This is a genomic window from Rossellomorea aquimaris TF-12, from assembly GCF_001648555.1.
GTDB classification, from domain to species: domain Bacteria; phylum Bacillota; class Bacilli; order Bacillales; family Bacillaceae_B; genus Rossellomorea; species Rossellomorea aquimaris.
Map to the genome: position 1 here is coordinate 1 of NZ_LQXM01000022.1, position 57671 is coordinate 57671.

General features: G+C 36.4%; 57 protein-coding genes (1 of these 57 running past the window's edge). 48 read left to right on the top strand and 9 right to left on the bottom strand.

Annotation, left to right across the window (positions count from 1 at the left end):
* Positions 1-233 precede the first annotated feature (233 nt).
* The 11 genes from lepA (at position 234) to deoC (ending at position 14249) form a co-directional block, all read left to right on the top strand.
* Entirely contained in the window at positions 234-2069 is a 1836-nt protein-coding gene (lepA, locus tag IQI_RS04205) for a translation elongation factor 4 (protein ID WP_064091437.1), read from the top strand.
* A 66-nt stretch (positions 2070-2135) separates the two neighbouring features.
* The gene (hemW, locus tag IQI_RS04210) at positions 2136-3299 is read left to right on the top strand and encodes a radical SAM family heme chaperone HemW (RefSeq protein ID WP_064091601.1); all 1164 of its coding nucleotides are present in this window, start codon (positions 2136-2138) and stop codon (positions 3297-3299) included.
* Positions 3300-3385: 86 nt separating this feature from the next.
* Entirely contained in the window at positions 3386-4420 is a 1035-nt protein-coding gene (gene hrcA, locus IQI_RS04215; RefSeq protein ID WP_064091602.1) for a heat-inducible transcriptional repressor HrcA, read from the top strand.
* A gap of 122 nt (positions 4421-4542) precedes the next feature.
* Positions 4543-5121, top strand: coding sequence for a nucleotide exchange factor GrpE (gene grpE, locus IQI_RS04220; RefSeq protein WP_064091438.1), 579 nt, complete (start codon positions 4543-4545; stop codon positions 5119-5121).
* A 37-nt stretch (positions 5122-5158) separates the two neighbouring features.
* Positions 5159-6988 (top strand): molecular chaperone DnaK, encoded by a 1830-nt coding sequence (gene dnaK / locus IQI_RS04225; RefSeq protein WP_064091439.1) that lies wholly within the window; start codon positions 5159-5161, stop codon positions 6986-6988.
* A 270-nt stretch (positions 6989-7258) separates the two neighbouring features.
* On the top strand, positions 7259-8383 hold the full coding sequence (dnaJ, locus tag IQI_RS04230; protein ID WP_064091440.1) for a molecular chaperone DnaJ: 1125 nt from the start codon (positions 7259-7261) through the stop codon (positions 8381-8383).
* A gap of 24 nt (positions 8384-8407) precedes the next feature.
* On the top strand, positions 8408-9349 hold the full coding sequence (prmA, locus tag IQI_RS04235) for a 50S ribosomal protein L11 methyltransferase (RefSeq protein ID WP_064091441.1): 942 nt from the start codon (positions 8408-8410) through the stop codon (positions 9347-9349).
* 31 nt (positions 9350-9380) lie between these two features.
* Complete coding sequence (locus IQI_RS04240; protein WP_064091442.1) at positions 9381-10133, top strand: 16S rRNA (uracil(1498)-N(3))-methyltransferase; 753 nt, start codon at positions 9381-9383, stop codon at positions 10131-10133.
* A gap of 5 nt (positions 10134-10138) precedes the next feature.
* Entirely contained in the window at positions 10139-11482 is a 1344-nt protein-coding gene (mtaB, locus tag IQI_RS04245; protein ID WP_064091443.1) for a tRNA (N(6)-L-threonylcarbamoyladenosine(37)-C(2))-methylthiotransferase MtaB, read from the top strand.
* A gap of 238 nt (positions 11483-11720) precedes the next feature.
* On the top strand, positions 11721-13385 hold the full coding sequence (locus IQI_RS04250; protein WP_064091444.1) for a glycoside hydrolase family 13 protein: 1665 nt from the start codon (positions 11721-11723) through the stop codon (positions 13383-13385).
* Between the two features lie 192 nt (positions 13386-13577).
* A complete protein-coding gene (gene deoC, locus IQI_RS04255; protein ID WP_064091445.1) occupies positions 13578-14249 on the top strand; it encodes a deoxyribose-phosphate aldolase in 672 nt (223 codons plus the stop codon).
* A 31-nt stretch (positions 14250-14280) separates the two neighbouring features.
* Here deoC and IQI_RS04260 read toward each other — a convergent pair whose 3' ends face one another.
* Complete coding sequence (locus IQI_RS04260; RefSeq protein ID WP_064091446.1) at positions 14281-15216, bottom strand: Na/Pi symporter; 936 nt, start codon at positions 15214-15216, stop codon at positions 14281-14283.
* 351 nt (positions 15217-15567) lie between these two features.
* Between IQI_RS04260 and rpsU the strand changes: the two genes are divergently transcribed.
* The 15 genes from rpsU (at position 15568) to recO (ending at position 28154) form a co-directional block, all read left to right on the top strand.
* Positions 15568-15741 carry a 30S ribosomal protein S21 gene (gene rpsU / locus IQI_RS04265; protein WP_032087602.1) on the top strand — a complete coding sequence of 58 codons (174 nt, stop codon included), beginning with the start codon at positions 15568-15570 and terminating at the stop codon, positions 15739-15741.
* Between the two features lie 14 nt (positions 15742-15755).
* The gene (locus tag IQI_RS04270) at positions 15756-16202 is read left to right on the top strand and encodes a GatB/YqeY domain-containing protein (RefSeq protein ID WP_064091447.1); all 447 of its coding nucleotides are present in this window, start codon (positions 15756-15758) and stop codon (positions 16200-16202) included.
* 537 nt (positions 16203-16739) lie between these two features.
* Positions 16740-18023, top strand: a complete 1284-nt coding sequence (locus IQI_RS04275) for an NfeD family protein (protein ID WP_231893382.1) — start codon at positions 16740-16742, stop codon at positions 18021-18023.
* A gap of 25 nt (positions 18024-18048) precedes the next feature.
* Entirely contained in the window at positions 18049-19050 is a 1002-nt protein-coding gene (floA, locus tag IQI_RS04280) for a flotillin-like protein FloA (RefSeq protein ID WP_064091604.1), read from the top strand.
* 29 nt (positions 19051-19079) lie between these two features.
* Positions 19080-19505, top strand: coding sequence for a hypothetical protein (locus IQI_RS04285; protein ID WP_064091448.1), 426 nt, complete (start codon positions 19080-19082; stop codon positions 19503-19505).
* A gap of 57 nt (positions 19506-19562) precedes the next feature.
* Complete coding sequence (gene yqfC, locus IQI_RS04290) at positions 19563-19847, top strand: sporulation protein YqfC (protein ID WP_064091449.1); 285 nt, start codon at positions 19563-19565, stop codon at positions 19845-19847.
* A gap of 11 nt (positions 19848-19858) precedes the next feature.
* Entirely contained in the window at positions 19859-21046 is a 1188-nt protein-coding gene (yqfD, locus tag IQI_RS04295; protein WP_064091450.1) for a sporulation protein YqfD, read from the top strand.
* A 3-nt stretch (positions 21047-21049) separates the two neighbouring features.
* Positions 21050-22009, top strand: coding sequence for a PhoH family protein (locus tag IQI_RS04300; protein ID WP_064091451.1), 960 nt, complete (start codon positions 21050-21052; stop codon positions 22007-22009).
* 183 nt (positions 22010-22192) lie between these two features.
* Positions 22193-24355: an HD family phosphohydrolase gene (locus IQI_RS04305; protein WP_064091452.1), complete on the top strand. Its 2163-nt coding sequence runs from the start codon at positions 22193-22195 to the stop codon at positions 24353-24355.
* Positions 24352-24825 (top strand): rRNA maturation RNase YbeY, encoded by a 474-nt coding sequence (gene ybeY, locus IQI_RS04310; protein ID WP_064091453.1) that lies wholly within the window; start codon positions 24352-24354, stop codon positions 24823-24825. The genes IQI_RS04305 and ybeY overlap by 4 nt, the downstream gene beginning before the upstream one ends.
* On the top strand, positions 24800-25201 hold the full coding sequence (locus IQI_RS04315) for a diacylglycerol kinase (protein ID WP_064091454.1): 402 nt from the start codon (positions 24800-24802) through the stop codon (positions 25199-25201). Before ybeY ends, IQI_RS04315 begins: the two co-directional genes overlap by 26 nt.
* Before the next feature lie 568 nt (positions 25202-25769).
* Positions 25770-26168, top strand: a complete 399-nt coding sequence (locus tag IQI_RS04320; RefSeq protein WP_064091455.1) for a cytidine deaminase — start codon at positions 25770-25772, stop codon at positions 26166-26168.
* Positions 26161-27081, top strand: coding sequence for a GTPase Era (era, locus tag IQI_RS04325; RefSeq protein WP_064091456.1), 921 nt, complete (start codon positions 26161-26163; stop codon positions 27079-27081). The genes IQI_RS04320 and era overlap by 8 nt, the downstream gene beginning before the upstream one ends.
* A gap of 130 nt (positions 27082-27211) precedes the next feature.
* Complete coding sequence (locus IQI_RS20130; protein ID WP_064498964.1) at positions 27212-27355, top strand: YqzL family protein; 144 nt, start codon at positions 27212-27214, stop codon at positions 27353-27355.
* Positions 27356-27401: 46 nt separating this feature from the next.
* Positions 27402-28154, top strand: a complete 753-nt coding sequence (gene recO, locus IQI_RS04330) for a DNA repair protein RecO (protein ID WP_064091457.1) — start codon at positions 27402-27404, stop codon at positions 28152-28154.
* Between the two features lie 158 nt (positions 28155-28312).
* On the opposite strand, the gene IQI_RS04335 is transcribed toward recO, so the two are convergent.
* On the bottom strand, positions 28313-29680 hold the full coding sequence (locus tag IQI_RS04335) for a glycine--tRNA ligase (protein ID WP_064091605.1): 1368 nt from the start codon (positions 29678-29680) through the stop codon (positions 28313-28315).
* Between the two features lie 471 nt (positions 29681-30151).
* Between IQI_RS04335 and IQI_RS04340 the strand changes: the two genes are divergently transcribed.
* The 10 genes from IQI_RS04340 to IQI_RS04390 all read left to right on the top strand — a co-directional run bounded on the left by IQI_RS04340 (position 30152) and on the right by IQI_RS04390 (position 40225).
* On the top strand, positions 30152-30778 hold the full coding sequence (locus IQI_RS04340; protein WP_064091458.1) for a helix-turn-helix transcriptional regulator: 627 nt from the start codon (positions 30152-30154) through the stop codon (positions 30776-30778).
* A 13-nt stretch (positions 30779-30791) separates the two neighbouring features.
* Positions 30792-31604 (top strand): pyruvate, water dikinase regulatory protein, encoded by an 813-nt coding sequence (locus tag IQI_RS04345; protein WP_064091459.1) that lies wholly within the window; start codon positions 30792-30794, stop codon positions 31602-31604.
* Between the two features lie 312 nt (positions 31605-31916).
* Positions 31917-32369, top strand: a complete 453-nt coding sequence (locus IQI_RS04350) for a YaiI/YqxD family protein (RefSeq protein WP_064091460.1) — start codon at positions 31917-31919, stop codon at positions 32367-32369.
* A 47-nt stretch (positions 32370-32416) separates the two neighbouring features.
* Positions 32417-34228: a DNA primase gene (gene dnaG / locus IQI_RS04355; protein WP_064091461.1), complete on the top strand. Its 1812-nt coding sequence runs from the start codon at positions 32417-32419 to the stop codon at positions 34226-34228.
* Positions 34229-34261: 33 nt separating this feature from the next.
* Positions 34262-35392: an RNA polymerase sigma factor RpoD gene (gene rpoD / locus IQI_RS04360; protein WP_064091462.1), complete on the top strand. Its 1131-nt coding sequence runs from the start codon at positions 34262-34264 to the stop codon at positions 35390-35392.
* Between the two features lie 123 nt (positions 35393-35515).
* The gene (locus IQI_RS04365; RefSeq protein WP_064091463.1) at positions 35516-36058 is read left to right on the top strand and encodes a hypothetical protein; all 543 of its coding nucleotides are present in this window, start codon (positions 35516-35518) and stop codon (positions 36056-36058) included.
* A gap of 171 nt (positions 36059-36229) precedes the next feature.
* Complete coding sequence (locus tag IQI_RS04370) at positions 36230-37372, top strand: acyl-CoA dehydrogenase family protein (RefSeq protein WP_064091464.1); 1143 nt, start codon at positions 36230-36232, stop codon at positions 37370-37372.
* Between the two features lie 512 nt (positions 37373-37884).
* On the top strand, positions 37885-38262 hold the full coding sequence (gene cccA / locus IQI_RS04380) for a cytochrome c550 (RefSeq protein ID WP_064091466.1): 378 nt from the start codon (positions 37885-37887) through the stop codon (positions 38260-38262).
* A 134-nt stretch (positions 38263-38396) separates the two neighbouring features.
* Positions 38397-39110 carry a tRNA (adenine(22)-N(1))-methyltransferase gene (locus tag IQI_RS04385; protein ID WP_064091467.1) on the top strand — a complete coding sequence of 238 codons (714 nt, stop codon included), beginning with the start codon at positions 38397-38399 and terminating at the stop codon, positions 39108-39110.
* Entirely contained in the window at positions 39107-40225 is a 1119-nt protein-coding gene (locus tag IQI_RS04390; protein ID WP_064091468.1) for a Nif3-like dinuclear metal center hexameric protein, read from the top strand. Before IQI_RS04385 ends, IQI_RS04390 begins: the two co-directional genes overlap by 4 nt.
* Before the next feature lie 63 nt (positions 40226-40288).
* On the opposite strand, the gene IQI_RS04395 is transcribed toward IQI_RS04390, so the two are convergent.
* A complete protein-coding gene (locus IQI_RS04395; RefSeq protein ID WP_064091469.1) occupies positions 40289-41245 on the bottom strand; it encodes a 4-hydroxy-3-methylbut-2-enyl diphosphate reductase in 957 nt (318 codons plus the stop codon).
* Positions 41246-41410: 165 nt separating this feature from the next.
* A complete protein-coding gene (gene vrrA / locus IQI_RS04400) occupies positions 41411-42097 on the bottom strand; it encodes a VrrA/YqfQ family protein (RefSeq protein ID WP_064091470.1) in 687 nt (228 codons plus the stop codon).
* Between the two features lie 221 nt (positions 42098-42318).
* Between vrrA and IQI_RS04405 the strand changes: the two genes are divergently transcribed.
* Together IQI_RS04405 and IQI_RS04410 are read left to right on the top strand one after the other, a co-directional pair.
* A complete protein-coding gene (locus IQI_RS04405) occupies positions 42319-43626 on the top strand; it encodes a DEAD/DEAH box helicase (RefSeq protein ID WP_064091471.1) in 1308 nt (435 codons plus the stop codon).
* A 69-nt stretch (positions 43627-43695) separates the two neighbouring features.
* Positions 43696-44589 carry a deoxyribonuclease IV gene (locus IQI_RS04410; protein WP_064091472.1) on the top strand — a complete coding sequence of 298 codons (894 nt, stop codon included), beginning with the start codon at positions 43696-43698 and terminating at the stop codon, positions 44587-44589.
* A 52-nt stretch (positions 44590-44641) separates the two neighbouring features.
* On the opposite strand, the gene IQI_RS04415 is transcribed toward IQI_RS04410, so the two are convergent.
* Positions 44642-44896: a DUF2624 domain-containing protein gene (locus IQI_RS04415; RefSeq protein ID WP_064091473.1), complete on the bottom strand. Its 255-nt coding sequence runs from the start codon at positions 44894-44896 to the stop codon at positions 44642-44644.
* Positions 44897-44985: 89 nt separating this feature from the next.
* Between IQI_RS04415 and IQI_RS04420 the strand changes: the two genes are divergently transcribed.
* From IQI_RS04420 to IQI_RS04440, 5 genes are all read left to right on the top strand, one after another.
* Positions 44986-45867, top strand: coding sequence for a YitT family protein (locus IQI_RS04420; RefSeq protein ID WP_064091474.1), 882 nt, complete (start codon positions 44986-44988; stop codon positions 45865-45867).
* Between the two features lie 334 nt (positions 45868-46201).
* Positions 46202-46981, top strand: a complete 780-nt coding sequence (locus IQI_RS04425) for a metal ABC transporter ATP-binding protein (protein ID WP_064091475.1) — start codon at positions 46202-46204, stop codon at positions 46979-46981.
* Positions 46982-46995: 14 nt separating this feature from the next.
* Entirely contained in the window at positions 46996-47853 is an 858-nt protein-coding gene (locus IQI_RS04430; RefSeq protein WP_064091476.1) for a metal ABC transporter permease, read from the top strand.
* A 3-nt stretch (positions 47854-47856) separates the two neighbouring features.
* Positions 47857-48273, top strand: coding sequence for a Fur family transcriptional regulator (locus tag IQI_RS04435; RefSeq protein WP_064091477.1), 417 nt, complete (start codon positions 47857-47859; stop codon positions 48271-48273).
* A 296-nt stretch (positions 48274-48569) separates the two neighbouring features.
* A complete protein-coding gene (locus IQI_RS04440) occupies positions 48570-48929 on the top strand; it encodes a DUF1499 domain-containing protein (protein ID WP_064091478.1) in 360 nt (119 codons plus the stop codon).
* A gap of 57 nt (positions 48930-48986) precedes the next feature.
* On the opposite strand, the gene IQI_RS04445 is transcribed toward IQI_RS04440, so the two are convergent.
* Positions 48987-49547, bottom strand: a complete 561-nt coding sequence (locus tag IQI_RS04445) for a hypothetical protein (protein ID WP_064091479.1) — start codon at positions 49545-49547, stop codon at positions 48987-48989.
* 211 nt (positions 49548-49758) lie between these two features.
* On the opposite strand from IQI_RS04445, the gene IQI_RS04450 reads away from it, so the two are divergent.
* Positions 49759-50142 (top strand): hypothetical protein, encoded by a 384-nt coding sequence (locus IQI_RS04450; RefSeq protein ID WP_064091480.1) that lies wholly within the window; start codon positions 49759-49761, stop codon positions 50140-50142.
* An 84-nt stretch (positions 50143-50226) separates the two neighbouring features.
* Here the strand turns inward: IQI_RS04450 and ispG are convergent, their stop codons facing one another.
* From ispG to IQI_RS04465, 3 genes are all read right to left on the bottom strand, one after another.
* Positions 50227-51330, bottom strand: a complete 1104-nt coding sequence (gene ispG, locus IQI_RS04455; RefSeq protein WP_197489709.1) for a flavodoxin-dependent (E)-4-hydroxy-3-methylbut-2-enyl-diphosphate synthase — start codon at positions 51328-51330, stop codon at positions 50227-50229.
* Between the two features lie 125 nt (positions 51331-51455).
* Positions 51456-51815, bottom strand: a complete 360-nt coding sequence (locus tag IQI_RS04460; RefSeq protein ID WP_064091482.1) for a hypothetical protein — start codon at positions 51813-51815, stop codon at positions 51456-51458.
* Positions 51816-52484: 669 nt separating this feature from the next.
* Positions 52485-53261: a DUF1189 domain-containing protein gene (locus IQI_RS04465; protein WP_064091483.1), complete on the bottom strand. Its 777-nt coding sequence runs from the start codon at positions 53259-53261 to the stop codon at positions 52485-52487.
* A gap of 238 nt (positions 53262-53499) precedes the next feature.
* On the opposite strand from IQI_RS04465, the gene IQI_RS04470 reads away from it, so the two are divergent.
* From IQI_RS04470 to IQI_RS04485, 4 genes are all read left to right on the top strand, one after another.
* The gene (locus IQI_RS04470) at positions 53500-55128 is read left to right on the top strand and encodes a Na/Pi cotransporter family protein (protein WP_064091484.1); all 1629 of its coding nucleotides are present in this window, start codon (positions 53500-53502) and stop codon (positions 55126-55128) included.
* A 79-nt stretch (positions 55129-55207) separates the two neighbouring features.
* On the top strand, positions 55208-55687 hold the full coding sequence (locus tag IQI_RS04475) for a DUF456 domain-containing protein (protein WP_064091485.1): 480 nt from the start codon (positions 55208-55210) through the stop codon (positions 55685-55687).
* Positions 55688-55867: 180 nt separating this feature from the next.
* Positions 55868-56476 (top strand): superoxide dismutase, encoded by a 609-nt coding sequence (locus IQI_RS04480; RefSeq protein ID WP_064091486.1) that lies wholly within the window; start codon positions 55868-55870, stop codon positions 56474-56476.
* 106 nt (positions 56477-56582) lie between these two features.
* Positions 56583-57671, top strand: partial view of an MFS transporter gene (locus tag IQI_RS04485; RefSeq protein ID WP_064091487.1) — the 5' portion only. The gene runs 129 nt beyond the window's last position; the window shows 1089 of its 1218 coding nt (coding positions 1-1089); it begins with the start codon at positions 56583-56585; its stop codon lies beyond the right edge, outside the window.

Below are 57671 nucleotides of genomic sequence, written 5' to 3' on the forward strand. Positions count from 1 at the left end.
GAGTGAAATTTCAAATATATTTGCGAAAAATACACTTTATCTAGCGAAATATTCATTTTATTTACGAGCTACCGATTTCTCGACGCAAATCGACAACAGGCGGATGCCTGTTTTATTTCCAGCTGTTTTGCTTACAAAGCTGCCCTTTTCTAGTTTACATTGAATATTATATTGTCTACTGCTATAATTCAAAATAGTGTACATGTGTGGAAATAACAGGAGTTGAACATTGAATGAATCGTGAAGACAAATTAAAAAGACAACAGAAAATTAGAAATTTTTCTATTATTGCTCATATAGATCATGGGAAATCAACCCTAGCTGACCGTATCTTAGAAAAGACAAAAGCACTTACGGCACGAGAAATGAAAGAGCAATTGCTAGATTCTATGGATTTAGAAAGAGAACGTGGAATTACAATTAAACTGAATTCAGTGCAATTAAAGTATCAAGCGAAAGATGGAGAAGAGTATATTTTTCATTTAATTGATACACCGGGACACGTCGATTTTACATACGAAGTATCTCGTAGTTTGGCTGCATGTGAAGGTGCAGTGCTTGTAGTAGATGCTGCTCAAGGTATTGAAGCTCAAACATTGGCGAATGTTTACTTAGCACTTGATAATGATTTGGAAATCCTTCCTGTCATTAACAAAATTGACCTTCCAGCCGCTGACCCAGAACGAGTTCGTCAGGAAGTAGAGGATGTTATTGGTCTTGATGCATCAGATGCAGTATTAGCTTCTGCTAAAGCAGGAATTGGAATTGAAGACATTTTAGAACAGATTGTTGAAAAGGTTCCAGCACCTGTTGGAGACCCTGATGCTCCATTAAAAGCTCTAATCTTTGACTCATTATATGATGCATATAGAGGTGTAGTAGCTTATATTCGCGTGATGGAAGGTTCTGTGAAAGTCGGAGATAAGGTCCGAATGATGGCAACCGGCAAAGAATTTGAAGTAACCGAAATTGGTGTCTTTACCCCAAAACCTACTGGAATGAAAGAACTGACAGTAGGAGATGTAGGCTATTTAACAGCAGCTATCAAAAATGTAGGAGACACTCGTGTTGGTGATACCATCACCCTAGCGAAAAATCCAGCTGAAAAAGCACTGCCTGGTTATCGTCGATTAAATCCGATGGTGTATTGTGGTCTTTACCCAATTGATTCTAATCGCTATAACGATTTACGAGAAGCGTTAGAAAAATTAGAGTTAAATGATTCTGCCTTACAATATGAGCCAGAGACATCTCAAGCTTTAGGATTTGGTTTCCGTTGTGGTTTCTTAGGACTTCTTCACATGGAAATTATCCAGGAGCGTATTGAACGTGAATTTAAGATTGATCTTATTACGACGGCTCCAAGTGTTATCTATCATGTTCAACTTACAGATGGAGAAGAAGTGAAGGTTGACAACCCGTCAATGATGCCTGATCCTCAAAAAGTTGATTATGTAGAAGAGCCTTACGTTAAAGCAACAATAATGGTTCCGAACGATTATGTAGGAGCTGTTATGGAGCTTTGCCAAGGGAAACGTGGTAATTTCATCGATATGCAATATATGGACGACACTCGAGTGAATATTGTATATGAACTTCCTTTAGCAGAAATTGTGTATGATTTCTTTGATCAGTTAAAGTCGGGAACAAAAGGATATGCATCCTTTGATTATGAACTGATTGGATACAAGGAATCTAAACTTGTGAAGATGGATATCTTGTTAAATGCAGAAAATGTAGATGCATTAAGTTTCATCGTTCACCGTGATTTTGCCTACGAACGCGGGAAGATTATTGTTGAGAAGTTAAAGGATCTGATTCCAAGACAACATTTTGAAGTGCCTATTCAAGCGGCTATTGGCCAAAAAATTGTTGCCCGTTCAACAATTAAAGCGATGCGTAAAAATGTACTTGCAAAGTGTTATGGTGGAGACATTTCCCGTAAGCGTAAACTTCTTGAAAAACAAAAAGAAGGTAAAAAGCGTATGAAATCTGTTGGTTCCGTAGAGGTTCCACAAGAAGCGTTCATGGCTGTTTTAAAAATGGACGACACTGATTCAAAAAAATAATTTTGATCTGGATAAAGGGGGGGAAGAGGCTTGTATCAACAAGCGCTACTTTACCCCCTTTTCTCTATGATTGACACTAAAGGATGGATACAATTGGTAAAATCAGCGTATATTCATATACCATTCTGTGAACATATCTGTCACTATTGTGATTTCAATAAGTTCTTTTTAGAAGGTCAGCCAGTTGATGAGTATATAACTCGCCTGGGTGAAGAAATGAAAATGAGAGTAAGAAATCAAGCCTCTGAACAATTAGAAACTATTTTTGTTGGAGGAGGAACACCTACTGCTTTAAACGCTAATCAGCTTGATAAACTCTGTACGGAAATCAACACTCACCTTCCTTTTGAAACGGGAGAGTTTACATTTGAAGCTAACCCAGGAGACCTTTCTGAAGACAAGCTTCGTGTATTGAAAGATCACGGGGTGAATCGATTAAGTTTTGGGGTACAGTCTTTCAATAATGACCTTCTTAAGGGAATTGGAAGAACTCATAAAAGTGAAGATGTTTATTCATCAATAGAAGCGGCTCAAAAGGTAGGATTCACAAACATTAGTATCGATTTAATATATAGCTTACCGAAACAAACAGAGGAAGATTTTCAAGATACCTTAAGAAAAGCCCTTGACCTTAATCTTCCCCATTATTCAGCTTATTCTCTTATTGTAGAACCTAAAACGGTCTTCTATAACTTGATGAGAAAAGGGAATCTTCCACTTCCTTCTCAGGAGCAAGAAGCAAACATGTATGAAATCTTGATTGATACAATGGAGGAGTATGGGCTGAATCAATATGAAATTAGTAATTTTGCCAAAAAAGGATATGAAAGTAAGCATAACCTCGTTTATTGGGATAATGATGAATATTATGGTTTAGGAGCAGGGGCTCACGGATATATAAACGGAGTACGCTATTCAAACTATGGACCCTTGAAAAAATATATGGAACCTATTCAACAGGGAAAGGCACCTACGATTCAGGAACATCATGTGACCAAAGGGGAAATGATGGAAGAGGAAATGTTCTTAGGTTTGCGAAAGGTAGATGGAGTTAATAAAGCTGTGTTTGAAAGAAAATTTGGATGCTCAATTGAATCTGTATTCCAATCGTCTATAGAAAAAATGAAGGATAGAAACTTAATCACTGTATCGGAAAATAGCATTTGCTTAACCAAACAAGGTCGCTTTTTAGGTAATGAAGTATTTCAATCTTTTTTGGGTGTAATCTAATATATTGACATCCCTTTTCTGATTTGATAATTTATTAATTAGATTTAGCACTCATCTTGAGAGAGTGCTAACAGGGGTGATGAATGTTGTTAACAGATCGACAACTTCTAATTCTTCAAGTGATTATTGATGATTTTATTCTTTCCGCTCAACCAGTTGGATCCAGGAGCTTGTCTAAAAAGGACGAGATTTCTTTCAGTTCAGCTACCATTCGTAATGAAATGGCGGATTTAGAGGATTTAGGTTTTATCGAAAAAACACATACATCTTCAGGACGTGTTCCTTCTGAAAAAGGTTATCGTTATTATGTGGATCACTTACTTTCTCCTCAACAATTAAACAAGAACGAGGTTCATGCATTACGTTCTATTTTTAATGACAGGATTTACGAATTAGAGAAAGTGGTTCAAAAATCAGCGAAAATTCTTTCTGAATTGACAAATTACACAACAATTCTATTAGGGCCTGATTTGAAGGAAAATAGATTGAAGAAGATTCAACTCATTCCTCTAAATAAAGACACAGCCATTGCCATTATCGTTACGGATAACGGACATGTTGAGAATAAATTATTTCAAATTCCTCCGACGATGGATGCTCTTGAGCTTGAGAAATTAGTGCATATTTTAAACGATCGTTTGTCAGGAGTTCCAATTAGTGAACTAAATGATAAGATCTTCAAGGAAGTCGCTCTGGTACTTAAAGAGCACATCCAGAATTATGATTTTATCCTACACTCGATCACAGATTCTCTTAATCCATCGGGTACAGATAAGCTGTTCTTTGGGGGCAAGACTAATATGCTGAATCAGCCTGAGTTTCATGATGTTCATAAAGTACGCATGTTACTGGAAATGATTGATCAAGAAGAGAGTCTTTATCATTTGATTCGTCCATCCTCATCAGGAGTGAATATTAAAATTGGGAAAGAAAATAATCATCTTGCAATGGAGAATTGCAGTCTCATAACCGCTACTTATTCTATTGGTAAAGAGCAATTAGGTTCTATTGCGATTATCGGACCTACTCGGATGGAGTATTCCCGTGTCGTAAGCTTACTTAATTTCTTCTCAAACGATATGTCGAAGGTTCTTACGAAACTGTATCAAAGTGAAGATTAGTGGACATATTGTATAAAGGTAAAATAGACCTGGAAATCTCATCTATGAGCTGATTTCTGGTGTCAGAGTTCGACTGTCATGTAATGTTTAGTATGGATGATTTTTATAAGGAGGTGAATGTTATGTCTGAAGAAACAAAGCAAGCACAACAAGAGACAGAAGAAGCAAAGAAAGATAACAACGAGCAAGAGGTTGTTGAAGAAGTATTTGCTGAAGAACCTCAAGTAGAGGAAGCGACAGAAGAACATGAATCAGATGAGCTTTCACAACTTCAAGAAAAGCTGAATGAATCTGAAAATCGTTATCTTCGATTAAGAGCCGATTTCGATAACTATCGCCGTCGTGTGAATGTTGAGAACGAAGCGAAGGAAAAATATCGTGCTCAAGGTCTTATTACTGAACTTTTGCCAGCACTTGATAATTTCGAGCGTGCTTTAAATATAGAAGCTGAGAACGATCAAACGAAAACGTTGCTTCAAGGAATGGAAATGGTTCACCGCAGTATCACTGAAGCCCTAAAAAAAGAGGGCGTCGAAGCAATTGAAGCCGTAGGTCAACAATTTGACCCTCATTTGCATCAGGCAGTGATGCAAACGGAAGATGAAAATTTTGAAAGCAACGTCGTAGTTGAAGAATTTCAAAAAGGATTCAAACTCAAGGACAGAGTTATTCGTCCATCAATGGTAAAGGTAAATCAATAAATAACATTACATAAGATTAATAGGGAGGTTTCTTACTATGAGTAAAATTATCGGTATTGACTTAGGTACAACAAATTCATGTGTATCAGTACTTGAAGGTGGAGAGCCAAAGGTCATTGCAAACGCAGAAGGAAACCGCACAACGCCTTCAGTTGTTGCGTTTAAAAATGGAGAAAAACAGGTTGGGGAAGTAGCGAAGCGTCAAGCTATTACAAACCCAAATACAATCATCTCAGTGAAGCGTCACATGGGGACAGATCACAAAGTAGAAGCTGAAGGAAAAGAATATACTCCACAAGAAATTTCAGCTATGATTCTTCAACACTTAAAATCATATGCAGAAGACTATCTTGGGGAAAAAGTTGAAAAAGCGGTTATCACAGTACCTGCTTACTTCAATGATGCTGAGCGTCAAGCAACAAAAGATGCTGGTAAAATCGCTGGTCTTGAAGTTGAACGTATTATCAACGAGCCAACTGCTGCTGCACTGGCATATGGTTTAGATAAAATGGACGAAGATCAAACGATTCTTGTTTATGACCTAGGTGGCGGTACGTTCGACGTATCCATCCTTGAACTTGGTGACGGTGTATTCGAAGTACGTTCTACTGCCGGTGACAATCGTCTTGGCGGAGATGACTTTGACCAAGTAATCATCGATTACCTAGTAGCTGAATTCAAAAAAGATAACGGTATTGACCTTTCTAAAGATAAAATGGCTCTACAACGTCTTAAAGACGCAGCAGAGAAAGCGAAGAAAGATCTTTCAGGTGTTACGTCAACTCAAATTTCTCTTCCTTTCATCACAGCTGGAGAAGCAGGTCCTCTTCACTTAGAAGTGAACCTTACTAGAGCGAAATTCGAAGAAATTTCTTCAGACCTTGTAGAGCGTACAATGGGACCAACTCGTCAAGCGATGAAAGATGCTGGTCTATCTGCAAGTGAAATTGATAAAATCATTCTTGTCGGTGGATCAACTCGTATCCCGGCTGTACAGGAAGCAATCAGAAAAGAAACTGGAAAAGAGCCTTCTAAAGGTGTAAACCCTGACGAGGTTGTAGCAATGGGTGCAGCGATTCAAGGTGGAGTTCTGACTGGTGACGTAAAAGATGTAGTATTACTTGACGTAACACCACTTTCACTTGGAATTGAAACTATGGGTGGAGTAGCTACGAAGCTGATTGAACGTAACACAACGATTCCAACATCTAAATCCCAAACTTTCTCAACTGCTGCTGACAATCAAACAGCTGTTGATATCCATGTATTACAAGGTGAACGCCCAATGGCAGCGGATAACAAAACCCTTGGACGCTTCCAATTATCAGATATTCCACCAGCACCACGTGGAGTACCTCAAATTGAAGTTAAATTCGACATCGACAAAAACGGAATTGTAAATGTTAGTGCGAAAGACCTTGGAACAGGAAAAGAGCAAAACATTACAATCAAATCTTCTACTGGCCTTTCTGACGATGAAGTAGAACGTATGGTTAAAGAGGCAGAAGAAAATGCTGAAGCAGACAAACAACGTAAAGAGGAAGTTGAACTTCGTAACGAAGCAGACCAACTTGTTTTCCAAACGGAAAAAACGTTAAAAGACCTTGAAGGCAAAGTAGAAGAAGATGAAGTGAAGAAAGCGGAAGATGCTAAAGCTGAACTGAAAGAAGCAATCGAGAAAGATGATTTAGATCTAATCCGTGAAAAGAAAGATGCACTTCAAGAAATCGTTCAAAGCTTAACAATGAAGCTTTATGAGCAAGCTCAAGCTGAAGCTCAGGCGGCTCAAGGTGAAGAAGGTCAAGCTGGAAATGAAGACGATGTTGTAGATGCAGAATATGAAGAAGTAAATGATGACAAGAAATAATAGGTAAGGAACAGGCTCTGATAATGTTGCAATTGATTTTAGTGTGAGGGAATCTATAAAGATTCTCCTCACTGATTTATACTTCACGTTACAGAGCAAAGTAAAAAGTCAAAGTCAGGGCGGTTCTTGGCTTTGACTTTTTCTATGAATGGACCTATTGAAATGGATAGGAATATCAGAGGGAAAATCCAAATCTCGGTTTTTATTGATATTCCATCATATACAATGTTAAAATAACCTTTATGCAAAGGATTCGGGAGTGGTGTTTTAATGAGTAAACGGGACTATTATGAGGTTCTTGGTGTCGGGAAAGACGCCTCAAAAGACGAAATGAAAAAAGCATACCGCAAGCTCTCTAAAAAATATCATCCGGATATTAATAAAGAAGCGGATGCTAATGAAAAATTCAAAGAAATATCAGAAGCGTATGAAGTGTTAAGTGATGATCAGAAACGCGCTCAATATGATCGCTTTGGACATACAGATCCTAACCAGGGATTTGGTGGCGGAGGAGACTTCGGCGGCGGTTTCGGTGGCTTCGAAGATATCTTTAATACGTTCTTTGGTGGCGGAGGCGGTCGAAGAAGAGACCCTAACGCACCTAGACAAGGAGCGGACCTCCAGTACACAATGTCCTTGACTTTTGAGGAAGCGGTTTTTGGTAAAGATACAGAAATCGAAATTCCTAAAGAAGAAGAATGTGATACATGTCATGGATCTGGAGCAAAACCAGGAACAAAGGTTGATACATGTTCACATTGTAAAGGAGCAGGTCAATTAAACGTTGAGCAAAACACTCCTTTTGGACGCATTGTAAACAGACGAGTGTGTCATTATTGTAATGGTACAGGAAAACAGATTAAAGAGAAATGTACGACATGTGGTGGAGCAGGTAAAGTGCAAAAACGCCGCAAAATTAATATAAAGATTCCAGCTGGAATTGATGATGGTCAGCAACTTCGTGTGACAGGTCAAGGAGAACCGGGTATTAATGGTGGTCCTTCAGGTGACTTGTATGTTGTGTTCCATGTTCGCTCTCATGAGTTTTTCGAGCGTAATGGGGATGATATTTACTGTGAAATGCCAGTTACATTTGCACAAGCTGCTTTAGGTGATGAAATCGAAGTACCTACTCTACATGGTAAAGTCAAGCTGAAAGTTCCAGCTGGCACACAAACAGGTACGAAATTTAGACTTAAAGGTAAAGGTGTTCCAAATGTACGTGGATATGGTACAGGAGATCAGCATGTACAAATGAAGGTAGTAACTCCTTCAAAACTAACTGAAAAGCAAAAGCAGCTACTACGAGAATTTGCTGATATTAGTGGGCAAATTCCAGATGAACAACATGAAAGCTTTTTTGATAAAGTAAAAAAAGCCTTTAAAGGCGAATAACTCAGAATGGAGTTGGTAGGATAAATGAAATGGTCAGAAATCAGTATTCTAACTACGAATGAAGCGATTGAACCGATTTCAAACATTCTTCATGAATCAGGAGCTAGCGGAGTGGTTATTGAAGACCCTTTTGATTTAATTAAAGAAAGAGAAGATATGTTTGGAGAAATCTACCAACTCAATCCTGATGATTATCCAATTGAAGGTGTATTAGTAAAAGCTTACTTACCTGTTAATAGTTTTTTAGGTGAAACAGTGGAAGAGATCAAGCAAGGAATAACAAACCTTGTTACCTATGATATTGATATAGGAGAAAATAAAGTAGAGATCTCAGAAGTGAATGAAGAGGAATGGGCAACAGCTTGGAAGAAATACTACCATCCTGTAAAAATTTCTGATAAATTCACCATTGTTCCTACTTGGGAAGACTATACCCCGGTTCATAGTGATGAATTGATCATTGAGCTTGATCCTGGTATGGCGTTTGGTACAGGTACTCATCCTACAACGGTTATGTGTATCCAGGCCTTAGAGCGTATCGTACGGGAGCAGAACACGGTAATTGATGTAGGAACGGGTTCAGGGGTTCTCTCGATTGCCTCTGCTTTGTTAAAGGCGAGTAAAGTGGATGCATATGATTTGGATGAAGTTGCCGTCCGATCAGCTAGGTTAAATGTAAAGCTGAATAAAGTGCAGCAAGTAGTAACTGTTGAAGAAAATAATCTGCTTAATGGCATTAGTGAACCGGCAGATGTTATTGTGGCAAATATTTTAGCTGAAATTATTTTACGTTTTACTGAAGATGCCTATAACCTTGTGAAACCAGGGGGCTATTTTATTACATCTGGAATCATTCAGCCTAAAAAACAAGAGGTACGAGATTCCCTGGAGAATGCTGGCTTTATCATTGAAGAGGTTATGGTAATGGAAGACTGGGTTGCCATTATCGCTAAAAAACCTTTATAGGACCCTAATAGAAGACGTGGAGTGAGACTGAATGCAAAGATATTTTATAGATGAAGCTTACAATGAGGAACTTCCTATCTATCTTACTGGTGAAGACTATCATCACATTGTTCGTGTAATGAGAATGAAGGAAGATGATCACATTTTCGTCGTATTTAATGATCAAGCATCAGCCATTTCACGTATTGAAACGATTTCCAGTGACTCCGTTGAAGTATCAATAGTACAATGGGAAACAACAACAGTAGAATTACCAATTAAAGTAACCATTGCGAGCGGCCTGCCGAAAGGGGATAAATTAGAGTTGATTTTTCAAAAGGGAACGGAGCTCGGGGCAGCTCAATTTATCCCTTTTAATGCGGATCGCTCAATTGTAAAATGGGATGCGAAAAAAGCTAAAAAAAAGGTTGAACGTTGGGAAAAGATTGTGAAAGAGGCTGCTGAACAGTCTCATAGACTTTTGATTCCCCAAGTGCTTTCACCTGTTTCTCTGAAAGAATTACTAAAGCTAGGTCAAGAGTTTGATTATAAACTCGTTGCATATGAAGAAGAAGCTAGAGCAGGAGAAAAAGGCAATCTTTCTACAACACTAACGAGCATTAAAGAAGGACAAAGTGTTCTTGTTGTGTTTGGACCAGAAGGTGGATTATCTGATAAGGAAATACAGCTTTGTAAGGAAGAAGGCTTTTTGACATGTGGATTAGGCCCTAGAATACTGCGTACAGAGACGGCTCCTTTGTACGTCCTTTCTGCCATTAGCTATCAATTAGAATTAATGAGGTGATTGTAATGCCATCAGTAGCGTTTCACACTTTAGGGTGTAAAGTGAACCACTACGAAACCGAAGCCATTTGGCAATTGTTTAAAGAAGAAGGATATGAACGTGTTGAATACGATTCGATTGCAGATGTTTATGTCATCAATACTTGTACAGTAACTAATACTGGAGATAAAAAAAGTAGACAAGTAATCCGTCGGGCAATTAGAAAGAATCCGGACGGAGTCATTTGTGTTACAGGTTGTTATGCTCAAACATCTCCTGCTGAAATCATGGCGATTCCTGGAGTAGACGTAGTAGTTGGTACACAAGACCGAAGAAAAATGCTTACCTATATAGAAGAATATAAAAAAGAACGACAGCCTATTAATGGCGTAACAAATATTATGAAAAATCGTGTATACGAAGAATTAGATGTTCCGGCCTTTACGGATCGAACACGTGCATCTTTAAAGATTCAAGAAGGGTGTAATAATTTCTGTACATTTTGTATCATCCCTTGGGCGCGTGGTCTGATGAGATCTCGTGATCCTGAAGAAGTCATTCACCAGGCCCAACAGCTTGTTGATGCTGGATATAAAGAAATTGTCCTTACGGGTATCCATACAGGTGGATACGGAGAAGACATGAAGGATTATAACCTTGCCATGCTTCTTAAAGATCTTGAACAGAAGGTGAAGGGTCTTAAGCGAATTCGAATATCATCCATTGAAGCCAGTCAATTAACAGATGAAGTCATTGAAGTAATAGACCAATCGAACATTGTTGTTAGACATCTTCATGTACCTTTGCAATCAGGATCTAATACGGTTCTTAAAAGAATGCGTAGAAAATACACGATGGAGTTCTTTGCTGAACGACTAGACAAGCTCAAGAAGGCTTTACCCGGTCTTGCTGTTACTTCTGATGTTATCGTTGGTTTTCCAGGTGAAACAGAAGAAGAGTTTATGGAAACCTATAACTTCATAAACGAGCACAAATTTTCTGAGCTTCACGTATTCCCATACTCAAAGCGCACCGGTACTCCGGCAGCGCGTATGGATGACCAGGTTGATGAAGAGGTTAAGAATGAACGAGTGCATCGTTTAATTGGACTTTCAAATCAACTGGCAAAAGAATATGCTTCTCATTTTGAAAATGAAGTATTAGAGGTTATTCCAGAAGAACCTTACGGAGATGATCTTTATGTCGGGTATACTGACAACTATTTAAAAGTAGTGTTTCCTGCAACGGAAGAAATGGTCGGTCAATTAGTTAGAGTGAAAATTACTAAAGCCGGTTATCCAATAAATGAAGGACAATTTGTTCGTGTCCTTGAAGATGATTTAGAATCAGAAGAAAAAGCCGCTATCTAACTCATAGTGAGTCACCTCTTTATACAAAGAGGTGACTCATTTTATTTTACTAGTATACTATTTGTAATCGATTTCTTTTTCTGCTTTCTTCCAAATTATCTATTGATATGTACACAAGAAGGTTGTAAACTATTATTGTTAACGTATTTGAATTATGCTTTTTTTTATCTAATTAATGCAAACGATTGCATTGAAATGTAAGCGTTTGTATCTTACTATACTTTGATGAGGTGTTACGATGAAGAAGGCGTGGCGTAAAGAAGCAGTAGGCTATCAAATTTATCCGAGAAGTTTTCAGGATTCAAATGGAGATGGAATTGGAGATTTACAAGGGGTTATTCAACGATTAGATTATATTAAAGAACTAGGAATAGATGTCATTTGGATTTGTCCAATGTATAAGTCACCTAATGATGATAATGGATATGATATTTCGGATTATCAAGATATCATGGAAGATTTCGGTACAATGGAAGATTTCGATCAATTGCTTCAAGAAGTTCATAATAGAGACATGAAGCTGATCATTGATCTTGTTCTAAATCACACTAGTGACGAACACCCTTGGTTTATTGAATCAAGCAGTTCTAAGAGAAATCCTAAACGTGACTGGTACATTTGGAGAGATGGTATTAAAGGGAAAGAACCTAATAATTGGGAAAGTATCTTCGGTGGGTCTGCTTGGCAATATGACGAGGAAACGGATCAATATTTTCTTCACGTATTTTCAACCAAACAACCGGATTTGAATTGGGAAAATGAAGAGGTACGAGATGCCCTGTATGATACTGTAAATTGGTGGCTAGATAAAGGAATTGACGGTTTCAGAATTGATGCTATTAGCCATATTAAAAAACGACCAGGTCTACCTGACATGCCAAATCCTAAGAAGAAGAAATATGTGTCTTCTTTTGACATGCACATGAATCAAAAAGGAATCCATACATTCTTACAAGAGTTCAAAGACCGTACGTATTCAAACTATGATGTGATGACAGTCGGGGAAGCAAACGGTGTGAAAGCTGATGAAGCTGAGCTATGGGTTGGAAAAGAAAATGGGAAAATGGATATGATTTTTCAATTTGAGCATTTAGGGTTATGGGATGCTGAAACGAATCCAGAACTAGATATCGTTGAGTTAAAGAAAGTATTGACTCGTTGGCAAAAAGGACTTGAAGGCAATGGTTGGAATGCTCTATTTATCGAGAACCATGATAAACCAAGAGTTGTATCTACATGGGGGAATGATAAAGAATTATGGAGAGAAAGTGCCACCGCTATGGCAACGATGTATTTCTTAATGCAAGGAACACCGTTTATTTACCAAGGACAAGAAATTGGTATGACAAATGTTCAATTCCCTTCTATCACAGACTATGATGATGTAGCTGTGAAAAATTTATATCGTCTAAAGCGCGAAGAAGGTGTAGAGCATCAGGAAATCATGGAAATTATTTGGGCTTCTTCCCGGGATAACAGCCGGACACCAATGCAGTGGTCAGATGAAGAAAACAGTGGATTTACAACTGGAATACCATGGATGAAAGTGAATCCAAACTATAAAACCATTAATGTAAGAGCTCAAGAAAAGGATGATACTTCAATCCTTGCTTTCTACAAAAAAATGATATCATTAAAGAAAACGGAAGATATTTTCACTTATGGAACCTATGATCTTCTTCTTGAGAAAGATCCACAAATTTATGCTTATACACGAACAACGGAGAATGAGGCCATGGTTGTCATCACCAACCTATCCACCAAAGCAGCAGTTTGTGACTTAGGGAATATAGAGGTTTATTTTTCCAATCTTCTCCTAAATAACTATAATGTTCAAGATCATCAAAAAATGAGTAAGGTGTCTCTTCTACCTTACGAAGCGAGAGTATATCGATTAAAATAACAAAAAATAAACAACCTGGAATTCTTTTCTGGGTTGTTTTGTGTTTTTTTGGAAAAACATGAAAATTATATTGAAAGGGTTTACTTTATTTATGGAATCTTTAGGAGATACTATAATAAATACTCGTATTTCTTGTCCCTTTTTGATATGATAAGAGAGGTACGTACATCTGTTAAAGGAGAGATAACGATTATGTTAAAAAATATTGCAAGTATGATTGATCATACTTTACTTAAACCTGAATCAACGAAGGACCAAGTAGAAGTACTTTGTCAGGAAGCAAAAGAATTTAAATTCGCTTCTGTGTGTGTAAATCCAACGTGGGTTCAATATTCAAGTGAATTATTAAAAGGTACAGAAGTAAAAGTTTGTACAGTAATTGGTTTCCCATTAGGAGCTTCTACTCCTGAAACGAAAGCATTTGAAACAAAGGATGCTATTGAAAAGGGTGCAACGGAAGTTGATATGGTTATTAATATCGGCGCATTAAAAAGCGGTGATGATGAACTTGTGAAACGTGATATCGAAGCTGTAGTTGCTGCTTCAAAAGGTAAGGCACTTTCAAAAGTAATCATTGAAACTTGTCTATTATCAGACGAAGAGAAAGTGAAAGCATGCAAATTAGCTGTAGAAGCTGGAGCTGATTATGTAAAAACATCAACAGGATTCTCTACTGGAGGAGCGACTGTTGAAGATATCGCTCTTATGAGAAAAACTGTAGGACCAGATCTAGGTGTGAAAGCTTCTGGTGGAGTCCGTTCTGCTGAAGATGCTAAAGCAATGATCGATGCAGGAGCTACTCGTCTTGGAGCGAGCTCTGGAGTGAAAATTGTACAAGGTTTAACAAGTGATTCTGATTATTAATAACTATAGAAAAGCTGAATGAGGCTATGCCTCATTCAGCTTTTTTTGGTAGGTGAAGATTTTCAATGAAACGGGCGAATGAATGAGCAAATGGCAGAACTAGAAGGGAGCATAGGATATTAAAAATTACACTGGCATGAGCGAGCTGTAAATCTGGAGAATGGGCTAAAGATTGAACAACGGATCTTAAAATGGGAATGAGAGGGAGAAAGAATAAAACTCCTAATACATTTAGCCAAATATGTGCATAGGCTGTCAATTTGGCCTCGTTCCCGCCGCCGATGCTGGCTATAAATGCAGTAATACAAGTTCCGATATTCGCTCCAAGCATAATAGCAATTCCTGCATCCAAATCAATGGAGTTAGCAGCAAGAAATCCCATCGTTACGCCTGTCACTACCGTGCTTGATTGAATAGTGGCAGTTAAGATACATCCAATGAATAAAGCAAGAAACAGGTGTTCATTTACTTCAAGAATATAGGATCGTAATGACTCATGTTTTGTTAATGGTGTTGCTAACCATTGAATAGCCTGTATAGAAGTGAAAATCAGTCCAAAGCCGATACATATAAAAGCAGTACTTTTCAATGTTGGAGAAGGAAGAGCATACATAATAACTCCCAAAACCATAGAAGGGATAATAAGATAATTCATATTTAAAGTGAACATTTCAAGGGTAAAGGTAGTACCAATGTTAGTACCAAGCATTATGCCAATTGTTTGCCTAAAAGGAATAAGTCCAGAAGAGGCAAGTCCAACAGTTAACACCATTACTGCTGAACTACTGTGAATAAGAGCAGTGACAATGGTACCAGTGAAAACCCCTTTAGTAGCTGTGTTTGTTAAGTAGTGGAGCACGGATTTAATTTTCGTGTTTGCAATATTAAAGAGGCCAGTTCTTAACCAGGTCATACCGGTTAAAAAACATAATATAAAAAATATAAAGGCAAGTATATGTAATAGCATGTTCCTCCTCCCTTTTAGACGAGAATTCTACTTTCATTTATATAATGTATGGGAAAAGATAAGAGACATGCCTATTTAAACAAGCAATTATATAGAAATTGTTGACCTATCTCAAGACATATATTATAATGGCAAAGTACATGGATTTCTTTATGTAAATAAAGAATTTCATCCAAGAAAGACATACACTTTCTGTCCCCTTGTGACAAATACAACAAGGGCGAAGCCATACCTATTGGTGAAGTAAAGGACGTTAGAGCTTAAATGATCTTACGTCTAGGAAAAATGGACCTATCCATTTTCTTGACTTGAACATGTAAGTGTAGTGTGTTCGGAGGGAGGGAAAGAGAGATGTCAAAAACAGTTGTTCGTAAAAACGAATCGCTTGAAGATGCTCTTCGTCGCTTCAAACGCTCAGTTTCTAAAACAGGAACTTTACAAGAGTTTAGAAAGCGCGAATTTTATGAAAAGCCAAGCGTAAAACGCAAAAAGAAATCAGAAGCAGCAAGAAAACGTAAGTTCTAAGAGAGGGTGTAAGCATGAGTCTTCTCACTCGTTTAAATGATGATATGAAACAAGCGATGAAAAATAAAGAAAAAGAGAAACTTTCTGTTATCCGTATGCTTAAGGCTTCACTTCAAAATGAAGCGATTAAACATGGAAAACAGGAACTCTCTGAAGACGAAGAGTTGACTGTCCTTTCTCGTGAAGTGAAGCAAAGGAAAGACTCCCTCCAAGAATTTAGAAACGCAGGTCGTGAAGATCTCGTTGAGAAAATTCAAACAGAACTGACTTACGTCGAAATATATATGCCTAAACAGCTTTCAGAAGAAGAGGTCTCAGCCATTGTTCAAGAAACAATGGTTGAGGTAGGTGCTACTACTAAAGCTGATATGGGTAAAGTGATGGGAGCAATCATGCCTAAATTAAAAGGGAAAGCCGATGGAGCTCTCGTCAACAAACTTGTTCTTCAACATCTATCATAAGATAAAAAACCGAGAAGCCTTTGTGGCTTCTCGGTTTTTTATTGTTCAATTGTTGTTTAGTTGGATCGTATTATTCATATTGTTCATATTTGATAATAAAGTGCCCAAGGTGGGAATTATATTTAAAAGTTGATAAAAAAGCGGTTACGGAAATGGAAGTTGAAAATAAAAGTTGAAAAGTTAAAAATAAAACTTCGAAAGTTAAAAATAAAAAGTCAAAAGTTGAAAATAAATCATGAAAAGTTGATAATATACATGTCACACCTTTCTTTTAGACTCATATCGGTACTGCTTTACCCGTTTATCAGAGCCTGCCACCAGTAAAACAATTTTCAGGTAGTTTTTTTCCTCTATTTTGATGACTCTTAATGATTAGCTTCACAATACATATAATAAAGACCGAGCCCGACCGCTATACATACCATTATTATTAAAAAGTTGAAACTATTTCATTAGGTCATACGTACATAGAGTATCAAGGAATATTATTGAAACGAGGGGGTTAAGGTGAAAAAAAGTATACTTATTTTTATCATGATGTTTTTGGGGTTTAGTTTTCTACAGCCCCTTATAAGTTCCGCTGAGAAAGAAAAAAAAGAAGTATACGTTATCCCAATTCACGAAGAAGTAGAGAAAGGTCTTCATGCGTTTTTAAAAAGAGCTATAAATGATGCAGAAGCCAACAATGCTGAACTTATTATTTTTGATATCGACACTCCGGGGGGATTGGTTGATGCTGCTGGTGATATAGGTCAGCTTCTCGACGGGATCGAGACAAAAACGATTGCACTTGTGAATAACCATGCACTATCAGCAGGTGCTTTCATTGCGTTACATGCAGAAGAGATTTATATGGTTCCAAATGGTCAGATGGGGGCAGCAGCAGTTATTGATCAAGCAGGAAATGCTGCAGATAAAAAAGCTCAAAGCTATTGGCTGTCTGCAATGAAGAGTGCTGCTGAATCAAATGGAAGAGATCCTCAATATGCTCTGGCAATGGCAGATGAAACTGTTGAAATAAAAGAGTTAGGGATAGACAAGGGTGAATTATTAACATTAGGTTCTAAAGAAGCGAAGGAAATTGGCTATTCCGAGGGAACGGTTAAGAATCTAGATGAGCTTCTTCAAAGTCTTAACATTGATAAAGCATCTGTTAAAGAAGTGGATGAAACCTTTGCTGAGAAATTGGCTCGTTTTATTACCAATCCGATTGTAGTTCCTATTCTCCTTTCATTAGCAAGCTTAGGTTTGATAGTTGAACTTTATTCACCGGGGTTTGGGATTGCTGGTTCAATTGGATTAGCTTCTCTTCTATTATTCTTTTATGGTCATTTAGTTGCTGGCCTAGCTGGATATGAGACCATTATTCTTTTCATTATTGGTGTTCTCCTCATCGTAGCTGAATTTTTCCTTCCAGGGGGAATAGCAGGAGCTCTAGGAATTATTGGGATTCTGGCTAGTATCCTTTTAGCGGGGGGGAATGTAGTGCAAATGGGGATATCACTTCTTATCGCTTTACTTATTGCTGTTATTGCTATGATTATATTTGTAAAGGTGTTTGGTAAGCGAATGAAAATTTTCAATAAAATAATATTAAAAGATTCTACCAGTACTGAAAGTGGTTATGTATCAAACGCTAATCGTCTAGAACTGATTGGGAAGATAGGCGTGACAAAAACGGCACTAAGACCTTCTGGAACGATTATCGTTGAGGATGAACGAATAGACGCTGTTTCTGAAGGTGGATTCATTCAAGCAGACCAAAAAGTGAAAATCGTGAAAGTAGAAGGTTCCCGTATCGTCGTAAGAGATATTTCATAAAATTCAGGAGGTAACAAACATGGTTATAGGACCAAGTACGATTTTATTGCTCGTGGCTATAGTGGTAGGAATTATTGTATTAGCCGTTTTATTCACATTTGTTCCAGTGATGCTTTGGATTTCAGCAATTGCAGCTGGTGTAAGAATTAGTATCTTTACATTAATCGGAATGAGACTTAGACGTGTTATTCCAAGCAGGATCATTAATCCACTAATCAAAGCCCATAAAGCAGGAATTAGTGTAAGTATTAATCAACTGGAAAGTCATTACTTAGCAGGCGGTAACGTAGACAGAGTTGTCAATGCTTTAATTGCAGCTCATCGTGCTAATATCGAATTATCATTTGAACGCTGTGCAGCCATTGATTTAGCAGGAAGAGACGTATTGGAAGCTGTACAAATGAGTGTAAACCCTAAGGTGATTGAAACACCGTTTATTGCGGGTGTTGCTATGGACGGTATTGAAGTGAAGGCAAAAGCACGTATTACCGTTAGAGCAAACATTGACCGATTAGTCGGTGGAGCTGGTGAAGAAACAATCGTAGCACGTGTTGGTGAAGGGATTGTTTCCACAATAGGTTCTTCTGATAATCATAAAAAGGTTCTTGAGAATCCAGATCTAATTTCACAAACCGTTCTTTCAAAAGGATTAGATGCAGGAACAGCCTTTGAGATTCTCTCCATTGATATTGCTGATGTTGATATCGGTAAGAATATAGGTGCTGAGTTACAAACAGAACAAGCAGAAGCAGATAAGAATATTGCTCAAGCCAAAGCAGAGGAAAGAAGAGCGATGGCTGTTGCAAATGAACAAGAAATGAAGGCGAAAGTTCAAGAAATGAGAGCGAAAGTGGTAGAAGCTGAAGCAGAGGTACCATTAGCAATGGCTGAAGCGCTTCGTTCAGGTAATATTGGTGTAATGGACTACATGAACTTAAAGAATATCGATGCGGATACAGATATGAGAGATTCCATCGGGAAACTAACTGGGGATAAGCGCGATCCGCAAAATCCAACTGATGAATAATCTCCCCGTGTGAGGAAGGAGTACTCTCCATGGAAACATTAATTTTCGCGATTCTAATTGGGATCATCTCTACTATCTTTAATAAAGTAAAGGATGCGTCGCCAAAGGATAAACCGGTTAAACCAACACCGATTCAATCTGCTCCAACTAATCAATCTTCAGAAATGGAGAAGGAAAGCAGCAGAGATAGAGAAAGACGTCCGTCAGACAGAAGATCTTCTCTTCAAACTCGTTTTGAAGAAAAGAAGAAAGAGATAGAAAGTACTTATCAAAAGCAAGATGTTCGTTCTTCAAGAAGAATTGGTGGATCCAATGACAAGGTGAAAAAGAAAAGTAATGAGAAAACGCCAACTGTCTCTCTAGGTTTTGATAACCCGGATGATATCGTAAAAGGATTTATCTTTTCCGAGGTGCTTGGACCTCCTAAGTCAAAAAAATTACATCATCGAAAATAACAGTGATGAAACCTCTTTTCATTTCATAAATATGATATGAAAGGGGGTTCTTTTTTTATGGCAAAAAACTGGGTGCAGCAAATGCGCAAATGGATTACACAAACTATGGACTTACCTGAAGATGTCATGATGGACCTTCCTAGAATCACTATGATTGGACAAATTCATATCTACATTGAAAACCACCGTGGTCTGTTAACGTTTACAGATCGAGAGGTGCGACTTTTATTAAAACAAGGACAGCTGTTGATAAAAGGAGAACAAATTGTCATCAAGATGATTCTTCCAGAAGAAATCTTACTTCAAGGAAAAATTACTGAAGTTAACTATATCGAACAATAGGAGGGAAGGGTTTGAAGAACCATTGGATGACCTCTTTTAGAGGTAAAGTTTTCGTAAAGATGGAAGGTAGATTAATCGAACAAGCTATCAATCAATTGCTTCGTTCCAATATATCTATATGGAATGTAAAGAGGGCAGGAACTGAGACCATTACCTTCTATTTAGCCTTAGAGGATGTACATAACTTCAGAAGAGCAATTCGAACTTCACAGTGTAAAGTGACATTTTTGAGAGGTCAAGGCATCCCGTTTCTGCTAAAGCGTAGTATTAAGAATTCTGGTTTTGTTATAGGAGCAATAGTCTTCTTTTTCATCGTATTCATGCTTTCAAATATGGTTTGGGGTGTTCAAATTAAAGGAGCCTCTCCCCAAACAGAACATGCCATTAAAAAAGAACTTAAACAACTGGGAGTAGCAAAGGGAAAACTTCAATTTTCTCTTCCAAACGTTCAGGATATCCAAAGGGAGTTATCCTATCGCATGGATAATATCACTTGGGTAGGAGTTGAGTTAAAGGGGACGACCATTCATTTTCAAGTGGTTGAAAAAAATGCCCCTGAACCGGCAGAAACCACTGGAAAACAGCATATTATCGCAAATAAGGAAGCAATTATTGTAGAAATGTTTGTAGAAGAAGGGGACCCACAAGTAAAAGTGAACGACTACGTAAAAAAGGGACAACTACTAGTATCAGGCTTAATAGGAACAGAAAAAAAGCCTAAAGGTGTACCGGCAAAAGCAAAAATCATGGGGGAGACATGGTATAAAACATCTGTAGAGCTGCCGTTAGAAACACAATTCTCTGTATTTAGTGGAAATGAAAAGCGAAAGCATTATGTAGGGATAGGCTCATTTAAAGTACTTGTTTGGGGATTTGGAGAGGATGAATTTAAAGATTCCGTTGAAGAAGAAAATAAGAAGCCAATTCGATTTTTAAAGTGGGAGCTACCGTTTTACTATGTTGATCACAGTATAAAGGAAAAGGAAGATGTAGAAAGAAAATATACAAGGACAGAAGCAGTGAAGGCAGCTAAATCCTTAGCTAAGAATAACCTCAAATCATCTCTTCAAGAAGAGTCTGAAATCGTAAATGAAAAAATTTTGCAACAAAAGGTGGAGAATGGTAAAGTAAAATTAACTATTCACTTCAAAGTGATAGAAAACATTGCAATAGGACAACCAATTATTCAAGGAGACTAACGAATGTCAGATGAAATCTTAATGAAATTACAACTAGAAAATCCTAATGAAGCTATTGCTTTATTTGGCGTTTCAGATTCTCACCTTAAATTAATCGAACAAGAATTGACGGTTTCAATCGTAACTAGAGGCGAAGAATTGCTGGTTTCAGGTAAAGAAGAAAATGTAAGTCTAGCCCTTGAGGTTGCGGATCGTCTATTAAGTGTTGTGCGTAAAGGAATTAATATAAGCCAGAGAGATGTTCTTTATGCTACCCAAATGGGTAAAAAAGGAACATTGGAATATTTTACTGATTTATATAATGAAGAAATCACTAAAAATGCTAAAGGTAAGCCTATCAGAGTCAAAACTCTCGGACAAAGACAATACATTCAAGCCATCAAAAACCAGGATTTAGTATTTGGAATCGGCCCAGCCGGAACGGGAAAAACATATTTAGCTGTTGTCATGGCCGTAAATGCCCTGAAAAACGGTCAAGTAAAGAAAATTATTTTAACCCGCCCTGCAGTTGAAGCGGGAGAAAGCTTAGGTTTTTTACCAGGAGACTTAAAGGAAAAGGTTGATCCTTATTTACGTCCCCTATATGATGCACTGCACGATGTGTTTGGCCCTGAACATACAGCTCGATTAATTGAAAGAGGGACCATTGAAATCGCTCCATTAGCTTATATGAGAGGTCGTACACTGGATGATGCATTCGTCATCTTAGATGAAGCTCAAAATACGACTGGAGCTCAAATGAAAATGTTTTTAACTCGACTGGGATTTGATTCAAAAATGATCATTACAGGTGATCGATCACAGGTAGATTTACCTAGAGGTGCCGAGTCAGGCTTAATTTCTTCAGAAAGAATATTGAAAAATGTTAAAGGTGTTTCGTTCATTTATCTTGAACAAGCGGATGTAGTCCGACACCCATTGGTAGCTAAGATCATTAATGCTTATGAGCAAAATGAAAAATAAATATAAAAACTAGATTGATCCAACAAGTCAGGTTATTCCCAAAGTACAGATAAAGTATGAGGAAATGAATGCTGCTACTGGATCAATCTTTTTTATTGGAGTTTCACATAGAAAATAAAATTAAAAACTGTTATCATTTTACATAATTACTAAAATGTTTTTTTGGGAAAAGAGGAATTCTTTATGCAAACACACCCATTTTTACATAAAATAAGAAGCTTACTTAGTTACCGTCTCTTTACAAATATTCTTTTTATAATCTTGGCAATCATAGTCTTTGGAGTCCTATATGGAAATGTTAAACCAAAAACCCTTGATATTAGTTTATACGAAGAAGCTCCAGCTACAATCAGAGCGCCAAAAACTGTTACAGATGAGGAGGAAACAGAAAAGAAGGTAGAACTTGCTGTTAGTGAAGTTGGGAAAGTATATACTCCTAAAGAAGGAGTAATTAATAATTCAGTTACTCTTTTAAGCTCTTTGATTGATAGTGTATTAGAAGTAAAGAAAGAGTCTGAACCAACAGTGCAAAAAGATGAAACAGAAAACCCAAGGACCGCTATTAATACTGCAGACCAGCTGAAGAAGTTAAAAACGAAATTACCTACAAATAAAAATAATAATGTAACAAAAACATTAAATGATAAAATCTTAACCACTCTTCTAAATTCATCAGAAGAAGAATTGGAGAGAGTGGAAAATGTTGTTTCAACTCAAATGAAGGTCATAATGGAAAATAAGGTTAAGGAAGAAGATCTCGAAGAAGCTAGGCTAAACTTGGAGCAAAGAATCGCTACTTTTTTCAAAGATGATTTATTAAAAGCTTCCGTTGCCCTCGGAAATGTAGCCATGGAGCCTACTGAATATTATAACGAAGAGAAGACAGAAGAATTAAAAAAACGAGCTAGGGATAATGTATTGCCAGTGAAAATTCTTGAAGGAGTTGTCATTGTTAAGGACGGAGTCCTGATTACACCTGAGATTTATGAAACCCTAGAAAAGTTAGGGATTCTTGAAAATACATATTCTAAGAAGCCTATTATAGGCTTAGGAATATTCATTATCGTCATTATCAGTACCCTTTATTATTTTTTCTATACATTGGAAGTGACAGAAGAACGAAAACAAAATTATCTCATTTTAACGAGCATTATTTTTGTCATTTCATTGTTAATAATGAAAATCGTTGGGTTAATGGAGCAGCTGGATATTAATGATATTGCCTTTATATTTCCTGCAGCCTTTACAGGAATGATCTTGCGTATATTATTAAATGAACGAATAGCCATGTTGATGGTCTTTATTCTTGCTGCATGTTCAAGTATTGTATTTAGTAAGCCTTTTTCTGGAGGCTTTGATATTGAGTTGGCTATATACACACTATTTAGTGGGGTATCAGGAGTATTATTTCTAGTAAGTCGAAATCAGCGGTCGAATATTCTCCGTGCTGGAATTTATGTAGCTCTTGTAAACATTCTAATTCTTGCCTTTTTAGTTCTATTAAGCAATGCTCAATACTCCAACAGTGAATATGTTTACTATCTAGTCTTTGCATTGGTATCAGGAATCAGCTCTTCCATTTTAACCATAGGATTTTTACCATTTTTTGAAGCGGGTTTTGGCATATTATCTTCTATGAGATTAGTAGAGCTATCAAGCCCAACTCAGCCTTTATTAAAGAAGCTGTTGACCGATGCGCCAGGTACATACCACCACAGTGTAATGGTTGCGAATTTGGCTGAGGCGGCTTGTGAATCGATTGGAGCTAATGGGTTGTTAGCTAGAGTAGGTTGTTACTACCATGATGCGGGTAAGTCGAAGCGCCCTCACTTTTTTATCGAGAATCAGATGAATATGGAAAATCCCCATGATCGAATATCTCCTGAGACGAGCAGGGATGTCATTATTAATCATGCGTCGGATGGTGGGAAAATGCTCCGGAAACATAAACTGCCTAAGGAGATTGTTGATATCGCTGAACAACATCATGGTACAACATTATTAAAATATTTTTATTATAAGGCAAAGGAACAGGGGAAAGATGTAAAAGAGGAAGATTATCGTTATCCTGGTCCAAAACCTCAAACCATTGAAACTGCCGTCATTAGTATTGCTGATAGTGTAGAAGCGGCAGTTCGTTCGAAGAAATCACCTACACAGGATGAAATCAAACAACTTATCCAATCCATCGTACAAGAACGTTTACAGGATGGACAATTTAATGAATGTGATATTACACTAAAGCAATTAGAAACAGTAAAATATTCTCTTTATGAAACATTAAATGGGATATTTCATCCGAGAATTGAGTACCCAGAACTTCAAGCAGAAGGAGAAGAAAAATGAGCCTATTAATCGACTTTATTGATGAAACAGAATCGTTAAAAATAGAAGAAACAAAATTAGTAAAAAACATTTTACACTTCGCAGCTGAAAAAGAAAAGATTGAAGAAAATAGTGAAGTGTCCGTTACGTTCGTTAACAATGAGCGAATCCAAGAGATTAATCGTGATTATCGGGAGAAGGACCAACCAACGGATGTTATTTCGTTCGCTCTTGAGGAATTAGGAGAAGACGAGGTAGAAATCGTTGGTGGGGAAATTCCACGAGTGCTTGGAGATATTATTATTTCTGTTGATAGGGCAAAGGAGCAAGCAGAGGAATACAATCACAGTTTTTCAAGAGAATTAGGGTTTCTTGCACTACACGGCTTTTTGCATTTATTAGGATATGATCACATTGAGCAAGAAGAAGAAAGAGAAATGTTCCAGAGACAGAAGGATATTTTAGATGAATATGGACTCAAAAGAGACTAAGTTCGGTTTTTTAAGATTCATACGGTCATTTGGATATGCTATAAATGGACTTAAAGCAGTGTGGGCATCAGAGCAAAATTTTAGAATTCATGTATTTACAGGCATACTCGTATTTGTATTGGCATTTATACTTTCTGTCTCGATAACAGAATGGATCATTTTAATTATTTTAGTTTTTGGTATGGTGTCTCTTGAAACGATGAATACCGCAATTGAGAAGACTGTCGATCTGACTGTGAAGGAATTTCATCCCTTAGCGAAAGTGGCAAAGGATCTGGCTTCTGCAGCAGTATTATTGTTTGCCCTATGTTCGGCCATCATTGGTTTCCTCATTTTTATTCCTAAACTATATGATGCTGTAAAAGAATTTTTCTAAAAGGCTCTTTTATCAATCTTTAATAAAACTTTTTTCTTAAAGATCACCTATAAGATAATTTAGTGACAGAGTTTCATAATGAAAAATGATTTGTGGTAAACAAAAGGGAATCATCTCGGCTTTCTTAAAAGAAGTTGTTTTCATTTAAAAAATCCATGCTGAGAAAGTTAATTGAAGCGGAAGGTGCTCGACTCCTGCGGGAGAAGAGTGGAAAGTTGAGACCCCGCAGGGCAAAGCCCGAGGAGGCTCAACTCACGCCCCGCGGAAAGCGAGAACCTCTCGCTGCAATCAACCACTACTTGCTTTTTAAAAAACAACAAAGTTTACGAATAGAACCTTAATTAAATAGAGACTGTTTGAAAGAAATTGTACATTTTCTTTCAAACAGTCTCTATTTAATTTGAAAACGTTCTTATAGTTGTATAGAATATATGAACATGCCATTAAAAACTTTTGGTAAATAGTTTGAATTATCTAACTATTTTATTACAAAATGATAACAGCCCATTTTCTTTTATCAAAGTTGTAGTAAAATGAATATGTAAGAGTTAAAAGGAGAGTTAAACGAATGAACGCAGAACAATTAATTCAAGAAGCTAAACTAGCAAGAGAAAAAGCATATGTACCTTATAGTAAATTCAAGGTTGGAGCGGCTCTTCTCTCAAAAGACGGTAAGGTGTATCATGGTTGTAATATCGAAAATGCTGCTTACAGTATGTGCAATTGTGCTGAACGAACAGCTCTATTTAAAGCTTACTCAGATGGCGATAAAGAATACTCAATGATCGCAGTGGTAGCTGACACAGCAAGACCAGTTCCTCCTTGTGGAGCATGCCGCCAAGTAATATCTGAACTCTGTTCCCCGGAAATGAAGGTAGTTCTAACGAATTTAAAGGGCGATGTTGAACAATTAACAGTTGCTGAATTATTACCTGGAGCATTTTCACCGGAGGACCTAAATGAGTAATATAGAAACAAATGCACAACACAAATCAGGTTTTATCTCCATTATCGGAAGACCAAATGTTGGAAAATCCACGTTCTTAAACCGTGTTATTGGCCAAAAGATTGCCATTATGAGTGATAAGCCACAAACGACACGAAATAAAGTTCAAGGCGTATACACAACAGATGAAGCTCAAATGATTTTCATTGACACACCTGGAATTCACAAACCTAAGCACAAGCTTGGAGATTTCATGATGAAAATCGCTCAAAACACCTTAAGAGAAGTCGATGTCATTCTTTTTATGGTGAATGCAGAAGAGGGATTAGGGAAAGGTGATCATTTTATTATTGAGAAGCTAAAAGGTGTGAAAACACCTGTTTTCCTCATTCTTAATAAAATAGATCAAATTCACCCAGATGAATTATTGCCAATGATTCAACAATACAATGATTTGTATCCCTTTACAGCAACAGTTCCTATTTCAGCATTAGAAGGAAATAACGTGGATAATCTTTTGAGTTTATTAAAAGAGCATTTGCCAGAAGGGCCACAGTTTTACCCTGCCGATCAAATTACAGATCATCCAGAACGCTTTATCGTTTCAGAGCTTATTCGCGAAAAGGTATTACACCTTACCAGGGAAGAAATTCCTCATAGCATTGCAGTTATGATCGATAAAATGGAAAGAAAAGAAGGTAAGGGTCTAATTGATGTAATGGCGACTATCATCGTAGAGAGAGATTCACAAAAAGGAATTGTCATTGGAAAACAAGGAGCTATGCTGAAAGAAGTTGGCAAACGATCTCGTGTTGATATTGAAAATTTATTAGGCTCAAAAGTGTATTTGGAATTATGGGTAAAGGTGCAAAAAGATTGGCGTAATCGTTCATCAACCCTGCGAGACTTTGGCTTTAATGACGAAGAATATTAATCGTTGAACTTAAATCTAATAATGAAATTAACAATATTTAGAGCACATTTTTTAGAGGATAAATGCTCATTCTAATCACAAGAAAGCTTTTAAAGTCTTGCTAGTTTAAATCCAGAAAGGTGGGTTTTTTATGTTAGACTTAACTTGGAAATTTTTTTCGCAAACAGGAAGTATTGACACTTATTTGCTATTTAAGGAGCTAGAAAAGGAAAACATGAATGAGCCTTTTAGCTTTGATGAGGAACTAGCAGAAGTTGATTTTCCTTTAACGTAATAAGTTTGTCATCACCCCGGACAGAATGATTTCGGGAGGTGTCAAAATGCTACAAAAATGTGAAGGAATTGTTATTAGAACCAATCACTATGGTGAATCAAACAAGATTGTAACTGTATATACACGTGAATTTGGCAAAATTGGAATGATGGCTAGAGGTGCAAAGAAGCCTAATAGCCGTCTTTCCGCCATTTCACAGTTGTTTACATATGGTTATTTCCTTTTTATTAAAAGCAGTGGATTAGGTACCCTGCAACAGGGTGAAATGATAGAGTCTTTACGGCATGTTAGGGAAGATTTGTTTAAAACTTCTTATGCCACCTACATAGTAGAACTTCTTGATAAAGGCACGGAAGAACGTAAGCCAAATCCTTTTCTTTTTGAATTGCTATATAAAACCTTAAATTATCTAAATGAAGATTATGATCCGGAAATATTGATGCATATATTTGAAATGAAAATGCTTCCCGTTCTAGGTCTATATCCTAATTTGAACGGGTGTTCTGTCTGTGGAGAAGCAGACGGGAGTTTTGCTTTTTCATTTAAAGAGAATGGATTTATATGTCATAGATGTTTAAGTGAAGATCCCCACCATTTACCTATTTCTCAAAGCACCGTGAAGCTTTTGAGGGTCTTTTATTATTTTGATATCAATAGGCTTGGAAATATATCTGTTAAGGACGAAACAAAACTTCAGTTAAAACGGGTAATTAGAACTTATTATGATGAAAATTCAGGCTTAACTCTAAAGTCCAGGAGGTTTCTAGACCAAATGGATAACCTTAAGGATTTATTCTAGTGTAAAAAAAGCGAATTTGTGATGATAAGCGAACTCATATCCTTATGAGTTCGTTTTTTTTATGCTTTTTTATTACTCATTAATTAAACTTTGTTAAAAGAGATTAAACAAAAAGAATCGCCAATATAATTGGCAATTCTCTTTGTATTCTTCAATGATTAAAATGTAATTTTCTCTAAAAGAAATGCTTTAACGTCCTTAATTGGCATTCTTACTTGATCCATGGAGTCACGGTCACGGACAGTTACTTGACCATCTTCCATAGAATCAAAATCGAATGTTATACAGAAAGGAGTACCAATTTCATCTTGTCGACGATAACGTTTCCCAATCGATGCAGTTTCGTCAAAATCGATCATTAAGTCCTTTGATAATTCTTCGTATACTTTAAAAGCATCATCAGATAATTTCTTTGATAACGGAAGCACAGCAGCCTTGTATGGAGCAAGAGCTGGATGGAAGCGTAGAACGGTTCTTGAATCATTTTCTAGCTCCTCTTCTTCATAAGCATCACATAGATATGCAAGTGTCACACGGTCAGCTCCTAAAGACGGTTCAATGCAGTAAGGAACATATTTCTCGTTTGTTTGAGGGTCCATATAATGAAAATCTTCTTTAGAGTGTTCCATATGACGTTTTAAATCAAAATCTGTTCGATCTGCTACGCCCCATAGTTCTCCCCATCCAAATGGGAATTTATATTCAATATCGGTTGTTGCGTTGCTGTAATGGGATAACTCATCCTCATCGTGGTCACGTAAGCGCATATTGTCTTCTTTCATCCCTAATGAGAGCAACCAGTTTTTACAGAACTCACGCCAGTAAGAGAACCATTCAAGGTCTTCGCCTGGTTTGCAGAAGAATTCTAATTCCATCTGTTCAAATTCACGAGTTCTGAAAGTGAAATTACCTGGTGTAATTTCATTTCTGAAACTTTTTCCAATTTGGGCGATTCCAAAAGGCATTTTTTTACGCATGGAACGTTGTACGTTTTTGAAGTTTACAAAAATCCCTTGTGCTGTTTCAGGACGTAAGAAAATTTCGTTTGTTGATGATTCTGTTACACCTTGATGAGTTTTAAACATTAAATCAAATTGACGGATATCAGTGAAATCCTGACTCCCACAATCAGGGCAAGCGATGCTATGCTCCTTTATGATTTCTTCCATTTTCTCAAAGGAAAGTCCATCAACAATCATTTCAATTCCTTTTTCTTCAAGAGCATTTTCAATGATTTTATCTGCACGATGACGTGTTTTACACTGCTTACAGTCAATCATCGGGTCATTGAAGTTACCAACATGTCCAGATGCTACCCAAGTTTGAGGGTTCATTAGGATGCTTGCATCAAGGCCAACATTGTAAGGAGATTCTTGAACAAATTTTTTCCACCATGCTTTTTTAATATTATTTTTCAATTCAACTCCCAGTGGACCGTAATCCCACGTATTTGCGAGACCTCCATAGATTTCAGATCCAGGAAATACGAATCCACGATGTTTAGCTAAGTTTACTACTTGTTCCATTGACAATGGAAATCACTCCTTAGGAATTTTTATAATAAAAAAGCTCGTCCCTAGGCTAATGCCTAGGGACGAGCTTGATACTCGCGGTTCCACCCTAGTTGATGCACATGAAAAATGTACATCCACTTTCAAAAGATAGCTCAGGATTGCCTTTTTCATTGCTCTCTAGGCTTTCACCATCCCTAGTCGCTTATGTATGCAAGTACTTATAAATCCTTCATAGCTAAAGTATTTGATTGTAAGATGAAAATATTTTATCATGCAAAATAAAAAATAACAACAGTTGTCACGAAGTGGAGAAAAAATTTGATGTTTGCCTTAAAAAAAGATAATCTTTGTAAAGTGAAATTTAAATATAGTGTGAACTCAATGAAATGATAATATTCTCTTTTCATTTTCGATTAATAGTATATAATATTTCTTATAAAGTATAACATAATAAAACGTTTGTTCGTTAGGTGGTGAGTAACAATCGAACTTAATAAACGCCAAGAGCATATTTTACAAATCGTTAAAGACAATGGACCTATTACTGGTGAACAAATTGCTGATCAGTTAAACTTAACAAGAGCTACTCTGAGACCGGATTTAGCCATTCTAACGATGGCAGGTTATCTAGATGCAAGACCTAGAGTGGGGTATTTTTATACAGGCAAAACTGGAACTCAGTTATTAACAGAAAACCTGAATAAACTTTATGTAAAAGACTATCAATCTATTCCAGTAGTGGTAAATGAAAATGTTTCGGTGTATGATGCCATTGTATCCATGTTTTTAGAGGATGTTGGAACCCTATTTGTTGTGGATGCCAATTCTTATTTAGTCGGTGTACTATCTAGGAAGGATTTATTGAGAGCAAGTATAGGAAAACAAGAACTTAGTACACTCCCAGTGAATATCATAATGACAAGAATGCCCAATATTACAACATGTGAAAAAGATGATCTACTGATTGGGGTTGCGAAAGACTTGATTCACAAACAAATCGATTCCGTTCCTGTTATTAAAAAAACGGACAATGGTGACCTTGAAGTAACTGGAAGAATTACGAAAACAAATATAACAAAAGCATTTGTGTCATTAGCAGATGAATATTAGAAGGTGGTGAACGATCGTGAAAGAACCTATTATTTATGTTGTATCCGATTCAGTAGGGGAAACAGCTGAATTAGTTACGAAAGCAGCCATTAGCCAATTTAATGGTTCCAATACGGTCATTAAACGCTTTCCGTATGTAGAGGATTTTGAACATATTGATGAAGTAATTTCCTTAGCCAAACTGAATCAAGGACTTATCGTATACACTTTAGTAAAACCGGATATGAGAGGCTATATTAAAGATCAAGCTGAAAAAGAAGAGCTTTATGCCTTTGATATTATTGGTCCTTTAATGGACAAATATGAAACCATATACAATAAAGAGCCTTTATTTGAACCAGGTACTGTACGAAAGCTGGATGATGATTACTTTAAAAAAGTCGAAGCGATTGAATTTGCTGTTAAATACGATGATGGTAGAGATCCACGTGGAATTTTAAGAGCAGATATTGTTTTAGTAGGAGTGTCAAGAACGTCTAAAACTCCATTATCTCAATATCTGGCACATAAAAGACTAAAAGTAGCCAATGTGCCTTTAGTTCCTGAAGTTGATCCACCTGAAGAATTATTTAAAGTTTCTCCAAAAAAATGTTTTGGGTTGAAAATCAGTTCAGAAAAACTCAATACTATTCGCAGAGAAAGATTAAAATCTCTCGGGCTAAATGATGAAGCCAGCTATGCAAACATAAAGCGTATAGAGGAAGAGCTGAAATACTTCGAGAGAATAACAAAACGAATTGGCTGTAATGTAATAGATGTTACGAATAAAGCTGTCGAAGAAACGGCAAATATTATTACTAATATCTATCAGCACTCCAAAGACTAAAATGTCATAAAAGAATGACCCTGTACTCCAAAGTGTGTACAGGGTCATTCTTTTATTTAACAAATTCAATGGCAGGAAATTTGTTTGGATTTTATAGTGGTCAAACTCGATTAATTATACTATAATAAAAAATTGTGATAAAAATATTTAAAATAGGTTTAGACTAAACTCTTAAGGAATAAACTAATTATTGTGATATGTCAAGTCTCGTCTTAATTAAAATTCGACATTTACAATCCAAATCTCTAGGAAAGTTTATAGAGAGAGAAGGAAAATACGGAGTGATGTAGAATAGTTAGTAATAGCGAACTTATGTCTACTGTTTATGTAGATGCAGATGCTTGTCCGGTAAAAAAGGAAATTATCAGTATTTCAAAAATTTATGACTTAGACGTAGTATTTGTTGCTTCGCATGCTCACAAAAAGAATACGCCAGATCAAGGCAAGTGGGTATATGTTGATAGTTCAAAAGAAGCGGCGGACTTGTATATTATGAACCATGTTCGAGCTCATGATGTACTCGTCACTCAAGATATTGGGTTGGCAAGCTTAGTTCTGCCGAAAAAAGTTTATGCCATCTCTCCTAGGGGAAAAGCCTACAAGGAAGAGAGTATTGTCACCGCTTTGGATTATCGATATGTCGCAGCAAAAGAAAGGCGTAAAGGGAATTATGGGAAGGGACCTAAACCTTTTACGAATGAAGACAGAGAAATGTTTCGTCTTCAATTCGACAAAATGTTGTCGAATATTGCAGGAGAAATGTAGTAATTACCGAATGGATAAAGAGGGTATATAAAAACAGGTGATAAATTGTGTCTGAAAGAATCCCTGAAGAAAAATTAAATAAAATTTTAACGTCTACAGATATCGTAGATGTTGTCAGTGACTATGTTCAACTTAAAAAGCAGGGTCGTAATTATTTTGGATTATGTCCTTTTCATGGTGAAAACACACCATCTTTTTCTGTTTCACCTGACAAACAAATATTCCATTGTTTTGGATGTGGTGCAGGAGGAAATGCCTTTACCTTCCTGATGGATGTTGATGGATTAACCTTTCTTGAGGCTGCTCAGAAGCTTGGCGCCAAAATAGGTGAGGAAATTTCTATTCAAACCTCCTCTACAGGAAACAGCCTTCCCCCACAGGAAGATGAAAAACAAATGCTTGAAGCACATGAGCTTTTGAGTAAATTTTACCACCATCTTCTTCTAAATACAAAGGAAGGTCAAGAAGCCTTGGAATACTTATTATCAAGAGGTTTTACGACTGAAAGTATTACTAAATTTCAAATTGGGTGGTCCTTACCAAGTTGGGATTTCACAGTGAAATTTCTTCAAAAAAGAGGATATTCTCTAGAAATAATGGAACAGGCTGGCCTGTTAGTTAGAAGAGAAAGAGATGATTCGTTTCTTGATCGGTTCAGAGGAAGAATTATGTTTCCCATTACCAATACAAAGGGAAACACAGTTGCTTTTTCTGGAAGAAGCATTGGTTCCAATGAAGAACCTAAATATTTGAACAGTCCTGAAACAAAAATTTTCAATAAAAGTAGTATTCTTTATCATTATCATGAAGCACGTGGGAGTATTAGACGAAAGCAGCAAGCAGTTCTTTTCGAAGGATTTGCAGATGTTATTTCTGCCAGTGAGGCTGAGGTGGAAAATGGTGTAGCGACAATGGGCACCTCTCTAACTGAGCAACAGATTGGTTTACTCAAGCGTTTAACCGACTCGGTAGTTATTTGTTACGATGGAGATGCAGCGGGAATTCAAGCTGCATTCAGAGCAGGGAATCTTCTCGTTAACCATCAAATGAATATACGTATAGCTACAATACCTGAACAATTAGACCCTGATGACTACATTTCGAAGTATGGTGCAGAAAGGTTTCAAAACGATGTAATAGGGGCAAGCTTAACGTTCATGGCATTTAAATTACGTTACTATAAGCTAAATAAAAACCTAAATGATGAAGGAGATCGCCTTAATTATATAGAAGACATACTTAAGGAAATTACGCAACTGAGTAAAGCAGTTGAAAAGGATTATTATTTAAGGTATTTAGCAGAAGATTTTGATTTATCATTAGATGCTCTACAACAGCAATTATTTGACCTGGAAGGTTCTACTCAAAAGAAAGCTAATTCGTCTAAACCAGTTCAAACTCAACGACCGGTTAGTAAAAAAGTGGAAACAAAATTGTTGCCAGCTTACCAAACCGCAGAGAGAAGATTAATTGCTTACATGCTAAAGGATTCGAATGTTGCATATAAAATTCAGGAGTGGCTAGCAGGGAAAAATCTTAATATTGATGAACACCAAGCTATTATTACGTATTTATTTGGTTATTATGAAGAAGGGCTACCTCCTAATGCTAGTGCCTTTATAGGATATCTCCCTGATGAAAGGCTTCGTAGAATTGTAACTGAAATAGAAATGATGTCTCTTAGTGAAGAAAGTACGGAGCAAGAATTATTGGATTATGTAAAACAGGTGTTAAAACATCAAAAGATGTTGAAAATAAAAGAAAAAGAAACCGAAAGAAAAGAAGCAGAAAGACACAAGGATTATCGTAAAGAAGCACAGATCGCAATGGAAATCGTACAGTTGCGTAAGTCTCTATAAAGTATTGTAAGGAAGTTGGAAGGAGGGGAACACATGGCTGAAAAGTCCGCGCGTTCCAAACAAATAGCGTCAGAATTAACGGTTGATCAGGTGAAAGAATTTCTAGTTAACCAAGGTAAGAAAAGAGGCGTCCTCACATACGAGGATATCGCCGATAAGTTATCGGGATTTGAATTAGATTCCGATCAAATGGATGAATTTTATGAGCAACTTGGAGAACAAGGTGTTGAAATAATTAATGAAAATGATGAAGATGATGATCCAGGTGCAAATGAGTTAGAAAAAGAAGAGGAAGAAGAATTTAATCTAAATGATTTAAGTGTACCCCCTGGAGTTAAAATAAATGATCCAGTTCGTATGTACCTTAAAGAAATTGGAAGAGTCGACCTTTTATCAGCAGAAGAAGAAATTAATTTAGCGAAACGAATTGAAGAAGGCGATGAGGAAGCAAAAAGACGACTTGCAGAAGCTAACTTACGTTTAGTAGTTAGTATCGCCAAAAGATACGTAGGTCGCGGCATGCTATTCTTAGATTTAATTCAAGAAGGTAATATGGGTCTGATTAAAGCAGTTGAAAAGTTTGATTATCGCAAAGGGTACAAATTCAGTACGTATGCTACTTGGTGGATTCGACAAGCTATTACCCGTGCGATTGCAGACCAAGCCAGAACGATTCGAATCCCTGTACACATGGTTGAAACGATTAATAAGCTAATTCGTGTGCAAAGACAATTACTACAAGACTTAGGTCGCGAGCCTGCTCCAGAAGAAATTGCAGAAGAAATGGACCTTACTCCTGAAAAGGTTAGGGAAATTCTTAAGATTGCTCAAGAACCTGTATCGTTAGAGACACCTATCGGTGAAGAAGACGATTCCCACCTTGGTGATTTCATTGAAGATGCAGAGGCACAATCTCCTTCTGAACATGCTGCTTATGAGCTATTGAAAGAACAGCTAGAAGATGTATTAGACACTCTTACGGATCGAGAAGAAAATGTTTTACGTTTACGCTTCGGATTAGATGACGGAAGAACTCGTACACTTGAAGAAGTAGGAAAAGTATTCGGTGTTACGAGAGAACGTATTCGTCAAATCGAAGCAAAAGCTCTTAGAAAATTACGTCATCCTAGTCGCAGCAAGCGACTAAAGGACTTTTTAGAATAGAAAACCATTAACTGCCTCTACTCCAGCAATATAGAGGTAGTTTTTTTTGTCTTTAATTAAAGGGTTTTTCTGATGGATTGCCGAATTAAGCAATAGGAAATCGTTACAGAAAGTGTGAGCACTATGACTAAAACAGAAGCCAATCGTAAGGATGTTATTGTAAAAGAAATTCATTTTTGGAAGCAAAACAACATGCTGCCAGAACATTATTGCAATTATCTTCTCGCGTTATATACAGAAGGGGAAGAAAGTGCTGGTTCTGAAAGTCCAGCTAAATCAAAAACAAGGCTTAAATTAACGGGTTCTATCATTGCGATTTTGTTAATGTTTATTTCATTATTTGTCATTTATTTTACTGAATTGTCAATCGTTTTGCAAACAGCGATTTTGGCAGGTTTTGTCGGATTTTTATTAGTTATGGTAATTTATTATACTAAGAAACAATTACCAGCTGCCTTGCCATTTATTGCTTCTGCATTTATCCTTCTAAATATTTCAATAGAAATAACGGAAAAGGTGTACAATGGTGCTCCTTTCCCAACATACTTAGCCCTGTTTTTGAACATTTTTTTATGGCTTCTCGTTGGTTATAAATTCAAACTTATTTACTTCAGCTTGTCTGGAGTCATTGGTTTTCTTCTCTTAGTGATTTTTATACTACAATAACTTCTGAATATTTAAAAGTTTTTTAAAGTTGAGAAAATTATGCATTCCCTTTTATAATAAGAATGAGAGCGCATTCATAAGTGGTTACATATTCACTTTTGCTCAATGCTGATTAAAGTCAACTAGAGACATTTGGCTTTCAGTCACCAAAGTTAGACAAGGGGGATTAGGATGAATTTTGACTTAACAGAAGAACAAGCAATGATTAAAAAAACAATCAAGGAGTTTGCCGATGAGGAAGTTGCTCCGGGAGCACTAGACAGAGATCGCACAAAAGAATTTCCAAAGGAAATTTTTAAGAAACTTGCTGATTTAGGAATGATGGGTCTTCCGTTTCCTGAAGAATACGGTGGAGCAGGTGCGGATACAGTCAGCTTTGCTATCGTAACAGAAGAATTAAGCAGAGCATGTGCTTCAACTGGAATAACTTATTCTGCCCATATTTCATTAGGAGGAGCTCCCATTAATCTATTTGGGACTCATGAGCAAAAGCAAGAATATTTGACTCCTATCTGTACAGGTGAATCTTTTGGGGCTTTTGGTCTTACTGAACCCAATGCAGGTTCTGATGCAGGAGGAACACAAACAACTGCTGAATTAAAAGATGATAAGTGGGTCATAAATGGAAATAAATGCTATATCACTAACGCAAGTTATGCCAATCACTTAGCATTAACAGCTATAACAGGTAAAAATAATGGAAACAAAGAGATAAGTGCTATTATTGTTCCAACAAAGGCAAACGGGTTTAAGGTAATTGATAACTATGAAAAAATGGGGCTACATTCTTCTAACACGACTGAACTTGTTTTAGAGGATGTTGAAGTTCCAAAAGAGAATCTGTTAGGGAAAAAAGGAGAGGGCTTTAAACAATTCCTCGTCACTTTAGATGGTGGAAGGATTGGAATTGGAGCAATGGCCGTTGGTGTTGCACAAGCTGCATTTGATAAAGCATTACAGTATTCAAAAGAGAGAAAGCAATTTGGAAAGACTTTATCACAATTTCAAGTGACTCAATTTAAATTGGCTGATATGGCTATGAAAATTGAATTAGCACGAAATATGGTTCATAAAGCTGCTTGGTTAAAGGATCAGGGCCGACCTTTCTCAAAAGAAGCCTCAATGTGTAAGTTATACGCTTCTGAAATAAGTATGGAAGTAGCTTCTGAAGCAATTCAAATTCATGGTGGTTATGGGTACATGAAAGAATACCATGTTGAAAGGTACCTTCGGGATGCAAAGCTTCTTGAAATTGGAGAAGGGACCTCTGAGGTCCAAAGAATGGTTATTTCAAGGTTAATAGGGTGTCAGTAAAATTTATTATCCTGGTTGTTTGAGGATAGCTCTAGTGGTTTATTCCACTAGAGCTATTTTTTGACTGTATTTTGAACAAGTAGAATTCATGAGGAAGTCCATAAAGATAAAAATAGCCTTATTAGGCGTTTATAGCCTCTTGGTTGAGATTTTAGTTCCTTAATACACTCTTACCTTAAAAAGCTGATTTCAAGCAAGGGGGATGTTTCTGAGCTCTTTCAGAAAGGCTCTTTTCTCAAACATTATTTTATAACAGGGGGTTTGCAAACCACCACCCTAAAGCGAGCGGGCATTCTGCAGCCGAAATCCACTACTACTTACTCATCTAATATAGTGAAAACCTTTGCGAAAACAACCTTAACAAATAACGAAATTAGTATGAAATGTGTCTATTTTGTGAGAAAGATGGAAAAGTTAATTGATAGGACTTTTCCTTTGTCGCTTTTTAAAGTAAAATATAAAGTGTTTAACAGAGCACTATTTTGGATGTTGTACATAAAGGAGGTTAAATCATGAATCGTAATCCAATTATCCCATTCGTTCTTATTATGGCTCTTGGAATTGGTCTTGTTTTCTTCATGTCTTTACAAGGCTTGAATAACGCTGAAGAAAAAGCTAAAGAAGAAAAACATGGTGAAATGGAAGGTAAAGAAGGAGAAGGCGAACAAGCTTCTAGTGGTGAGTTTGATCCAGAATCAACTTACAAAAACAATTGTTTGTCTTGTCATGGTGCTGATTATGGTGGTGGAGCAGGTCCAGCCCTAAAAGGTACAGACCTTTCTAAAGATGAGATCAAAGAGACAATTAAAAATGGTAAAGGTATCATGCCAGCTGGCTTAGTTGAAGAAGAAAATCTAGACGCTATGGCAGATTGGATCAAGTCACTTTAATAATGATGTTTAAAAAAGGTTCTTTGTCTTTGGGCAAAGGACTTTTTTTATAGTAGTAAATTGGTTAGAATGAATATCGTGCACATACTAAGTCTATGCACGATATCCTAAATTAAAATGATTAAGGTGAAACGATGAATATTGAACAACTTTCGAAACGATTAGAAACGGTTGTTTCTTACATACCTAAACAGTCAAGAATAGCGGATATAGGATCCGATCATGCCTATTTACCTTGCTATGCTGTAAAAAAGGAGATTGCTACCTTTGCCATTGCAGGCGAAGTAGTGAAAGGGCCTTTCTTGTCAGCGAAAAAACAAGTGCAAGATTCAAATTTAACGAACAGAGTCGAAGTAAGACTGGGAAATGGATTGGAAGTCATTTCTCCTGGTGAAGTAGATTGCATTACTATTGCTGGAATGGGTGGAACTTTAATTGCTTCTATTCTTCAAGCAGGAGTAGAAAAGTTAACAGGAGTTTCCAGGTTAATTCTTCAGCCAAATGTGAGTGCTAAATCAATTCGAACATGGCTCTTAAACAATGAGTGGGGGTTAGTTCAGGAAGAAATCATGGAGGAAGACGGTAAGGTTTATGAGGTTTTAGTGGCGGAAAAAGGAAATCCCAAAGCCTTATACACTCCAGATGAATTTGAAAAAGAATTGTTATTAGGACCGATATTAATAAAAAACTGTAATGATGCTTTTAGGAAAAAGTGGAATCAAGAATGTGCTCAATGGAAGAATATCATTAAGAATATGGAAAAGGCTGAAAAAACGCCTGATTTAGAACATAGAAAACAAGTGTTATTGAAAAAAATTCAAATGGTTGAGGAGGTTCTCGATTCATGAAGTCAGTAAATGGACATGAAATTATTCAGCTTTTTGAACAGTTTTCTCCTAAACATTTAGCAGAAGATGGAGATCCTATTGGTTTACAGGTCGGTAAGCTGAACGGAAAAGTGGAAAATGTCATGGTCACGTTAGATGTGCTAGAAAATGTAATAGATGAAGCAATAAGCAAAAATGTAAAATTAATTATTGCTCATCATCCCCCCCTTTTTCGCCCGTTAAAATCAATTAAAACGGATTCTTATCAGGGAAGAATGATAGAAAAGTTAATTAAGCATGATATTGCAGTCTATGCTGCTCATACAAATTTAGATGTTGCAACAGGTGGAGTCAATGATCTTCTTGCAGAAGCGATAGGTCTACAAAACACTTCTGTCTTGCTTCCAACTTATTCAGAAGAGCTTAGAAAACTGGTTGTTTATGTACCTGAGGAAGAAAGCGAAAGCCTGAGAAAAGCATTAGGGGATGCTGGTGCAGGTCATATTGGAGAATACTCATATTGTAGTTTTTCCACTAAAGGAACTGGAAGGTTTTCACCAGGTGAAGAGAGCAATCCCCATATTGGTGAAAAGGGTAAATTAGAAGAAGTCGGAGAAGTGAAAATTGAAACGATTTATCCAGTTTCAATTGAGAAAAAAGTGTTAAAGGCTATGTTTACACACCATCCCTATGAAGAGGTTGCCTATGATATTTTTACTTTAGAGAATAAAGGAAAGACTTTGGGGTTAGGAAGAATAGGTTATTTACCCAAGACAACATCCTTAGAGGATTTTTCTAATCATGTTAAACAAACCTTTGATATGGATGGTATCCGAGTCATAGGAGAATTAGATTCTGAGATTAGAAAAGTAGCTGTACTGGGTGGAGATGGAAACAAGTTTATCTCTGCAGCAAAAAGGCAAGGTGCTGATGTTTTAGTATCAGGAGATATTTATTATCACACTGCCCATGATGCCATGATGATGGGGCTAAACATTATTGATGCAGGTCACCATATTGAAAAAGTCATGAAAAGTGGAGTAGCAAGCTACTTAACAAAGACATGTCAACAAAAAGGGTATGATGTTAAGATTTTCGCTTCAGAAGCTGATACGAATCCATTTACCTTTATGTAGATTATGAAAGATACTCAAAACCCCTTAGGGATTTATCCCTAAGGGGTTTTGTAATGACATATTCTATTTAGAACTCATTTTTGCCTTTTTAACTTTTGGTAAAATTTTATTGAGTGGTACATTTCTTTCTCGTGTCCAAGTAGTTTCATCATTTGAATCGAATGTTTCTAAAAATTTGATTACTTCTCTGACAATCGGGGTAGGGGTAGAAGCCCCTGCTGTAACGGCTACTACATTGGCCGATTTAATCCACTCAATATCCAGTTCACTAATATCTGAAATTCTGTAGGCAGGTGTACCTGCAATATCTTTAGATACTTGAGCTAGACGGTTTGAGTTATTGCTCTTAGGGTCACCGACAACAATCAGAACATCAGCATCCCCTGCTTGTTCTGCCACAGCTTCTTGTCGAACTTGAGTGGCCAAGCAAATCTCTTTATGCAATTCAACATGAGGGAATTTCTCTTTCACTTTGTCCATCGTGTCTAAAACGTCCCATTGGCTCATTGTTGTTTGATTCGTTACGATTATTTTTTCGTTATCAATTGAAAGTTCCTCTACATCTTCAGCCTTTTCAACTAAATGAACAATGTCAGGTGCTACACCGACGGCTCCTTCAGGTTCAGGGTGCCCTTTTTTACCAATGTAAATGACATCATATCCTTCAGCTTCTTTGGAACGAATCAGGTCATGTGTTTTTGTAACATCAGGACATGTAGCGTCAAGAGTGACCAATCCTTTTTGCTTTGCGATTTCTTTCACTTCAGGTGATACCCCGTGTGCAGTGAAAATAACGGTTCCTTCATGAACTTGTTCAATAATTTCTTTTCTATTTTCACCATCTAAGGTGATAATACCTTCTTCTTCAAAGGCATCAGTAACGTGCTTATTGTGAACGATCATTCCTAAAATATAAATTGGACGAGGTAGCGATTTATCCAGTGCAGCATTTCTGGCAATCACCATTGCATCAACTACACCATAACAGTAGCCCCTCGGGGTAATCTTAATTATATCCATCTACGAAAATCCTCCTACCTAAGAAAAGGTTGTATCTCTATTATAAAGGAGAACCGACTTTCTGACAAAGAGAAGCAGTATAAAGAGATTATTTTTAAAAAAACTCATCAAAGAGTCAAAAAAAATATCCCTAATTCATCTGCATGTCTTTAAGGGATACAAAGATTAAATATATAATTTAGGTTTTGAATTTCCGATATGATCTGATGACTCTTCCTTATTTTCATTTGAAGTTTTTTTTCTCTTTTTCTTTTTAGGTCTTTCTTCTCCTGCTTTAGATATTTCTTCAGTACTATCTAGTGTGTTTTCTTCTGAATTGTCTTCCGATGACAAATCTTTAAATCCCCGGTACAATCTCCATAGAGCAGGTAAGTTTTTTACCATAGGTCCATATTGTTGAAAAATAGGACCTAATTGTTGAGCGCTTTGTAATACCTGTTGTGTATTTGAAAGGAAGGAATTCACATTTCCTGGATTTAGTAAACTTCCGATTATTGACCCACCTGCTTGTGGAGCACGATCAAATCCAGTAGATCCACTAGCATCTCTGGTAAATTGTTGAAGAATTCCTCCTGTTTGATTATTGGAATCACCCTTTTTTAGTAGCTTAGATAAGAGTCCACCTCTACCTTTTCCTCTTGAGCGATTTCCTCCATTAAAATTAATTCCTCTATTTGGCTGCTGTCTTCCCATTTGAAAAGGAGGAGACTGATGTTGTCTCATACCAAAGGGATTTCTCATTTGTTGTTGAGGCTGGGGCATTCCAAAAGGATTCTGTTGGATCTCAACGGGTCTCATTCCAAAAGGATTTCTCATTTGCTGGTGCCCATTTCTCATTCTTCTAGGTGGCATCATTAAAGCCTCCTTTCTATCGAATTAATTCATCGTCTATATAGAGTATGCAGATGTTCAAAAAAGGGAATTGTGACTATAACGTGATTTATTTTATAAAGTATGAGCTAGATGTTTTGTTGAAAATTTATTATAATGGTTAGATGTTCTTTAAATATGACGATTCCGAAGCTTTGACGTTTAAATAAAAGGATATATTGAAATAAGGAGATGAAAAGGATATGAAAAAGAATTTATTTCTTCAATTTGGATTTCAACCATTTATTAATGAAGCCATCGAAGAACTCGGGTTTTTTGAACCAACAGAAATTCAAAATAAAATGATTCCTTTGATCGCAAAGGGACAAAGCGCGATTGGACAATCACAAACAGGAACAGGGAAAACCCATTCCTATCTATTACCGATTATTGAAAAAATTAATGCTTCCAGTGAGCAGGTACAAGCAGTCGTAACGGCGCCTACTCGTGAATTAGCACAACAGATTTATCACGAAATCTTAAAAATAACCAAAAATAGTGAAATTGTATCTCGTTGTTTTATTGGTGGTACTGACAAACAAAGAACAATTGAGAAATTAAAACATCAACCTCATATTGTGGTTGGAACTCCTGGTAGAATCAACGATTTAGTTAAAGATCAAGCTTTATTTGTTCATACATCCAATGTGCTTGTCATTGATGAAGCAGACTTGATGCTTGATATGGGATTCATTGAAGATGTAGATCAGATTGCTGGAAAGATGCCTGAAAATCTACAAATGCTAGTATTTTCTGCTACAATTCCTGAAAAGCTAAAGCCTTTCTTGAAAAAATATATGGAAAATCCACAATATGCACATGTAGAACCGGAACAAATTTCTGCTAAAAATATTAAGCATGTTATTATTCCTAAGAAAAGTCGTGAAAAAATAACCGTTTTATATGATTTATTAGTTGATATAAATCCTTATCTCGGAATTGTTTTTACCAATACAAAGTCTAAAGCGGATGAAGTGGCTAATGCACTGAGCGCAAAAGGACTTAAGGTAGGCAGAATCCATGGGGGATTATCACCTCGTGAACGTAAAAAAGTAATGAAACAGATAAGAAATCTTGATTATCAATACATCGTTGCAACAGATTTAGCAGCGAGAGGGATCGATATTGAAGGTGTAAGTCATATTATTAACTTCGAGCTGCCTCAAGATTTAGATTTTTACATTCATAGATCGGGGCGTACAGCACGTGCAGGAAATTCAGGAATTGCCTATACAATCTTCGAACCTTCAGATGAGGATGCGTTGAATCAACTTGAAAAGATGGGAATATCTTTTTCACATCAACAGCTTAAAAAAGGTGAATGGGTTGAATTACCACCTCTAAACAAACGTAAAAATCGTCAAAAAACGGCAACTGATGATATTGATGCAAAAGCAAAATCGATGGTACGTAAACCTAAAAAAGTAAAACCGGGATACAAAAAGAAAATGAAATTCAAGATGGATAAAATCAAGAAATTTGAAAGAAGAAAGAAAAGCAGAGGAAAATAAGAGTTTTAACGTGATTCATTTAGACACATTCGATACAATAAAGAGAGATTTTCTTAGGAGTTGAGAAGAATGGTAAAAATCGGGTCACATGTCTCTATGAGTGGTAAGAATATGCTGTTAACGTCCAGTGAAGAAGCTGTTTCTTACGGGGCTAATACCTTTATGGTTTATACAGGTGCGCCTCAAAATACAAGAAGAAAAAAGATTGAAGACCTTAATATCGAAGCAGGATTAAAGCATATGAAAGAAAATGGGATAGATGAAATTGTAGTTCACGCCCCATATATTATTAATATCGGAAATACCACCAAACCTGAGACCTTTGAATTAGGAGTTAATTTCCTACGTTCCGAAATTGAGCGCACTGAAGCGTTAAGTGCTAAGCAAATTGTGCTTCATCCTGGTGCTCATGTTGGGGCAGGTGCAGATAAAGGAATTGCTAAAATTATTGAAGGTCTTAATGAAGTGTTAACAAAAGACCATAAAGTTCAAATTGCATTAGAAACGATGGCTGGTAAAGGAACAGAGTGTGGAAGAAACTTTGAAGAGTTAGCTCAGATCATCAACGGAGTAGAATTAAATGACAGACTGTCTGTTTGTTTTGATACCTGTCATACTCATGATGCGGGATATAATATTGTTGAAGACTTTGATGGGGTTTTAGACCAATTTGATAAAATTGTTGGAATCGAAAGGTTAAAGGTACTTCATATTAATGATAGTAAAAATGTTCGTGGGGCAAGTAAAGACCGACATGAAAACCTAGGCTTTGGACATATTGGATTTAAAGCCTTGAACTATATCGTCCATCACCCTCAGCTTAAAGATATTCCTAAAATACTAGAAACACCTTATGTTGGAGAAGATAAGAAAAATAAAAAGCCTCCATATAAGTTTGAGATTGACATGCTGCGTAACCAATCATTTGATGAAGATGTTTTATCTAAAATTCAACAACAGTAATCATAAAGGAGGCTGATTTCTCAGTTAAAGAGAAGAGCCTCCTATTTACATACTATCTAATTAATTGGACAAAAAGCTGGTTGATTTCTTTTGCTTTAGCAGGACCTATTGATTTAGCTAATTCCTTTACCAATTTACTTCGCTGGCTGTCATTAAATATATTAATGTTCTTTCCTTGAACATGAGAGACAATGGTGTTTGCTTGTTGTGTGGTAAGGGAAATCGAATATTGTTTAGCATATTTTAATAATTCTTCACGGGTTATTGCATTAATTTTGTGATTAATCACATTTTGTAGTAACTTCATCTTTATCACTCCTCATGAGATACATATGTTCATTGTCGTAAGAAAGTGACAAAATTATATAAAATGAAGAGAAAGGGAAGGAATCCTAGATGCCACAAAGAGTTCATAAAAAAGAAAGTCCCCTCCATTTTATTTACAGACTGTTTTTTATTACCTTAGGAGCAGGCTTAGCAGCCATTGCAATTGAATTATTTCTAGTTCCTAACAACATTATTGACGGTGGAATCATTGGTGTTTCCTTGATATTAAATTATTTAGTTTCCGATACGGTTCCTTTTCTTAATTTTTCAACATTGCTCGTTATGTTAAATCTACCTTTCATGTATTCAGGATATAAACAAATAGGAAAGACTTTTGTTGTTTCCTCATTATTTGCCATTGTGTCATTAGCAATAATAGAAAGTCTTCTACACAATGTAGACCCATTTGTGACAGAAAAGATACTTGCTACAGTATTTGGAGGATTAACACTAGGAGTTGGTGTGGGACTTGTTATACGTCATGGTGGATCCTTGGACGGCACTGAAATTTTAGGAATTCTTTTAACGAAGAAACTTCCGTTTTCTGTTGGTGAGTTTGTTATGTTTATGAACATTTTCATTTTTGGTTGGGCAGCCTTTGTATTTGGGATAGAAGAAGCGATGTATTCTGTTATGACTTACTATATCGCATTTAAGACCATCGATACGGTCATTCAAGGGATGGATGAAACGAAAGCGGTAATCATTGTATCTGATGATTATCTTGATGTGTCAGAGGCTATATTACAGAGGCTGGGAAGAGGTACGACTATGTTAAAAGGTCGTGGTGGATACACGGATAATGATAAAGAAGTGATTTATGTCGTGGTCACAAGACTTGAAGTGACAAAACTGAAGTCGATTGTCTCTGATGTAGATCCCAATGCCTTTATAACCATTATGAGTACTCAAGAAACCAAAGGTGCCAGATTTAAATCAGCAATTCATTAGGGATTAAAAGATTGTTCATCATTTTGATGGGCAATCTTTTTTGCAATTTTAGGTCTGTTCAATGTCTATTCTAATGATTGTAGTAAAATTTATGAGTCGCCTTTGGGGTTTTGGATAAGAGATAGTAATAAAATTTGAGGTTTCCTTTGCGCTCCAGGCTCAAGATTTCCCGGGGAGGAAGTCGAGCCTCGTGGGTGTGGACGATTTAATTTATTAAAGAAAATAATTTATCCCATCAACTCAATAACTCACAGTTTACATGTAATGAGTGATGCTGTATACTTTCTAAAGTGCTTTTAAATCGTAATGATTCTTATAAAGAGAGTTGATAAAAATGGATCGCGTTGAGAATCCAGTTATAAAAATAGAAGATGTTCATTTTCGGTATGATCGAGAACGAGTTTTAGAAGATATTGATCTTTCTATTCCTAAAGGTGCTTTCCTTGGAATTGTAGGGCCAAATGGTTCGGGAAAATCAACCTTATTAAAATTAATACTTGGCTTGTTAAAAGTAAAGCATGGAAATATAGAGCTATTTGGAATACCCCAGCACAAGTTTAAAGAGTGGGATCGGATTGGTTTCGTGTCACAAAAAGCGAATAGTTTTAATACTGGTTTTCCGGCAACAGTGTATGAAGTTGTAGCAAGCGGATTAGCTAAAAAAGCAGGACTTTTTCGAAGAACTTCAAAATATCGAAGTGATGTAAAAAAAGCGATTGAATCTGTTGGAATGAGTCCATTTGCAAATAGAAACATTGGTGAGTTATCAGGCGGTCAGCAGCAACGAGTGTTCATAGCAAGAGCTCTTGTAAGCAATCCGGATGTTTTAATACTGGATGAACCGACTGTTGGCGTGGATAGCAAAAACGTCCAAAACTTCTACGACATGTTAGAAAAATTAAATAAAGAATTGGGAATTACACTCGTGCTTGTTACACACGATGTTGGAACGATTTCAAACAAAGTGACGCATGTAGCATGCTTAAATAAACATTTGCATTTTCATGGAAGGACAGAAGAGTTTGAAAAGCTTAAAGAAAATCAGCTTTCTTCTTTCTATGGCCATGATGTGCATTTTTTACATCATGATCATGATCACCATCATCATGAATGATCGGAGGAAGAACAATGCTGGAAGCTATTTTTCAATATGAATTTTTACAAAATGCTTTTCTTACTGGTCTATTGATTGGTTTAATCGCTCCTTTATTAGGGGCATTTATCGTCGTAAGAAGGCTTTCCTTAATTGCTGATGCTCTGAGCCATGTAACACTATCTGGAATTGCAGCAAGTTTATATTTAAGTAAAATTGTCCCAGCGTTTTCAGGTCTTAATCCATTATACTTTGGAATGGCTTTTTCTGTAATGGGCTCATTATTTATTGAACGCCTGAGAATGGTATATAAACATTATCAAGAGCTTGCGATCCCTATTATTTTATCTGGTGGAATAGGGATAGGGGTTATTTTCATTTCGTTAGCAGATGGGTTTAATACGGATTTGTTTAGTTACTTATTTGGTAGTGTGAGTGCAGTAAGCAGAGGGGACTTATATTTAATAGGGGCAATAAGTGTACTGGTATTAAGTATGATCTTATTGTTATATAAAGAATTATTCCTGTTATCCTTTGATGAAGACCATGCTAAAGCTTCTGGTATTCCTGCTCGAGCTATCCATTTTATTTTTATGGTCATGGTAGCTTTAGTGATTGCTGCTTCCATGAGAATAGTGGGAATCTTATTAGTTTCCTCCCTTATGACATTACCAGTTGCCGCAAGTATACGAATTGCTAACGGCTTTAAACAAACCATTATTTTTTCTTTAATATTTGGAGAAATATCGGTTATTGTTGGGTTGATAAGTGCCTTTTATTTGGACCTTGCTCCAGGTGGAACGATAGTTTTAACCGCTATTATGATCTTATTAATGACTATCATCGGAAAAAAATTAAGAACAATGAAGTCTACGGCTAAAGGTGAGGTGTAGAAAATGAATGTAACTGAAGCAATGAACCTTCTGAAGACAAAGGGGTATAAGCACACAGGGAAGAGAGAGCAGTTATTAGAATTATTTTCTAATTCCAATAAATATTTAACGGCTAAAGATGTATTGGAAAATATGAAAACGGATTATCCTGGATTAAGCTTTGATACAATATACAGAAATTTAAGCCTTTTTGTCGAGCTTGGAATACTAGAGGAAACTGAACTTTCAAGTGAAAGGCATTTTCGCTTTACTTGTGAAATTCATCATCACCATCACCATTTCATATGCATGCATTGTGGAAAAACGAAGGAAATACACACTTGTCCGATGGAAGAGCTAAAGGAAAATCTAACGGATCATGGGTATGATATTTCGGGACATAAATTCGAGATATATGGGAAATGCCCTCAGTGTCAGTAGAGAGATCTTAAAGATCTCTCTTTTTTTATAGTTTAAATTCTCCAAAGAATGGGAAAATAAATGATCATGAATGAATTTTATTTTTACAATAAAAAGTTTTTAATAAAGATTTTTCTTAAGGATCGTTGGTATTTCTGATGAGGAAATAATAGCTGATTACATGGAGAGAAAGCTAGGCAATTGTCCGAGGGAAAGCTAGATGATTCCCCATTCTGGTTGACATAACCATTGTGTGAACTCATATTAGAAAACAACAATTTTTGAGTGAAGAGCCTAAGATAAAGAGGAGAGATACTATGGATAAAGTACCATTTGGTCATTGCCCCACCAATAAAAAAAACTGTGTAAGCACAATTGATCTTACGTCATATCATAAAATATCACCCCTTCCGTTCAACGGGAACCCTCAAAGCATTAAAGGGACTATTTTAGATGCATTGGGGAAATGTGGTCAATACGAAATACAGGAAGAAAAGCCTGAGTACATTCACGCTGTGTTTAAATCCAAGTGGTTTAAATTCAAAGATGATTTTGAACTATACATAGACGAAAATAATCGATTAATACACATAAAATCTGCTTCAAGATTAGGTTATTATGATTTTAAAGTTAATCGACAACGAGTTGAAAGGTTTAAACACTCCTTTATGCAGTAGGGGGTTAATAGACAAATAAAACCGCCTCTTTCAAGAGACGGTTTTATTTTGTGTAATTTACTTGAGCCAATTTTGAACCCACTGGTTAGCTTCAAGCCAGTTATCTACTCTAATGACTCCGTTAGGAACAGGGTTTTGATTGTACGGTGTATTAAACAGCACAACTGGAATGTCTAATTCTTCGTGGATTGTTACAGCGTTATCATGTTTATCTTCGAAGAAAATATCTACAGCATGTTTTTTTGCTGTTGCAATTTTGTTATGGGAACCAATTAATTCTATATGATGATACTTCAAATCTTTATCATCAAACCATTCTTTCGTTAATTGGATTAAGTCGGATCTTCTCGCACTAATAAAAAACAACTCATGTTCTTCTTTCCATTGATCTAAGATTTGCTTGGCCCCTTCTGCTAACGGGGACTGTTTGTATATGTTTGGCTCAGCTTCCTTAAACCAGCTGCCAAATTCTTGAGGAGATATATTTAAAACTTCTGTTAATTCGTATTGAGTGATATCTTCAATGGATAAACTCAAGTTAAAGAAATCATTTATATGTGGTATTAAGGATTCGGGTGAAGTGACCGTTCCATCAATGTCAATTCCAAAGCGTTTCATTTACATCAAGCTCCTCTTATAAAAACTCCTTCAATTTTATCACAAGTGCCGCCATCTTATCCACGTCGTTTGATAAATTAACCTAAATGAAAATGTACATAATCCATACGTCTAAAGAACATAACAAAAATGACAAACATTAGCATAGTAAAATAACTTATGTAACAAACAATAAGAAGGCTCCCGAACACAGAAAGTGAGGGATTGCTGTATGGGTGAAGAACGACGCGAATTGAATAGCGTTGATCGAAATCTACAAGATATTGATGTGTATTACGACAATCCAGAAACAGATGTGAATGAACGCGAGTACCGAGAAGAAACAGCAGCAGAAATCGCTGCACCAATGAATGTTAGCCGTGATTTTGAAAATGATTCAGTAGAAGAATCTACAACCTCAGGTCGTGTTTTAGGATATTCTTCACTTGCCTTGTCCATTCTATCCTTGTTTATACTTCCTGTCATAATGGGAGCAGCGGGAATAGTGTTAGGATTTGTGGCTAGAAGACGTGGAGCTGAAATGCTTGGGGCTTGGGCTATTGGAATTGGAGCAGTTTCGATTATTGTTGGGCTATTTGTTTTACCATTCTTTTAAAAAGAATGTTTCGTTAAAATTGGGAGCATTTTAACGAAAAAAAGAGGACTGATGTAAATCAGTCCTCTTTACTTGAACAGAATATTATACCTCTTGTTCTTTTTTTTCCGCTTCTTGTTTAGCAAAGTATTCCTCTGCTATTTTATCTATTTCTTTCTTTAATTCCTCTACCATGGTTTCTTCAGGTACTTTTCGAACGGTTTTCCCTTTACGGAAAAGTAATCCCTCACCACGTGCACCGGCGATTCCAATATCTGCTTCTCTCGCTTCACCAGGACCATTAACCGCACAACCTAATACTGCTACTTTAATAGGAGCTTTAATGGTTGAGATGTATTCTTCCACTTCATTTGCAATGGAAATGAGGTCAATTTCAATTCGTCCACATGTAGGACATGAAATTAATGTAGCGGCATTTGATGCTAATCCAAATGACTTTAATAATTCTCTCGCTACTTTTACTTCTTCAACAGGATCCGCACTTAAAGAAATACGTAGAGTATTTCCAATCCCTAAACTTAAAATCGCACCTAATCCAGCAGCACTCTTAACAGTACCTGCAAACAGTGTTCCAGACTCTGTGATACCTAAGTGTAGAGGGTAATCAAAGGCCTTAGCAGCTTTCGTGTAGGCTTCAATTGCTAAATTAACATCAGATGCCTTCATTGAGACAATAATGTCGTGAAAATCAAGATCTTCGAGGATCTTAATGTGGTGCAGGGCGCTTTCAACCATACCATCTGCAGTTGGGTAGCCATATTTTTCAAGAATTTTTCTTTCTAAACTTCCTGCATTAACACCAATACGAATAGGAATCCCTTTTTCTTTTGCAGCTTTTACAACAGCTTCAACTTTTTCACGACGACCGATATTACCAGGGTTTATACGGATTTTATCAGCGCCTCCTTCAATTGCTTTGAGGGCTAATTTATAGTCAAAATGTATATCGACAACTAAAGGGATATTGATTTGTTTTTTGATGTCAGCAATGGCGTCTGCAGCACGTTCATCAGGACACGCAACGCGGACTACTTGACAGCCTGCTTCCTCTAGACGATGTATTTCTTTTACAGTAGCTTCAACATCATGTGTTTTGGTTGTGGTCATACTTTGAATCACTAGTTCGTTGTTACCACCAATGGTTAAATCTCCGACTTTTACAGGACGGGTTTTTGTACGATGTATAATTTCACTCAAGTGTAATTCGCTCCTTTAGAAAGGTTCTTCAACTATACATTATAAGTAATACGAAGCAATTGTAACAGTGTTTTGTGTATATTGACAAGAAATAGGTGTTTTTTTATGACAGTTGACTATTGATATTGGGGAATCTTGTATGTTTTTCCAATTTGGATCTTAGAAGGGGGAACTTCATTCAGTTCTTCAAAATCAGAAATAACCTGTTCAATCGATACAGGAAGAGAATCATTCAGGGATTCTTCAACAAGACTAAGAACTGTGTCCCCAGGCTTCACTTCAATCTCAATAAATGGAATCGATGAGGAAGTATCTATAATGTTTTCATGGGATTGGGCAGGAATGACTTCCTGATTTTGATCAAGAGTGCCAGTGGCTGTTTCCTTGTATAGTAGCCTTAAGGTGCCCTTATTTAAATCATAATAGACACTATACAGAAGAATAAGAATACCGAAGAAGATGATCATCCTTTTCATAAAAATCTAAATCCTCCTACTATCATTAAGATTAGAAAGTGAAGATGAAGAAGTTTCATTAGTTGTCGATATTAAATTCTTTGCGGTTTTAGTAGTTTGTACGAGTAGAAAGTAATGCAAGATCTTTCCAAGTCATTAACAATATATTCGCCATTCTAAGCTTCCTTTCCTACATACTTTTCAATTTATCTTTTTGCAAGGTTCTTTTCGAAAACTATGTTGCAATAAACAAAGCAAGTAGTTGTTGATTAAAGTGAGAGGAGCTCGTTTTTTAGCAGGATGTGAGTTGAGTCACTTTAGGATAAGCGGAGAAGAATTGACAGATCCATAGAAGATGATGTTTTTAAAACAACATCTATGCGAAAATAGAAACGTTAGCCAGTACAGAACAATTATTAACAGCATTTGAAGAACAACTTATTAAAGTGAAAATACTCATACTAAAGGTGAACAATTATTAGTTGTATCCAGTCAATTAACGGGACTGAGCAAACAATTTAAAGTATAGAATCTTTGACGTTCAATAGTTTTAATATTATTGAAGAAGGGTTTTGACCTCTTCCGAATAATTTTTCAGGAAGCCTTTACGCTGCTTGAGTTGAACAGGAGCATTTATTAGCAAATTATTAAGAACCCCCCAAAAAAACTTGGGGGGTTCTTTGATTAGTTTTAATTTGAAGACGTTTTTCTTTGAGGGATTTCTTTAATTGCCAGGTACAGTACTATTGTAATTACCAACCAATCTAACAGTGGTGCTGCCGCAATAAACGTTTGTAATAATTTCATAAGGGTAAAAAACAAGGTAGAAACAGTAGCTGAATAGGCAGTCATTCTCCAACTTTGACGATAATTTACTTTTCGTTTAAGTAAATTGCCAATGGCTACACCAATAATTGCAAAAATGGTTACTTTTAAAAATGTCATCCCAGAAGTGAATATGTAAAGAATAAACAAGGAAACTGGAATCAGAATCCACTTTAGTGAACTCATAGAGTCAATAAACTCAATGAGAGTTTCATTGGTGATGACAAGATCGTCAAATAAATCATAAGAGGAGGATTGTACGTTTCCATCATTGATAAAGACAAAACTGTCATGAAGTAATGCAACAGTATTTTCGTTTTTATTTAGATCCGACTCATTCATTTTACCGGTGTCATCTAAAATGATGATTAGGTGATCTCGTTCAATGGTTATAGGCTTACTTGTTTCAGAGTTTAAGTTACCATTTTCAATTGTAAATGGTGGTAACTCATTTACTAATGAATCCTTAACTTCTTGCATTGAAGTAGTTGCAAATAAGGTGAACTGAAGTGCAACAGGAATGATGGAAATAAGTGCTAATAAAAACACATAGCGAATCGTCTTACCAATCCCTTGGAATCGGAATTTAGCTATATCCTTTGGGGAATAGATACTCTTATAAAGTTGTTGAAAAACATTCATTTAGTTTCTTCTCCTTTCTTGCATACCATATCTATTTTATGCTTGTCTGATTACTTCAGCAAGTGCGGAAAAAATATTATATTAATTATTGTTTGTAACACAAATGTAACATTAGGGTAGTTTTATTAACGTAATGTAAATTTGGTGTAAAAAGTATTTACGTTTTCTATAAAATAGTTTAATAATGATATGGGGTTTTTGTTGTTTAATGTCGAAAATTTAAGTAGGGGTTGAAAAAATGGAATTAAATTGGCAAGAAATGTTGTTTCAGTTCTTTGGAGGACTTGGTATATTTCTCTTTGGAATAAAGTATATGGGGGACGGACTTCAAAAGTCTGCTGGTGAACGTTTAAAGGAAATCCTTGATAAGTTCACAACCAATCCATTCATGGGTGTTCTTGCGGGTATTTTTGTTACCATCTTGATCCAGTCCAGTAGTGGGACGACGGTTATCGTAGTTGGTTTAGTAAGTGCAGGATTTATGACTCTTAGACAAGCGATCGGAGTTATAATGGGGGCAAATATCGGTACAACGGTAACGGCGTTTATCATTGGGATCGACATTGGTGAATATGCACTTCCAATTATTGCAGTTGGTACGATCATGCTGTTCTTCTTTAAAAACAAAAAAGTGCATAACTTTGGTCAGATGATTTTTGGTTTTGGAGCATTATTCTATGGATTAGAATTAATGGGTGGAGGAATGAAGCCTCTTCGTTCTCTTGAAGCTTTTCATGATTTAACGGTTAGCATGAGTGATAACCCTATCCTTGGAGTTGTTATTGGTACTTTGTTTACCGTTATTGTTCAAAGTTCATCTGCAACAATTGGTATCCTACAAGAGCTATACAGTTCTAACCTTGTTGATATTCAAGCTGGATTACCAATTCTTTTTGGAGATAATATAGGTACAACCATTACAGCAGTTTTAGCAGCACTTGGTGCTTCAGTAGCAGCCAGACGTGCCGCAGCTGTTCACGTGCTATTTAATTTAATTGGAACAACAATATTTCTCATCATTTTACCGTTTTTCACAAAGTTTGTTCTGTTTTTACAATCTACATTTAATTTAAATGAACCGATGACGATCGCTTTCGCCCACGGATCATTTAATTTAACAAATACAATCATTCAATTCCCGTTCATAGCATTACTAGCGGTTATTGTTACAAAGTTGATTCCAGGTCAGGATTCAATCGTAGATTATAATTCAAAGCATCTAGATCCAATGTTCATAGAACAATCTCCTTCCATTGCTTTAGGACAAGCAAAAGAAGAAGTACTACGTATGGGTCAATTTGCCGTTAAAGGGTTGGAAGAAACAAATGAATTCTTAAAGTCCAAGAGCTCGAAAAATGCTGAAGCAGCTTATCAAATAGAAGGTGCTATCAATAATCTTGATAAGAAAATTACAAACTATCTAGTTGATCTTTCTTCAGCTCCGTTATCGGATTCTGAATCAGAGAGACATTCTATATTAATGGATACGGTGCGAGATATCGAGCGTGTAGGAGATCATTTTGAAAATATTGTTGAGCTAGTAGAATATCAACAAACGAACAAAGTAAAGATAACTCCTGATGCTATGAATGATCTTGAGGTCATGTTCAGCTTAACAATTGAGACAGTTGAAAAAGCACTTAAATCTTTAGATTTAAATGATACGGACATTGCTAGAGAAGTTGCTGAAAAAGAAGATCAAATTGATAAGATGGAAAGAAAGCTTCGTAAACAACATATCTTACGACTGAATGAAGGAAAATGTTCAGGTCAAGCTGGTATTGTGTTTGTGGACATCATTAGTAACTTAGAACGTATTGGCGATCATGCTGTTAATATAGCTGAAGCTGTATTAGGAGAAGAATAAATAAATGGACTGACCCACTTGATTATTATTATTGTCTTTTGGGTCAGTTTTTTTTATACTTTAACAGAGGTGTTAAAACATGGAAATTTTATATTGGAGTATTATTATCGCTTTAATGATATTAGCTTTTGTTGGATTAATTTATCCTATATTACCAAGTGTTCTTCTCTTGTTGGCCAGTTTTATTGTTTATGGAATCCTATTTTCATTTGCTCCATTTAGTTGGTTGTTTTGGACAGTACAAGTTTTATTTGTATTACTTCTCTTTGGTGCTGACTATATGGCAAATCTTATCGGGGTTAAGAGGTTCGGGGGTTCAAGAGCAGGGATCTGGGGTAGTACCATTGGCTTGTTAATAGGTCCGTTTGTCATACCAGTCATCGGAATAATAATAGGTCCTTTCTTAGGGGCGATTATAGGAGAAATAATTGTACATAAAACAAATTTCAAGAGAGCAGTAAAAGTAGGGATTGGTTCAGTAATCGGATTTGTTTCCAGTGTTTTTACAAAAGGACTGATTCAAATTGTCATGGTATTATACTTTTTCTTTTCAATTTAACCCTTAACATCTGAACCAGAGCTTAATGAAAAATGACTAGATGTAGTAAATTAGGGTATTTTATTCTTGTAAGAAGAAGAGGCAAAATATTTGAACAGAAGTAGTAGTTTTGGTAATCTTATACTGAAACGACTTGAACCCTTATGGTTCAGGTTCATTCTACATAGGGAGGAATTTATTATGGCTTACGAATTACCACAATTACCTTACGCATATGATGCTCTAGAGCCTCATATTGACAAGGACACAATGAACATTCATCACACGAAACATCATAACGCTTACGTAACAAAAGTAAATGATGCACTTCAAGGTCACGATGATTTATTAAGCAAATCAATTGAAGATCTTGTGTCTAATCTAGACGCGGTTCCTGAAGGTGCCCGTACTGCAGTACGTAATAACGGTGGTGGACACGCGAATCACTCTCTATTCTGGACAGTATTATCTCCAAATGGTGGAGGCGCTCCTGCTGGAGAATTAGCAGATGCTATTTCTTCTAAATTCGGAAGCGTTGATCAATTTAAAGAAGAATTTGCTAATGCTGCTGCTACTCGCTTCGGTTCTGGCTGGGCTTGGCTAGTAGTGAATAATGGTGAATTAGAAGTAACAAGCACGCCGAATCAAGATAGTCCATTAATGGAAGGTAAAACTCCAATCTTAGGTCTGGACGTTTGGGAGCATGCTTACTATTTAAACTACCAAAACCGTCGCCCTGATTACATCGGTGCATTTTGGAACGTTGTAAATTGGGATGAAGTTGCAAAACGTTACTCTGCAGCAAAATAATTATATAAAGTACGATGAAGAGAGGTTCTTTTTAGAACCTCTCTTTTTTTTGCATAACTTCCCACCCTTTTTCAAAAAATAGGGTTACGTTAAAGGGGAGTTTGAAATGAGTAGTTTTAAAAAGTTTCTAGGTGATATCGACTTAACAAGGGATCTCAGCTTATTATTATTAATCGGTGGAATGTATTCATTGAGCATTGCTTTATCAAATACCTTTGTGAATATATATTTATGGAAGCAATCTGGGGAGTTCATTGATTTAGGAATTTACAATTTAACTGTTGTCATATTTCAGCCGTTAACCTTTATATTAGCTGGAAGATTGGCAAAGAAAGTGGACAGGGTCATTGTTTTACGTTTTGGAGTGATTTTTTTAGCTCTTTTTTACATATCCGTTTTAGCGTTTGGTGAATCGTCAGAGAATTTTCTAGTAGTCTTAGGCGCTTTGCTCGGAATTGGATATGGCTTTTATTGGTTAGCTTTTAATGTGTTAACTTTTGAAATCACAGAACCAGAGACAAGGGATTTCTTTAATGGCTTTCTTGGTACATTAACATCTGCTGGTGGGATGATTGGCCCAATACTGGCTGGGTTTATTATTTCAAGATTTGATTCTTTTCAGGGATATACTATTGTATTCGGGTTGTCCCTCGCTTTATTCTCAGTTGCCGTTATTTTAAGTTTTTTTCTTAGAAGAAGACCTGCTTCTGGAAGATACTTATTTTTGAGAATAGTGGAGGAGAGGAATTATAATAAAAACTGGCGATTGATTACAAATGCTCATTTTTTTCAAGGATTAAGAGAAGGAACATTTATCTTTGTAATTTCTGTTTTCGTTTTTATCAGCACTGGAAGTGAATTTGCAATTGGTACATTTGGTTTAATTAACTCTGGTATTGCTTTTGTAGGGTACTATATTGCATCAAGAGTAATTAAAAAAAAGTTTCGCAAACGCGCGATTTTATTAGGTGGGATACTCCTTTATTGTGCTATATTCTTGCTGGTGTTTGACGTTACTTATACGAAATTGTTATTCTATGCTGGAGTTATTGCAGTTGCCTACCCAATATTATTAGTCCCTTACATCTCTATGACGTATGATGTAATTGGAACAGGATGGAAAGCAGCTGAAATGAGAATTGAGTACATCGTCGTAAGAGAGATATTCTTAAACTTGGGAAGAATTGTTTCAGTG

Coding starts and splice junctions, on each gene's coding strand:
- lepA (WP_064091437.1), top strand. CDS start 234: ATGAATCGTGAAGACAAATTAAAAAGACAACAGAAAATTAGAAATTTT.
- hemW (WP_064091601.1), top strand. CDS start 2,136: ATGATTGACACTAAAGGATGGATACAATTGGTAAAATCAGCGTATATT.
- grpE (WP_064091438.1), top strand. CDS start 4,543: ATGTCTGAAGAAACAAAGCAAGCACAACAAGAGACAGAAGAAGCAAAG.
- dnaK (WP_064091439.1), top strand. CDS start 5,159: ATGAGTAAAATTATCGGTATTGACTTAGGTACAACAAATTCATGTGTA.
- dnaJ (WP_064091440.1), top strand. CDS start 7,259: ATGAGTAAACGGGACTATTATGAGGTTCTTGGTGTCGGGAAAGACGCC.
- prmA (WP_064091441.1), top strand. CDS start 8,408: ATGAAATGGTCAGAAATCAGTATTCTAACTACGAATGAAGCGATTGAA.
- IQI_RS04240 (WP_064091442.1), top strand. CDS start 9,381: ATGCAAAGATATTTTATAGATGAAGCTTACAATGAGGAACTTCCTATC.
- mtaB (WP_064091443.1), top strand. CDS start 10,139: ATGCCATCAGTAGCGTTTCACACTTTAGGGTGTAAAGTGAACCACTAC.
- IQI_RS04250 (WP_064091444.1), top strand. CDS start 11,721: ATGAAGAAGGCGTGGCGTAAAGAAGCAGTAGGCTATCAAATTTATCCG.
- deoC (WP_064091445.1), top strand. CDS start 13,578: ATGTTAAAAAATATTGCAAGTATGATTGATCATACTTTACTTAAACCT.
- IQI_RS04260 (WP_064091446.1), bottom strand. CDS start 15,216: ATGCTATTACATATACTTGCCTTTATATTTTTTATATTATGTTTTTTA.
- rpsU (WP_032087602.1), top strand. CDS start 15,568: ATGTCAAAAACAGTTGTTCGTAAAAACGAATCGCTTGAAGATGCTCTT.
- IQI_RS04270 (WP_064091447.1), top strand. CDS start 15,756: ATGAGTCTTCTCACTCGTTTAAATGATGATATGAAACAAGCGATGAAA.
- IQI_RS04275 (WP_231893382.1), top strand. CDS start 16,740: ATGTTTTTGGGGTTTAGTTTTCTACAGCCCCTTATAAGTTCCGCTGAG.
- IQI_RS04285 (WP_064091448.1), top strand. CDS start 19,080: ATGGAAACATTAATTTTCGCGATTCTAATTGGGATCATCTCTACTATC.
- yqfC (WP_064091449.1), top strand. CDS start 19,563: ATGGCAAAAAACTGGGTGCAGCAAATGCGCAAATGGATTACACAAACT.
- IQI_RS04300 (WP_064091451.1), top strand. CDS start 21,050: ATGTCAGATGAAATCTTAATGAAATTACAACTAGAAAATCCTAATGAA.
- IQI_RS04305 (WP_064091452.1), top strand. CDS start 22,193: ATGCAAACACACCCATTTTTACATAAAATAAGAAGCTTACTTAGTTAC.
- ybeY (WP_064091453.1), top strand. CDS start 24,352: ATGAGCCTATTAATCGACTTTATTGATGAAACAGAATCGTTAAAAATA.
- IQI_RS04315 (WP_064091454.1), top strand. CDS start 24,800: ATGAATATGGACTCAAAAGAGACTAAGTTCGGTTTTTTAAGATTCATA.
- IQI_RS04320 (WP_064091455.1), top strand. CDS start 25,770: ATGAACGCAGAACAATTAATTCAAGAAGCTAAACTAGCAAGAGAAAAA.
- era (WP_064091456.1), top strand. CDS start 26,161: ATGAGTAATATAGAAACAAATGCACAACACAAATCAGGTTTTATCTCC.
- IQI_RS20130 (WP_064498964.1), top strand. CDS start 27,212: ATGTTAGACTTAACTTGGAAATTTTTTTCGCAAACAGGAAGTATTGAC.
- recO (WP_064091457.1), top strand. CDS start 27,402: ATGCTACAAAAATGTGAAGGAATTGTTATTAGAACCAATCACTATGGT.
- IQI_RS04335 (WP_064091605.1), bottom strand. CDS start 29,680: ATGGAACAAGTAGTAAACTTAGCTAAACATCGTGGATTCGTATTTCCT.
- IQI_RS04350 (WP_064091460.1), top strand. CDS start 31,917: ATGTCTACTGTTTATGTAGATGCAGATGCTTGTCCGGTAAAAAAGGAA.
- rpoD (WP_064091462.1), top strand. CDS start 34,262: ATGGCTGAAAAGTCCGCGCGTTCCAAACAAATAGCGTCAGAATTAACG.
- IQI_RS04365 (WP_064091463.1), top strand. CDS start 35,516: ATGACTAAAACAGAAGCCAATCGTAAGGATGTTATTGTAAAAGAAATT.
- IQI_RS04370 (WP_064091464.1), top strand. CDS start 36,230: ATGAATTTTGACTTAACAGAAGAACAAGCAATGATTAAAAAAACAATC.
- cccA (WP_064091466.1), top strand. CDS start 37,885: ATGAATCGTAATCCAATTATCCCATTCGTTCTTATTATGGCTCTTGGA.
- IQI_RS04385 (WP_064091467.1), top strand. CDS start 38,397: ATGAATATTGAACAACTTTCGAAACGATTAGAAACGGTTGTTTCTTAC.
- IQI_RS04390 (WP_064091468.1), top strand. CDS start 39,107: ATGAAGTCAGTAAATGGACATGAAATTATTCAGCTTTTTGAACAGTTT.
- IQI_RS04395 (WP_064091469.1), bottom strand. CDS start 41,245: ATGGATATAATTAAGATTACCCCGAGGGGCTACTGTTATGGTGTAGTT.
- vrrA (WP_064091470.1), bottom strand. CDS start 42,097: ATGCCACCTAGAAGAATGAGAAATGGGCACCAGCAAATGAGAAATCCT.
- IQI_RS04405 (WP_064091471.1), top strand. CDS start 42,319: ATGAAAAAGAATTTATTTCTTCAATTTGGATTTCAACCATTTATTAAT.
- IQI_RS04410 (WP_064091472.1), top strand. CDS start 43,696: ATGGTAAAAATCGGGTCACATGTCTCTATGAGTGGTAAGAATATGCTG.
- IQI_RS04415 (WP_064091473.1), bottom strand. CDS start 44,896: ATGAAGTTACTACAAAATGTGATTAATCACAAAATTAATGCAATAACC.
- IQI_RS04420 (WP_064091474.1), top strand. CDS start 44,986: ATGCCACAAAGAGTTCATAAAAAAGAAAGTCCCCTCCATTTTATTTAC.
- IQI_RS04425 (WP_064091475.1), top strand. CDS start 46,202: ATGGATCGCGTTGAGAATCCAGTTATAAAAATAGAAGATGTTCATTTT.
- IQI_RS04430 (WP_064091476.1), top strand. CDS start 46,996: ATGCTGGAAGCTATTTTTCAATATGAATTTTTACAAAATGCTTTTCTT.
- IQI_RS04435 (WP_064091477.1), top strand. CDS start 47,857: ATGAATGTAACTGAAGCAATGAACCTTCTGAAGACAAAGGGGTATAAG.
- IQI_RS04440 (WP_064091478.1), top strand. CDS start 48,570: ATGGATAAAGTACCATTTGGTCATTGCCCCACCAATAAAAAAAACTGT.
- IQI_RS04445 (WP_064091479.1), bottom strand. CDS start 49,547: ATGAAACGCTTTGGAATTGACATTGATGGAACGGTCACTTCACCCGAA.
- IQI_RS04450 (WP_064091480.1), top strand. CDS start 49,759: ATGGGTGAAGAACGACGCGAATTGAATAGCGTTGATCGAAATCTACAA.
- IQI_RS04460 (WP_064091482.1), bottom strand. CDS start 51,815: ATGAAAAGGATGATCATCTTCTTCGGTATTCTTATTCTTCTGTATAGT.
- IQI_RS04465 (WP_064091483.1), bottom strand. CDS start 53,261: ATGAATGTTTTTCAACAACTTTATAAGAGTATCTATTCCCCAAAGGAT.
- IQI_RS04470 (WP_064091484.1), top strand. CDS start 53,500: ATGGAATTAAATTGGCAAGAAATGTTGTTTCAGTTCTTTGGAGGACTT.
- IQI_RS04475 (WP_064091485.1), top strand. CDS start 55,208: ATGGAAATTTTATATTGGAGTATTATTATCGCTTTAATGATATTAGCT.
- IQI_RS04480 (WP_064091486.1), top strand. CDS start 55,868: ATGGCTTACGAATTACCACAATTACCTTACGCATATGATGCTCTAGAG.